Source organism: Desulfobulbus elongatus DSM 2908, from assembly GCF_000621145.1.
Taxonomy (GTDB): domain Bacteria; phylum Desulfobacterota; class Desulfobulbia; order Desulfobulbales; family Desulfobulbaceae; genus Desulfobulbus; species Desulfobulbus elongatus.
In genome coordinates, this window is the sequence record NZ_JHZB01000021.1 from 1 (window position 1) to 57,671 (window position 57,671).

Sequence of the window (57,671 nt, forward strand, 5' to 3'; positions counted from 1 at the left end):
AACCATAGCAGAACTGACGCCTTCAAATTTCTCACGCGGCAAGGCGTTCCAGATGATTCCTGTCCTCAGGACGTACACTATTGCGGAGAAAAAGAGTCGGTTCGAATACTTCGGCTTTCGGCCGCCGCCCGGCTTACGAGTATATTCTTTTCCGGCTTCTCGCAGATCTGTGGGGATCAACGGTTCAACGATCGCCCAGAATGCATCCGAAATTTCCCAGGTTTTGATGCGTGCCATTTCTCCCCCCGTTGCTTGGTTTCAACGGATATTAGCTGGAGGTGGGAAAATTGCGAGCAAATTATTTGTGGATAATCACTAAATAACTGGATTAGAGGCGCCCTTTTGAAAAAATTGCTTAACAGATTGGCCCACGTATTTTTTTCGAATTTCTTCTTCTGCAACGACACCATCAAATTCCCACCTTTTCCCCATGTCATTCTTTTCAAGAAAACTATTTATTATTCTTGAATAATATTTCAAAGTGCCAGCAGGATGCCATGAAATTATCTTGTAAACCTCCTTTACTTCCCCCTTGAAGACAGCAAAGGCAAAATCTGCTTTATTTCTACGGGAGCCAATTCTCCAGACACCTCTCGTTGCTTCATACATCTGCTCTTGCGTCATAGCCGGATCGAACAGCTTATTAATCCGAATTAGAACAATATTTTCTTTTATTTCAACGAGATTTTGCACTGAATACCTCCTACAACTCATTCTTCTTTTCAATCGCTTGTAACACCCATGAAGTTCTGTCTCCCTGCGGGAGGGGCGTTCTTTTCTTTGCTTGCCCAAAGAAAAGAACCAAAAGAAAAGGCAGCCGCGCCGCTGAGACAACCCCGTTCGTCGCGCCCCGAAACCGGCGGGGCAAAAACTCGCTGCGCTCAAACAGTTTGCCCCTTGTTTCCGGTTTCGGAGCACGCCGCCCGGCTCAGCGCCGATGGCTCCATTCGTCCCCGGATTCCTCTCTCCGCCCTTATTTTCTTCTCGCGAGATACGCCAACCACATAACCTTCCCAAGGGCCTGATCGAGTCCGGTACGAGCCGGGTATTCCGGAGGCAGCCCAGCAACCTGTTGTCCGATCTTCTGGCTGGGAGTATGGTAAAAGGCGAGCAAAAGCCGGTGCATGCAATTCGATAATAGCCGTGACCGCAACCAGCGTCAATGGCGACAACCGCTTGAGGCCAAACCGTTTTTCCCGTGCCGCCCGTCCGCAAGATCATTCACGTCGACATGGATGCCTTTTTCGCCTCGGTCGAGCAGCTCGACCGGCCGGAACTGCGGGGATTGCCGGTGATCGTCGGCGGCGAGCCCACGAGCCGGGGCGTGGTCGCGGCCTGTTCCTACGAGGCCCGCGCCTTTGGCGTCCATTCGGCCATGCCCAGCGGCCGGGCGCACCAGCTCTGCCCGCAGGCGGTGTTCCTCAGGCCGCGGCTGGCGCGCTACCAGGAGGTTTCCCGGAAAATCATGGCCCTGTTCCACCGCTACACGCCCCTGGTGGAACCGCTCTCCGTGGACGAGGCCTTCCTCGACGTCACCGACAATCTGCTGGCCGAGCCTTCGGCCACCCGGATCGCCGAACACATCCGCGCCGCCATCCACTCGGCCACCGGGCTCACCGCCTCGGCCGGCGTCTCCTACAACAAATTCCTGGCCAAAATCGCCTCCGGTCACCGCAAGCCCGACGGCCTCACCGTCATCCCCCCGGAGCGGGCCCAGTCCTTTCTGGCCGCCCTGCCCATCGGCGCGTTCTACGGCGTCGGCCGGGTAACCGAGCAAAAAATGCGGGAACACGGCATCCGCACCGGCGGCGACCTGCTCCGCTTCTCCCTGGAGGAACTGGTGGCGGCGTTCGGCAAGAACGGCCGGTTCTTCCACGACATGGCCCGAGGCATCGACCACCGGCCGGTGGAGCCGGTGCGGGTACGCAAATCCATCGGTTCGGAGACCACCCTGGCCACGGATATCCGCGAGCTGGCCGAAGTGAGCGCGGTCCTGCACGAGCAGGTCCGGGAGGTGGCCGACCTGCTGGCGCGCAAGAAAACCGGCGGCCGCACCCTGACGCTCAAAGTCCGCTACAGCGATTTCACCACCGTCACCCGCTCCTGCACCACCAACCAGGGCTTTTTCGACGCGGCCGACATCCTCGCCCACCTGCCGCGGCTGCTCGCCGCGACCGAGGCCGGACGGCGGCCCGTCCGCCTGGTCGGGGTCACGGTCGCCAATCTGTGCGACGAACGGGAGGCGCGGCTCCGGCGCATCCGGCAACTGCCCCTGCCCTTCCCGGATCGCGAAGCCGGTCCCCGGTCGGGATTCCCGGCAGGGGACGGCCCTGCTCTCCATCCCTGACCCAACCGCTCATCCGCAGGCCGACCCGGCCAAGGAGGAACAATGGAGCTTCCCGAGAGAGGAGAAGTCGTTTCGTTGACTCGCATCGAGGCCATTTGTACCCACTTCGGTCTCGATGCGCTGTGGGCGAAGATCGCCGCCGATCCACCCGGCCGGCCGTTCGCCTCCGACGGCTGCTCCCTGTGGTTCGACCAGTGGCGGGGATACGATCTCTATCCGTCCTGCTTCCGGCACGATCTCAAATACTGGGCCGGCTATCCGGGCGAGGAGGTCGAACGTCTGATCGCCGATGCCGAACTGATGATCGAGGTGGCACGCCTCCTGGGCTCGACCCGGATGGCCGAAACCATGTTTGCCGGGGTGCGTCTCGGCGGCGGCGAATGGACGCGCGCCTCCTTTGCCTGGGGTTTCGGCCGGGTGCAGCCCTGACCGCCCGCCGGCTCATTCCTGCTGCGAGGAGACCGTCGAGGTCCGGATCAGGGCGAGAAACTCGGTGAAGCCGCGGCACTGGAGGGTCTGCGCGATCATCGCCGGATCGCTGTAGAGCCGGGAGAGTTCGGCCACCATGTCGCCGCGCAGGGCGGGATCGTCGGCCGGCGACAGGATGAGGAACACCACGTGGACACGCTGCTCGTCGAGCGGGGAAAGCCTGATCCCGCCGGTGGAGATGCCGGTGACCACAGAGGGCCGGCTGATCTCCTCCAGGCCCGCGGCCAGCAGCAGCACGTCGTTGACGATGGCGGCACAGGCCACGTCCTCGGGGCCGCACCGCACCCGCCTGATGCGGTTCGGCTCCAGCCGCCCCCCCAGCACCCGACCCACTGGGGCCGCCATCTCCTCGATCACCGCCCTCATCGAGTCGGCCCGCAGTTCGGGCAGAAAAAGGCCCAGATGGAACGAATCCTCCAGCCGCGCCTTCCGGGACGGCCGCAGGATCGCCTGGATCATCGGCCCGCTCATCATCGAGGTCAGGATCGCGGTGATCACCAGGGCCACGAACAACTCCCGCGAAATGATGCCCTGTTCCAGGGCCAGCAGCCCCAGGATGATCTCCATCGCCCCGCGCGAATTCATGGCAAAGCCCACAGCCAGAGCTTCCCGGTTGCCCAGCCGCCCCCACTTGGCGCCCGCGGCGCCGCCGACCAGCTTGCAGCCGCAGGCGACCGCCAGCACGGCCAGGACCAGGGGACCGTCGAAGTGGGCGATGAAGTTCACCTTGAGGCCGATGCTGGCGAAAAAGACGGGCGAGAAGATGTTGACCACGAACTGGTCGATGATCGAGCGGCTGCGCTGACGCAAGTGGGGCGAATCGCCCACGGCCATGCCGATGAAGAAGGCGCCGAAAATGGCGTGGATGCCGATCCACTCGGTGAAGGAGGCCCCCAGCAGGGTGAGGATGACGACAAAGCCGATCTCGCCGCCGGGCCACCAGGTGTAGGCCTGAACATAGGGCAGCAGCCGGTGGATCAGCTTGCGGCCTGCCGTGAACACAAAGAGAACGAATCCCAGGGCCAGGGTCACGGTGCGGGTGAGGCCGTGGGCGAGATCGGCGGCATTGTCGATCATGCCCAGCACCACGGCGAAGATGATCCAGCCGACCAGATCGTTGAAAACGGCCGCGCTGATGACCACCACCGCGAAATCGCTGCGGTAGAGGTTGAGGTCGAGCAGCGTCTTGACGATCACCGGCAGGGCCGAGATCGACATGGCGATGGCCAGGAACAGGGCGAAAAGCAGCGGGTCGACGTGCGGCTGCGCCCCGAAGAACCGCGGCAGATGCCAGGCGCCGAGCAGGCCGGCGGCAAAGGGGATGGCGATGCCGGCTATCCCGACTTTGAGGCCGGTCCGGCCCTTGCGCCACACGTTGGAGAGATCGACCTCCAGCCCGGCCACCATGAGAAAGAGGGTCACGCCCACGCCGGCGATGGTGTCGAAGGCAACCGCACCCGGACCGGTTCCGGGAAAAAGGAAGGCGTTCGCTTCCGGGGCGATGGTCCCGAGCACGGTGGGGCCGAGCAGTACCCCGGCCAGCAGCTCGCCCACCACCGCGGGTTGTCGCAGGCGGTGCGCCAGCTCGCCCAGTATCCGGGCCGCTACCAGCAGGAGCGCCATGGAGAGCAACAGAACGGTGATGGTGTTGGAGTGCACGGGCGCCATCATGACGAAAGGGAAAGGGCAGGCGGCCATGGCCGCCGGTCTCACCCCCCCGAATGTAGGTGACAAGCCGGCGAATGTCAAAAAGATAGCGCCCCGTCCCCGCCGAAGGACGGCAAAAGGGGGCTGGAAGGACGCGGCGGACCGGCAGTCGGGCAACCGGAAAAATATCAGATTTCCACCTGGTTGCCCAGTTCCACCACCCGGTCGGGCGGCACCTTGAAAAACGAGGTGGCGTTCCAGGCGTTGCGCGACATGAAGATGAACAGGTGCTTGCGCCAGGCGGCCATGGGCGAGGTGCCGGTGGCCAAGAGGGTCTCCCGGCCGAGGAAGAAGGAGGTGGTGTAGATGTCGATCGCCAGCCCCTTTTTGCCCAGCAGTTCGAGGAGTTTCGGCATGTTGGGGCTTTCCATGAAGCCGTAGTGGGCCCGGACCCGGTAGATGCCCTGGCCCAGATCCTCCAACTGAATCCGCTCCTCGTCGGCAATGGTCGGCGTCTCCGCCGACAGCACGGAAAAGAGCAGGACCCGCTCGTGCAGGGCCTCGTTGTGCTTGAGGTGATGGAGCAGGGTATGGGGAATGCCCACGGGATTGATCGACATGAACACGGCGGTGCCGGCCGTCCGCTGCGGGCTGTACTTGGCCAGATCGTTGAGAAAGACGTCGGTCGGCAGCCGCATCAGATCGTAATGCTTGGCCAGAATGGCCCGGCCGTCGCGCCAGGTGATCATGGCCACCAGGATGACGGTGGCGATGCAGATGGTGATCCAGCCGCCGTCCTTGATCTTGAGGATGTTGGCCCCCAGGAAGGAACTGTCGAAAAAGAGGAAGAGGCACACCAGGGCCAAGCCCTGCCACAGCGGCCAGTTCCATTTGATCCGGGTGACCTGGAAATAGACGATCGAGGTGATGGTCATCGAGGCGGTCACCGCGAAGCCGTAGGCCGCGGCCAGGCGGGAGGATTCCCGGAAGGCCAGCACCAGGGTCAGGCAGGCGATCATCAGCATCCAGTTGACCGTGGGGATGTAGATCTGGCCCTTGGCCTTCTCCGAGGTGTGCACGATGCGCATGCGCGGCGTGAATCCCAATTGAATGGCCTGCTGGGTCATGGAATAGACGCCGGAGATCATGGCCTGGGACGCGATGATCGTCGCCAGCGTGGCCAGGGCTACCAGGGGATAGAGCAGGCCATTGGGCGCCAGGGCGAAGAAGGGGTTGGTGTCGATACCGGCCGGGTGCGTCAGCAGATAGGCCCCCTGGCCGAAATAGTTGAGCAACAGGCCGGGCAGGACCACCAGGTACCAGGTCAGGCGGATGGGCAGGCGGCCGAAGTGGCCCATGTCGGCGTACAGGGCCTCGCCGCCGGTGATGCACAGCACCACCGAGGCCAGGGATACCGCGCCGTGCAGGTGATTGTCGGCGAAATAGGTGATCACATGGGCTGGATTGATGGCGGCGAGCACCACCGGCTGTTTGACCACGGCCAGCAGCCCCAGTACGCCGAGGGTGCCGAACCAAAGGACCATCACCGGGCCGAAAACCCTGCCGATGACTTCTGTGCCGTGCCGCTGGAAGAAGAACAGCGCGCCCAGGATCAGGCAGGTCAGCGGCACCACGAAAGGGGCGGCCGCGTCGGTGGCCATGTTGAGGCCCTCGACGGCCGACAGCACCGAGATGGCCGGGGTGATCACGCCGTCGCCATAGAGGAGCGCCGCCCCCGAGGCGGTGAGGAGGGTCAGCACGGCCCAGCGCCTTTTCTCGTTCTTCAGCCGGCCGCGCAGCATGGCCAGCAGGGAGAACATGCCGCCCTCCCCTTTGTTGTCGGCCCGGAGGATAAAGAGGATGTATTTGATGCTGATCACGAAGATCAGCGACCAGAACACCATGGAGAGAATCCCCAGGATGTTGGCCGGGGTGGTCGGCACGCCGTGCGAACCGAAAAAGCACTCCTTGATGGTGTAGAGGGGGCTGGTGCCGATATCGCCGTAGATGATGCCCAGGGCGGCCAGGGCCAGATGGGCCAGCGGGGCTTTATGGTGATCGTCGACTCTGGAGGGAGGCGAAACGGGGATAGCGGGCGCGTCCACGGAGTTCTCCTGTTGATGGCCAAGGCAATGCAGCCTCTGGCAAAACAACCGGAGGCTCCCATGACGCAGACGAGGTGAGCTGACGGGCTCGGGCTGAGAGTGCCTTACGCGTGTGCGATCCGCCCCGTAAAATGTGGGTCCCCCGCTCCCGCCGATACGGGACTAAGCGTTGTCTGTCCGCCGCGCGCCGTCTCCACCGGTATCGTGAGGGTGGTGGACGCCGGTTACGCGGCAGGGCCGCATTCTCCCTCGTTTTCCCGCCTTTTGCAATCGAATTCTTGCCGGCATCCGGCCGGCATTCAGCGGCATCATGACGATTGTGATGTTTTTTCCCCATGGTTTGGGGTAGTACTCCGGCATGCACGCTTCCACCCCTTTCCCGGCAGACGATCTTTTCAACCCGGCGCGGCCCGACAGCCCGGTACGGGTGGTGGTGGCGGGCGGCGGCGCCGCCGGTCTGATGGCCGCCGGCCAGGCCGCTCTGGCCGGAGCCGAGGTGGTTCTTCTGGAAAAGATGGGCCGGCCAGGCCGCAAACTCTGCATCACCGGCAAGGGCCGCTGCAACCTGACCAATGTCGCGCCGCTGCCGGAATTTCTCGGCCACTTCGGCCCCACCGGCCCCTTCCTCCGCCAGGCGTTCCACCGCTTTTTCTCTGCGGAACTGCTGGAATTCTTTCAGGAACTGGGATTGGCGACGGTGACCGAACGGGGCGGCCGCGTCTTTCCGGCCTCCGGCAAGGCGCCGGAAGTGCTGTCGGTGTTCGAACGTTGGCTGGACCGATGCGGGGTTATCGTCCGCACGGGTATGGCGGTCGACCGGATGGCGATCGAGGGCGGCGCCATCACCGGCGTGGTCTGCGGTGGCCGGACCATTGCCTGCGACGCCCTCATCCTGGCCACCGGCGGCGCCTCCTATCCGCTGACCGGGTCCACCGGCGACGGCTACCGGCTGGCGGAAGAGGCGGGCCATCGCCTGGTTCCCGTGCGCCCGGCCCTGGTGCCGCTGCTGGCCGAAGGCAGCCCCGCGGGCAGGATGGCCGGCCTGCAACTGCGCAACATCCGGGTGCGGCTGTTCATCGACGGCAGAAAACGGGACGAGGCCTTCGGCGAACTGGCCTTCACCGAGGACGGCCTGAGCGGTCCGGTGATCCTCACCCTGAGCGGCCGCATCGTCGATGCCCTGGGCGAGGGCCGGGACATCCACCTGCTGCTCGACCTCAAGCCGGCCCTGGACGAGAAAAAACTCGACGCCCGCCTGGTGCGCGATTTCGAACAGCGGCGAAAGGAACCGCTGGAAAGCGTGCTGCGCGGCCTGCTCCCCAGGGAAATGGTGACCGTGGCCCTGGACGAAACCGGCCTGGACGCGGAAACGCTCGCCGGCGCCATCCGCAGCGAGGAGCGCAGGCGGCTGCGCCACTGGCTGAAAAATTTCCGCCTGCGCATCACCGGCCACCGCCCCCTGGCCGAGGCCATCGTTACCGCCGGCGGCGTCGACACCCGCGAAGTCGATCCCCGCACCATGGCCTCCCGGCTGGTGCGCGGCCTCTACTTTGCCGGCGAACTCCTCGACCTCCAGGCCGACACCGGCGGCTACAACCTTCAGGCCGCATTTTCCACCGGCTGGCTGGCCGGCCGCTCGGCGGCGGCAGGAAAAGTGGAACGACAAGAGACGTTTTGAATGAACGTTTTGATTTCCAGGAAGGTACGATCGGCCTGAGACAAGGCAGAAGCAACCTGTATACAAACCGGCAGCCCACCGAGACACTCCAGCCGAACATTTTGCCCCGCTTTGCTCAGGCTCGTCGGTTCCTTGCCGGTGACGTCAATAATGATAGCGCAGTTGGGCAGTCAACGCGGCATCATCGAGGATTTTATACACGATTCTATGCTCGTCGTTGATCCGGCGGGACCAGTAGCCGGATAACGCATGTTTCAGCGGCTCCGGTTTTCCGGTTCCGGAAAAAGGGGAACGAATAATTTCCTGGATGAGCGCATTGATTCTGCGAAGCATTTTTTTATCGGTTTTCTGCCAGTACAGGTAATCTTCCCAGGCTTGCTCAGCGAAAATGAGTTTCATGGCGCAAGCGTGCGCTCTTGTCCCCTGCCATTTTCCAGGCTTGCAATCGCGGCGAGAAGACGCTGTGCATTTTTCGGGCTCCGTAAAAGATACGCGGTTTCTTCAAGCGCCTTGTAATCTTCGAGCGAAATCATCACGACAGCCTGCCGGCCGCTTCGGGTAATGATTATAGGTTCATGATTATCGCACACCTGATCCATTGTATCGGCAAGCCTGGCTCGCGCGCTGGTATATGTGATCGCATTCATGCTCTATGCCTCCGCCTCCTGTTTATGTACAGATACACGTACAGCACGGGCTCGTTTCTGTCAACAATCGCCCAACCCGGCGCCACCGTTGGACGCGTGCCGTTGGCATCCGCCTTTCCCACAGGTTCGACGGCGGAAACGCTTCCCGTTCCGGAAGCATACCTGAACCGGACACGGATGCGGCAGCAGGTCGTTCACCTTCTCTCGTCACGCATCCGGGTGCGCACGCCATGCGCTCGGCACGCTCAGTGATGCACCGCCATGTTTCTCCCCTGCACCCGTGAAGAAATGACCGCCTTGGGCTGGGAGGCGCTCGACGTCATCCTGGTCACCGGCGATGCCTATATCGACTCACCCTTCATCGGGGTGGCGGTGATCGGCAAGCTCCTGGTCAAGCACGGCTTCCGGGTGGGAATCATCGCCCAGCCCGACTGCCGGTCGGCCGACGATATCGGCCGGCTCGGCGAGCCCCGGCTCTTCTGGGGGATCACTGGCGGCTCCATCGATTCCATGGTCGCCAACCGCACCGCCTCGGGCCGCAGACGCCACACCGACGACTACACTCCCGGCGGCCGCAACACCCGCCGTCCGGACCGGGCGGTGATCGCCTACGCCAACCTGATCCGCCAGCACTGCAAACACACCGCGCCCCTGGTGCTGGGCGGCATCGAGGCCAGCCTGCGGCGCCTCGCCCATTACGACGCCTGGGACAGGCGGGTGCGGCGCTCGATCCTCTTCGACGCCAAGGCCGACTACCTGCTCTACGGCATGGCCGAGCGGAGCGTGGTCGAGCTGGCCCAAGCCTTGGCCGCCGGACAGTCGCCGACCGCCATCCGCGGTCTCTGCCATATCGCCCAGGAACCGCCGGCCGAGGCCCTGCCCCTGCCCTCCTTTCAAACCGCGGCCACGGACAAGCAGGCCTTCACCGCCCTATTCCGCACCTTCTACAACCACAACGATCCGGTCACCGCCCAGTCCCTGGCCCAGCAACAGGACAGCCGCTACCTCGTCCACAATCCGCCGCAACCGGCGCTGACCACGGCGGAACTCGACGCGATCCACGAACTGGATTTCGAACTCGACCTCCATCCCGGCCACCGCAAGGACGGGCCGGTCCGGGCCCTGGACACCATCCGCTTCGCCCTGACCACCCACCGGGGCTGCTACGGCGAATGCAACTTCTGCGCGATCGCCGTGCATCAGGGCCGCACGGTCCAGCAGCGGAGCGTCGATTCCCTGGTCCGCGAAGCGACCCGTCTCGCCGCTCACCCGGCCTTCAAGGGCGTGATCGCCGACGTCGGCGGCCCGACCGCCAACATGTACGGCTTCGAGTGCGCCAAAAAGCTGGCCAAGGGCGCCTGCCGGGACAAGCGCTGCCTGTTTCCCACAGTCTGCCCGAGCCTCAGGCCGGACCACGGACCGCTCATCGACCTGCTCCGCCGGCTGCGCGCCATCGCAGGGATCAGAAAAATCGCCGTGGCCTCGGGGCTGCGCCACGACCTGATCCTGGCCGACCGCGCCAACGGCCTCGCCTATCTGCGCGAGATCGTCCGCCACCATGTCTCCGGGCAACTGAAGATCGCGCCGGAGCACAGCAACGCGGCGGTGCTGGCGGCCATGGGCAAACCGGGCCCCGAGGCGCTGCTCGACTTTCGCCGCCTGTTCAACCGACTGACCAGGGAGGAGGGGCTGGAGCAGTACCTCACCTACTACCTGATCGCCGCCCATCCCGGCTGCACCCAGGAAGCCATGGAGGAACTGCGGGCCTTCTGCCTGCGGGAGCTGCGCCTCCTGCCCCGCCAGGTGCAACTGTTCACCCCCACGCCCTGCACCTGGTCCACCCTCATGTACTGGACGGCCACCGATCCGTTCACCGGTGACCCCTGTTTCGTCGAAACGAGCGAGGCGGGCCGGGAGCGGCAGAAGGCGACCATCACCGGCGAGACGAAACCGCGGCCAGCCCGCCGGTCGGGCACGAAGCCGGCTTCTTCCCGGAAACGGTCCGTCTGACCGAATCGTTCTCTTTATCAAGGTGCAGCAGAACCCCATAAACTCACGGTTCGACCCGTCCCAGAACCTGCCACCATGTTTCCCGGCATTTCGCACAAACAAGGGCAGCCCCTGCAGGACTGCCCTTGTTCACTTCCACACTATCCCTGACGAGCTGCCAACTACGCCACCCCCCGCCCCGTATAGCTGTTCATGATCGCGATTGCCCGCTCCAGCCTCTCCGCCTGCTCCTTGTCATTGCGCCACAAAGCCCCCTCCAGACCCGAACGGGCTTTTTCCATGAAATTATAGCGGGTATCATCGGTCGCCATGTCAACAGCCTGACCGGTGGACTCCGAGATCCTCACCGTCATCGCCAGAAAAGGCGTGCTCTCCTCGAACGTCATTTTGCCGGTACGGAGCTGCTCATTCATCCAGTCGAACAATTCCTGGCGTGTCATGCCGGTGAAATCAACCCGCCCGCCATCCTGCGAAGTGACCGGATCGACGGGATCGGATTGCGCGGTCTTGGCACTGAGGATTGCGGCGAACGAACTTGAACCGGCATAAGCGGTCGAAGCTCCGGCCTTGGCGGATTGATGGGCGTATTGCGTGCGGGCTACCGATTCGATCGTCATTCGACCCTCCCATGGGCAAAAATATGAGATGCGCGGATAAGCGCTCCTGATGAATGGTATCGGTAGGGAGGCAACTCTTGTTAACTCAAAAAAAGAGAACTGATGGCAGCAGTGCACGTTGTCGAACCGGAAAGAACGGGGCAGGCAAAGTAGCTGTTTCCAAATTGTTTCCAAGGCCATACAACACAAAAAAAGAGGCAGCGAAAACAACGCTTTGAAAACTCGTTCATTTATCGTATATAAGCCGACACAATCGGCTGGCTGCCCCTCCCGGCAGGCGGCCCGCTCGTCGATCCTATCCGACCATCGCAAACGATGACCACATCACCCTCATCACCGCCGGCGCAGGCCGCCGCCAACGCCGACGACGCCGGCAACTGGTTCCCCGAGAACCTGGCGCGGATCGACGAACGGCTGGCCCTGATCGCCGCGCAGCCATCCACCGTCAGGCCGGTGGCGGTGTTCGATTTCGACAACACCTGCATTTTCCGCGACGTGGGCCAGGCGGTGTTCCGCCATCAACTGCGCCATCTCCATTACCGCCTGATCCCGGAGCAACTGGCCGCCATCCTGCCCCCACCCGAGGGCGAACTGGCCGGCCGGCCGCTGGCCGCCATCGTCGTCACCTTAATCGACACCTACCGGGCGCTGTTTCCGCTGCTGCTGACCGGCCGTACCGATCAGGCCCTGCGCCTGCCCGAGGCCCGGCTCTTCGCCGCCCTGCTGCTCTGGTTCACCGACCAGGCCCGCAGGGACGAGCGGCTGGGGCCGCGCTACGTGCTGCCGTTCATGGCCAAGCTGCTGGCCGGATTCACCACCGACGAATTGCGCTTTCTGGCTGTGGAAGTGGTGGATGCGGCAGGGCGGGAGCCGCTTATCGAGGAGACGCTGGCCGTGGAGGCGCCGGCACCGATCGGCCGCATCGAGGCGAGCCAGCCGCTGGGCATGCATCCCTATCCGGAGATGCTGGCCCTGATGCGCCGGCTGGCCGGACTGGGTATCGAGCGGTACGTCATTTCGGCGAGCGCCGAATGTCTGGTGGAGGGGGCGGCGAGGTGGTTCGGCTTTCCGGTGGACGCGGACCACATCTTCGGCATCCGGGTCCGCCTGGATGCGGGCGAGGTGCTCACCATCGGCGATCCCTATGCCTATCCGGTCACCTATCGCGAGGGCAAGGCCGACATCATCACCGGCCTGATCGGTGCCCGCCCGATGCTCGTGGCCGGAGACGCCGACACCGACTACGAGATGCTGACCCTGCCCGAGGTCGACATCCGCCTGCTGCTCAACCGCCGGCAGCGCGGCCTGATCGGCAGTCTGTACGAGGACCCGCGCATTCTGCTCCAGGGCCTCGATCTGACCGAGGGCCGGTTCCGGCCCGCACGGGAGTCGGTCAGAAGCGGGGAGGTCTGAATCCGGCTTGGCCTTTTCGTGGCCGCCGGCCGAACGCCGTCGCAGTCCTTATTTCTTCAAGGTCGCGGCGAAATCGAGCATCCGCTGAATCGGGATGCGGGCCCGGGCCGCCAACTCCGACGTCACTAAAATCTCGCCCTCGCCGGTTTCCAGCACCCGCGCCAGTTTCTCCAGGGTATTCATCTCCATCCAGGGGCAGCGGGCGCAGCTTTCGCAGGTGGCCCCCTCGCCAGCGGTCGGCGCGCCCAGGAGGATTTTGTCCGGCGCCAACTGCCGCATCTTGTTGAAAATGCCGGCGTCGGTGGCGACGATGAACTCCTTGTTGGGCAGGTTTTGCACCGCCTGAATCAGGGCGGTGGTGGAGCCGACCACGTCCGCCTGCGCCACCACCGCCTCCGGCGATTCCGGATGGACCAGCACCGCCGCCTGGGGATGGAGTGCGCGCAACTGCGCCAGGCCCTCGGCCCTGAAGCCCTCGTGCACCACGCAGGAACCGGGCCAGAGGAGCATCTCCACCCCGGTCAGCCGCTGCACGTAACGGCCGAGATGCTGATCCGGCCCCCAGAGGATTTTCTCCCCCTTTTCAGCCAGATGTTTGATCACAGGCAGGGCGATGCCCGAGGTCACCACCCAGTGGGACCGGGCCTTGACCTCGGCGCTGGTGTTGGCGTAGACCACGACGGTATGCTCGGGATGGCGGTCGCAGAAGTCGGTGAACAGGTCGATCGGGCAGCCCTCGTCGAGGGAGCAGGTGGCCTCGGGCGCGGGCATGAGCACCCGTTTTTCGTTGTTGAGGATCTTGGAGGTCTCGCCCATGAACCGCACCCCGGCCACCACCAGGGTCTGGGCCGGATGGGCGGCGGCAAACCGGGCCATCTCCAGGGAATCGGCGACGCAGCCGCCGGTGGCCTCGGCCAGGTCCTGCACGTCGCCGTCGGTGTAATAGTGGGCCACCAAGACCGCGTTCTGCTGGCGCAGCATGGTGGCGATCCGCTCTTGCAGCGCCTCTTTTGCCGCGGGGGACATTTCCAGTTTGGGCGGATGCGGGGGGACCGCGATCCGGGGAAGGCGGACATCGGCCAGGGTTTCTCGGGTTTCGTTCTTCATGGCACACTCTGCGGGGGCTCTTTCTATCGATAAACCGGGGCATTCCTGCCGCCGGACGAGATGCAAGGCTCCCTACTACCGCAAAAACACGGGCAACACAACCCTTTTCGCCAGCGATCCCGGCCGACGCCCGTTCTCCGCCGGACCGCGGACGAAGAGATGCACAAAGAGCAACTCCGTGGTTCCCTGTCGGCCTATCCTGCGGTATACTGTACGCATTCCGGCAACCCACTCCTCCATGATCGGCCGCCCATGCACGTCTACCCGTCCGAACTCGTCGCGCTCATCACCCAGCGGTGGCAGGCCGCGCCCGCGCCGACCGAGGGCGACGGCATTGCGGAGAGCGGCGTCCTGCCCGGCAAGCCCGCGCTGGAACGGTTGATCTCCACCTGCTACCAAGTGAGCATGATGCGCGAGGAAGACCGTCCGGTCACGCTGCGCCTCATCCTGGCGCCGTCCGCCCTCTTCCCGCCCGACCAGGGACCGCCCAAGGGGTTCCATCGCCTGGTCTTTTCCTCGCCGCGGCCCTTCAGCGAATACGAACTGCGCCGGCTCTCGCCGGCCGTGGATTTCGAACGTTCCCTGATCGCCGTGGAACCGCATCCGGACAAGGGGTTCCAGATCTGGGGCATCGTCAACTCCGGCATCCGCTGGCTCCAGGAGGAACGCGGCGGCAACAAGAAAACCAAGCAGTTGCCCGATGTTTTTGTCGTCCATGTCACCGGACCGGGCATGCTCACCATCTGCCGCGGGCTCAAGATCATCGCCACCCTCAACGGCGGCAGGGTGATCGATTCCAGCGCCAATGCCTTCCATTCCAAGTGGATGAACAAACTGTTCGCCGAGGAACGGAGCATCCTGCTGCAATTGCACGAACAATTCCGGGCCAGCGTGCTCTACCCGGTGGCCCGGATCCAGGACGAGTTCATCGAGAGCCTGCAGTTCCAGATCCTGAAACGGGTGCTGAGCGTCTGCCGGATGTCCCGCCACGGCGGCACCTTCATCATCTTCCCCGGCGACAGCCCGCCCGAGCTGGCCGCGGAAAACCCGTACATCCTGATCAAGTACCGTTTTCAGCAGGACGAGGCCATCCAGCGGCAGCAGAACCTCATGGTGCGGACCATCCGCCTGGCCACCACCGTCCTGGGCGACATCAAGGACCCGGACAAGATCATCACCTGGAAGGATTACGTGGATCTCCGCCACGAATCGTCGGTGTACGACCTCGAGGAGGCGCTCTACGAACACGCCCAGTTCGTCGCCAACCTGGCGGCGGTCGACGGCGCGGTGGTCACCAGCAGCCGGGGGCCGACCGGCTTCGGCGGCATGATCGTCGGCTCGCTCGACAAACTCACCGAAGTCGCCATTGCCAGCGACGCCGAAGGGAAAATGGTCAGCCTGGCCAAAATCGAGGGCTACGGTTCGCGGCACCGGTCCGTCTACCATCTGTGCAACGCCCTCCACCAGGTGATGGCCATCGTCGTCTCCCAGGACGGCAACATCCAGCTGGCCAAGTGGCGCAACGGCATCGTCACCTGCTGGGATCTGACCACCCAGATGTTCATCGGCGACACCTGAGCGACCGTCCGCCTCTCTCCCCTCTTCCGCCGGCCCCTCAGCCGGACACCGGCCGCAAGCGCCGCTTCGCCACCGGCCACAACGCCAGCGTGCAGCCCACCGCCGCCACGCCCATCCATCCCAGCGTCCTGATCTTGTCCTGCCAGTCGAGGGAGAACAGCCACATCGCCAGGGCGCCGACCATGAAATAGAAGAAGACCATCAGCGACGAGGCCGCGCCGGTGTCCCGGTCCACCTGTTCGAGGATCAGGTTGTTGCCCGCCGGCCGGCAGAAGGAAAAGGCGAAGGTGAGGACGAACATCGGCAGGGTCAGCCGCCATGGCAGCGGAATCCAGGGGCAGAGCAGCAGCAGCGAAGCCGCGAGCATGCCGGTGAAGGCCCAGGGCATCAGCCGGGTGACCGACGCATGCCGCGCCACCCGGGAAAAGGTCAGCGGCGCCAGGACAAAGGCCAGGGCGTTGAAGCCGAAGAAGTAGCTGAACTGGCGTTCGTCGAAGCCCAGCCGGGTGATGTAGAGGTCGGGCGAACCGCCGATGAAGGCGAAGACCGGCACGCAGGTGCAGGACACGGTCAGGAGCAGGAGCATGTAGCGGCCGTTGCGGAACAGGCGCAGGTAGCTGAGGGCCACCTGGGCGAGGCCGGGCGCGGTCTGCTGTTGCAGCGACTCGTCCATGCGCACCACGCCGACAAAGGCCACGGCGCCCAGGAAGGCCTGAAGCAGAAAAATCCAGCGCCACGAAAACAGCGTCAGGATCCAGCCGCCGAGAATCGGGGCGATCATCGGCGCGGCGGCGACGATCACCCCGATGTGGATGAAGATCCGCTGCCGCTGCTGGCCGGTGAACCGGTCCTTGCTGACGGCGAACACGATGGCCGAGGCCGCCGCCGCGCCCGCGCCCTGAAGAATCCGGCCGCAGATGAGCATGGCCGGACTGTGCGCGGCGGAGCAGACCAGGCAGGAAAGGATGAACAGCGCCACCCCGACGAGCAGGGGCGGCTTGCGGCCGTAGCGGTCGGAAAGCGGGCCGTAGAGCAGCAGAAAGCCGCAGTAGGTCATGAAAAAAGTGACCAGGGTCAGGTTGATCGTCACCAGCGGCGCCTGCCACTCGTGCTGCAACAGGGGCAGGGCCGGCAGATACATGTCGGTGGCCAGCGGCGGAAAGGCCGAGAGCAGGGCCAGCAGCAGGATGATCGGGGGAAAATGCTCCCTGAGCGTGCGGACAAGTCCCATTCGGCCTTTTCCTTTCTCTTGATGTGTTCGACCGACGGTCAACAGGGAGCGGGGGCGGTCAGGACTTCGTGCAGAGCCTGCTCCAGCTCGATCATGGTGTAGGGCTTGGCCAGCACGCCGGCAAATCCATGGGCCTGGTATGCCGCCATGACCGGGTCATGGGAATACCCGCTGGATACGAGCAGGCAGGCGTGGGCGTCCAGGGCGAGAATGTGGCGGGCGGCCTCCAGCCCCCCCATGCCGCAGGGGACCGTCAGATCCATGAGGACCGCCGCATAGGGCGCGTCCTCCGCCAGGGCCGCCGCATACAGGTGGACGGCCTCGCCGCCGTCGGCGCAGGTCCGCACCTCGTACCCCAGATGATCCAACATGGTCGCGGCCAGGTCGCGAATGATCGCCTCGTCGTCCATGACCAGAATGGCGCGCCGTTCCCTGGACCCGGCGGCCGGGCTTTCGGCGGGGCATTCGGGCGATGCGGCCGGCAGGGGCTTGTCGGTGGCCGGCAGCAGGATGGCGCAGACCGCGCCCCTGCCGGCGGTCGATTCGATGCCGATGTGGCCGCCGTGCCGGTTGACGATCGAGTAGGCCGCCGCCAGTCCCAGGCCGCTGCCGCTCTCCTTGGTGGTGAAGTAAGGGTCGAAAATGCGCTCCCGGATCGCCTCGGGAATGCCGACGCCCTCGTCGGCGATGACGATCCGCACGTAGTCGCCCGCGGGCAGGGCCAGGGTATTGGCGGCGGCCAGCCGCGCATTGTCCGCGCCGACCCGCAACGTCCCGCCCTCGGGCATCGCCTGGATCGCGTTGGCGATGACGTTGTTCAACACCTGGGCCATCTGGCCGGCATCGGCCTCGATCAACCGCACCGCCTCGTCCACCCGGATCTCGGCCCGGACCGCCGTTCCCCGCAGCATCATGGTCACGGCCTCGTTGACCAGGCGGCGGACGGTCATCACGCTTTTGACCGGCTCGCCGCCCTGGGCGAAGGTCAACAGTTGCCGGGTCAGCTCAGCCGCGCGCCGGGAGGCGTCCTCGGCGATCTCCAGGGGCGTGCGGGCCGCGTGCGCCGGTTCGAGCAGCAGGCGGGCATAGGAAAGGTTGCCCATGATCCCGGTGAGGATATTGTTGAAATCATGGGCTATGCCTCCGGCCAGCACCCCGATGGATTCTAGTTTCTGCATCTTGACCAGCTCGTTGTGCAACAGTTCCCGTTCGGTGATGTCGGTGAAAATGATCATGATCCGGTTGTTGATCAACTGGGTGTTGGCGATGACATGCCGGATCTGGCCGTTCTTGCAGGCCACCTTGACCTCGATGGGCCGGACGACCGTACCGCCGCTCCGCCTGAGACGTTCCATCTCGGTCCGCCAGAGAGAGGTCATCTCCTGCCGGTAGACGGGATCGGGATAGGCGAGCAGGAACCATTGGGCATCGGTGGGCATCTCGTCGAGGCTGTACCCGAATCGTTCGGAAAAGTTGATATTGATGTATTCGATGGTTTCGCCGTTGGTCAGGGCCACACCCACGGGCATGGCATCGAGGATGTCGAGGAGTTCCTGCCGGCTTTTCCGAAGGTGTTCCGTCGTTTCCCGGCAGGCGGCGATTTCCCGTTTCAACGCCCAGTAGAACAGGCAGGCGCTCACCATGACGAACAGCCAGTCCTTCAGGGTCTGCGCCGTGCCGTGGAGTACGGGCTCCTCGATCAGCGAGGCGACGATCCGGTCGGAGAAAAAGATCCAGGGGATGGCAAGGGCCAGGTAGAGGGCGGCGCTGTGCAGCGGCCTCCGGGAGAGGTCTCGTGGGGCGGTGATTTCCATCTCTGTTCGCGATGTTCGCTACCAAGCAGGGAGAAAGCCGAAGAACGAAGCAGCTCTCCCGCAGGATACGCCGCACCGGTTTTTCATTGTAGCAAGGAACAGGGTCGGAAACAATCGCTTCCTGCCCGGGCCGGGAAAGATTCTCAACATTCCCTGTCCCGGCGCATCGTCCCACCGGTCAGGAGGCGGCGGAATCGTCGGTCACATGGAGGGCATCGAGCCGCAGGCGGTGGCGCTTGTCGAACAGGTGCCGCTCCACCCCGACAATGGCGGCCGACGCCCCAAAACCGGTGCCGGCGCAGATGAGAAACATGATGAGGATCTGATAGTTGACCGCCTCCATGGGGCCGGACCCGCCCAGGATCTGGCCGGTCATCATGCCGGGCAGGCTGACCAGGCCGGTGGTGGCCATGGAGTTGAGGATGGGCATCATGGCCGCCCGGATCGACTGCCGACGGATCTCCCGCACCGCCTCCGGCGCGGTCTGGCCGAGAAGCAGCCGCTGCTCGATCACGGACCGCTGCTGCCAGACCGTCTCGGTCATCCGGTCCATGCCCAGAGCCACGCCGCTCATGGTGTTGCCGAGCAGCATGCCGAGCAGGGGAATCGCGTACTGAGGCTCGTACCACGGCCGGTTGCCGACGATCACCAGCAGGGCCAGCAGGGTGACGCTGAAGGAGGAGAGAAACATGGCGCCGGTGCCGATCAGCCAGCCGGAGGGGCCGCGGACCCGGCGATGCTGGCGAACGCCCGCCTCCCTGCCGGCCGCGGCCAGCATGACCAGGGAGATCGCGCCGACATAGGCGGGATGGGCGTGGGCAAAGAGCAGGCAGGACATGGCCGATGAGCAGCAACTGGACCGTGACTCGGATCGAGGCGATAAGCAGTTGCCGGCCGAGCCCCAGGCGCAGCCGCCAGGAGAGCCCGCCCAGCAGCAGCACCAGCGCGGCGGCAATGGCCAGATCGATCGGGGAAAGCGGTTTAACGCCCATGCGCGGCCCCTTCTGCCTCGGAAAGGCGACCGTTAGCCGCCATCAGCAGATGCCGCCGGCAGACCCGCACCAGTTGCGCCGGATCGTGGCTGACCCAGAGCAGGGGCGCCTGGCGGGTTCTGCCGTAGTTGAGCAGCAGTTCCTCGATGCGGGCGGTCGCCTCCTGGTCGAGGTTGGCGGTCGGCTCGTCGAGGAGCAGGCATTGGGGCTTGTTGTGCAGCAGGCGCACGATGGCCAGCCGCTGCCGCTCGCCGGTCGACAGCCGGCCGATTTCCCAGTCCCGCACCGAGCGATCGAAGCCGGCGGCCGCCAGCACGCGGTCGTCGACGGCGTCGAAATCGACGAAATGGTCGCCGACCAAGTCGAACCACCAGCCGCTGTCCGCCGGCAGCAGGCCGACGGTCCGCCGCCACAGGGGTGCGGGCACCGCGTCGGCGTCGATTTCGCCCAGCCGCAGGCTGCCGGTACGGGGATCGAGGTCGGCGATGGCCCGCAGCAGCAGGCTCTTGCCCGCCCCGGAGGCCCCGTGCAGGCCGACGCATTCGCCCCCTCCGACCCGAAAGGAGTAGGGACCGCGGTTGCGGAACCGGAGGTCGCGCACCTCAAGATCGGGCATGGACGGCCTCCCCGGTCATCAGGCTGGCCAGCCAGGAGGCGGCCTTGTCGGCTCCGTTGCAGATGGGGGCTGCGGACCGTCGGCCAATGGGGAACGGCGGCAGGGCCGCGAGCCAGCCGCCGGTGCGCCACGCATCCGGCTCGATCCGCCACGAGGGCAGATGGCGGGCGACAAAAGCGGCCAGGGTCGCCGATTCCCGGAAGTCGGGCCGGGGCACATAGGCAAACGGGGTGCCGGCCTGATAGGCCTCGGCCACGGTCGAATAGCCCAGCTTGCCCACCACCAGGTCGGCGGCGGCGACCAGGTCGGGATGATACCAGCCGCTGTCCCGGCCCACGAAGCGCAGGTTGGCGGTGAATTCGTTTTCCCGGCTCCGGCCGGGGAGGACGAACACCAGGTCCGGTCGTTGCAGCAGCAGCTCCAGCGGCATGGCCCCGCCGTCGCAGCCGCCCATGGTCAGCAGCACCAGATGCTGGCCGCGCTCCAGGAACAGCCGCTGCCGCAGCCGTTCCGGTTGCCGCAGCGGCCGGGCCACGGGATCGACCGTCAGCGCATCGGCCGCGGGCACGCAGACCGGCCGGGTCTGGATGCGGTAGTCGGCTTGGCCGAACAGCGCGGCGAAGTCCTCGATATGGGGCCGAAGCTGCGGCCAGCGTTCCGCATACCCCTCGTAAATCCAATCCCAGGTGAAATTCTCGACCAGCACCGAGGGGATGCCCAGTTGCCGGGCAGCAGCGATGCCCAGGGGCGCGATGTCGCAGAGCACCAGCCGGCAGCCGGCCAGGAGATCGGCAAGCCGGGCCGTCTGCGCATCCGCCCGGCGCCGGAAATCGTCCAGGGCCTGTACGGTCGCCGCCACGTCCTCGGCCAGGGCGCTCTGCTGGATCAGGCCGACGTCCACGGCCTGGGCATGGAATTCGATCGGCATAGCCAGGGACTCGGTAAACAGCCAGGAAGGTGCGGTGGTGACCAGGGTCAGAGCCGCATCCAGCCGCCGTTCCAGGGCCTGGAGGATCGCGGTCGTCCGGGTGGCGTGCCCGAAGCCATGGCCGCTGACGCAGCAGCCGATGCGGAGCGGTGCAATGTCCATCGTTCTTCTTCCCGGTCGGCGCCCTTTAGGCGTCCAGCGGCAGGATGACGCGGAAGGTGCTGCCCTCGCCCGGCCGGCTGTTCACCTCGATGGCGCCCTGGTGCTTGTCGACGATGTTCTTGGCGATGGCCAGGCCCAGGCCGGTCCCTCGGTTTTTATCGGTGTAGAAGGGGGTGAAGATCTGTTCGAGTTTCTCCTCGGGAATGCCCAGGCCGGTATCGGTCACTTCGAGCATCACCGCCTTGTCCGCCGGCAGGGCGGTGGTTCCCAGGAAGAGGTCGCCGCCTTCGGGCATGGCCTGGATGGCATTGAACACCATGTTGAGGAGCACCTGGTACATCTGTTCGGCATCGAAGAGGATATCGGGCAGATCCTCGGCCATGCGCGTGTGCACCCGCACGCCTTTCTGCTGGAATTCGGCTTCCATGAACGACAGCAGCCGCTCGACCACGGCGTTGAGGGACCCGGAGGATTTGTACAGGTCCCTGGGGCGGGCGAAATCGAGGAACTGCCGGACAATGCCGTCCAGCCGCGAGGTCTCCTGGACGATGATCTCAGCCAGTTTCTCGTTGCCCGGCGCCACCTTGCCGATCCGGTTGCCGAGGATCTCGGCGGTCGAACGGACGATGCCCAGCGGATTCTTGATCTCGTGGGAGACGGCGGCCACCATCTTGCCCAGAGTGGCGAGGCGCTGGGCCTCCCCCAACTGCTCTTCCAGGCGCAGCCGTTCCTCGGCCCGCTCGGCCATGATCCGGTTGGCCCGCACCACGATCAGGCTGAGGATGGTGAACAGCACGGACATGATCAGCAGCGACAGCACGATCACCCGGCCCTGGAGCATGATGATGGCTTCCAGGTCCTCGGACAGGTCCTGGACGACCTCGATCACCCCCATGATCTCGCCGGTGCGTTCGCCCAGCTTGTTTTCCTGGCGGAAGGGCACATAGGTCTTCAGGGTGCAGAACACCTCGGAGGTGCCGGGCAGCAGGCTCAGCAGGCTGCCGCCGGTGATCAGCACCGAATTGCTTTCGCCCTTGGCCGCCTTCTGGTACTCCAGCCCCCCCATGTCGCTCTTGCCCATCAGCTCGGTGATGGTGGAATAGGCGATCTTGTTCTGCAGGGGCTCGTAAATGGTGACCGATTCGATCCGCATGCCGCGGGTGATGTTGGTGACGATCTGGTCCAGCCGCTCGAACTGTACCTGCTCGGAGAGGGCGATCTTGCCGTAGCGCACCACGGTGGGCAGCACGAACTGCAGGAACACCTGACGGTTGACATGGTCGGCGAACAGCCGGGAATAGGCCTCGCTGCGCTGGAGCAACACGCTCTTGGCGTTGGCGGCGATCATCCAGGACAACAGGAAGGAGGCGATCAGGATGAGCACCAGCGAGGCGAAGGCGAAGTACTTGACCAACTCGAACGGCAGCAGCGTGCTGCCGCGGTCGCGGGAGCGGATCCGGCGCCACCTCCGGAGCACGGCCGGGGACAGCAGTCGCAGGCGCAGCCCTTTCAGCCAGGGCAGGCGGAAGAGCCGCCGCCAGTGCGACAGATCCGGCAATGGGGGCAACTTGGGCAAGGCTGGCCATTTCGGCAGTTTCGGCAGCCGGAACCGCTTGCCCTTGGGGGCCTGGACGCGCCTACGGACGTGCATGGCACACTCCGCAGCGGCGGCAGATCGCCGGTTCGCACGGGCCGGTCGTTCGTCCGCGCAGGGCCCGTTGATATTCCTCCCAAAGATAGCCGGGCCGGATGCCCTGATCGACCACCTCCCAGCACAGCAACTCGTCCCGGCCGCGGGGCCGGACCGCGAACTGCCGGGGATCGAGGCGGGCCTGTTTGCAGGCCTGCTTGAAACTCCGGCCGGAGCCGACGGCGAGCAGAACCGGGCCGATCCGCCGGTCGGCACGGGCGTAGACCGCCTGCTGCAGAGCCTGCTCGGGATGGTCGACTTTGAGGCGAAGATTGGCTTTGGTGCTCAGCATCCGGCGAAGATACCTGATTTTTTCCTGCAACGCCAGCAGGGCCTGCGCGGTGTCGGCCGTACCCGCCTCGACCGCCGCCAGACCGCCGAAGGAACAGTACTGAAACGGCGTCCACGGTTTGGGCACGAAACAGTTGATCGACAGGGTCAGGGTCGACACCCGGCCCCGGCCCCGGCCGATCGGCAGGATGCGGGCCTGGAGCCGCTCGACCAGCCGGATCAGTTCGTCCAGGTCGGCGCGGGTCTCGGTGGGCAGACCGATCATCACGTAGAGCTTGAGGTGAAAGATGCCGGCACCCACGAGGCGCTCGGCCGCGGCCAGAAGATCGTCCTCGTCCAGGCCCTTGTTGATGAGAAGACGGAGCCGCTCCGAGGCCCCGTCCGCAGCGATGGCCACGCTCTTCAGATTCGAGGCGGCGAGCAGGTCCAGGGTCTGGTCGGAGATGCGGTCCGCCCGCAGCGACGAGAAGGACAGGGAACAGCCGTGCTCCTGCAGATACGCCGCGATTCGGTCGACGGTCTCGCCGCTGGCCATCTCCATGCCCAACAGGCCGATGCGGTCGACGGCCGGCGGTCGTTCCGCCAGCCCGCCGAGGATGGCATCGGCCGTCCAGAGCCGGGGCGGCCGGTAGATGAAGCCGGCGGCGCAGAACCGGCAGCCCCGGCTGCAACCGCGGCCCAGTTCGACCATGTACATGCCCAGCTCGGCCTCGGGCGACAGCAGGGTGGAATGGCCGGCCCGTTCCATCTCCGGGGCAACGACCTTGGCCACCCGCGCCGGCAGTTCCGCCGGCGCCTCGATCGCCGCGACCGTGCCGTCGTCCTTCCACGTGAATCGATAGAAGGCCGGAACATAGCAACCGGGCAGGCTGGCGCCGATCCGCAGCAGCAGGCGGTCGCGGGGCGTGCCGGCATAGTCGCCCAGGGCCTGCATGAGCGGCGCCAGGATTGGCTCGGCCTCGCCGATCACCATCAGATCGGCGAAGGACGCCAGGGGCTCGGGATTGAGAAAGACGCCGACCCCGCCCAGCACCACCAGGGGATTGCCGGGCCCCACGGTCCTGGCTCGGTCGGCCGCATAGGGCGGCAGTCCGCCCGCGGCCAGCATCGCGGCCAGGCGGGGATAGTCGTGCTCGAAGCTGATCGAGGCGAAAACCAGGGGAAAATCGTGCAGCGGCCGGGAGGATTCCAGCGAGCGCAGGGGCTGGCCGGCGTCGGGATAGACGAACCGCTCGCACACCACGTTCTCGTCGCGGTTGAGCAGGCTGTACACCAGTTGCAAGCCGAGGTTGGAAACCGCCACCGGATAGGTGTTCGGATAGAGCAGCGCCACCGGGATCCGGTCCTTCCATTTCTTGCGGACCGTGCCGGTTTCGGCGGCGAGGTGGGACGGCGAGGTGGCGGTCATGGGTCGGTGCAACGGAGGTAAGAAGACATGCCCATCACCCGGTCATGGCCGGCCAAAGACAAAACGGGGGGAACATCCCCAGGACATTCCCCCGTCGCGAACCATGGCGGCGCCGGCGGCCGTTCACCGGCCCGCCTCCGGTCTCTTCAGTTGGCTTTCTTGCGGAGATAGGCCGGCTCGTCGTACTCGTTGTTGATATCGTGATCGTCGAAAATCGGTTTGGGCATGCGCGGCAGGCCCTTGGGCAGCAGATTGGGCTTGGCGATGCTGACCGGGCTGGTCTCCGAAACAGCGGGGTCCTCGTCGAAGACCCGCGGCAGGCGCGACCGGCTGGACGCCGCCGGCACCGACTGCGTCTGGTGGGGCCGTTTGACCTCGATCTGCGACATCTCGGGTTCCTCGATGCTGGAGATGCCGGTGGCGATCACCGTGACCCGCAGCTCGTCGCCCAGCGACTCGTCGAACAGGGCGCCGATGATGATGTTGGCGTCGTCGTGGGCCTTTTCCTGGATCAGGGCCGAGGCCTCCATGAACTCGTTCATGGTCAGGGTCTCCTTGGCCGCCGAGATGTTGATCAGGATGCCGCGGGCGCCGTCGATGCCCACGTCTTCGAGCAGCTGGTTGTCGATAGCGCGCTTGGCCGCCTCGGTGGCTCGGTTGTCGCCCACCGCCGAACCGGTGCCCATGATCGCCGGCCCGACCTCCTTCATGACCGTCTTGAGGTCGGCGAAGTCGACGTTGATGTGCCCCGGCAGGTTGATCAGGTCGGTGATGCCCTTGACCGCCTGCAAGAGAACCTGGTCCACCATCTGCATCATATCCACCAGGGTGGAGTTCTTGTTCATCAGGCTCAACAGCCGGTCGTTGGGCACGGTGATGATGGTGTCGGAGAACTCCTTCAGCTTCTCCCAGCCGGACTCGGCGTTACGCATCCGCTTTTTCGCCTCGAAATAAAACGGCTTGGTGACGACGGAAACCGTGAGCGCCCCGGCCTCCTTGCTCAGTTTGGCGATCACCGGCGCCGCACCGGTGCCGGTGCCGCCGCCCAGACCGGCGGTGATGAAGACCATGTCCGCCCCCTTGAGCACGGCCTGGAGGTCGTCGTAACTCTCCTGGGCGGCCTCGCGGCCCATCTCCGGGTCGGCGCCCGCCCCCATGCCCTTGGTGATCCCCGGCCCCAACTGCAGCCGGATGTCGGCGCGGGACTTCTCAAGGGCCTGCATATCCGTATTGGCCGCGATGAACTGCACGCCCGCCAACCGGCTCTCGACCATGGTGTTGATGGCGTTGCCGCCACCACCACCGACCCCGATCACCTTGATTACCGCTACAGTTTCCTCTTCGGCCATCCTGAAAGCCATGATTCTCTCCCAAGAAAAATTTCCGATAAAATTCCCCTAAATATACCACCGAGCCTTGGCGATACCAAAGGGAAAAATCCGTCTGATTAGACGATATTCTTCATCCACTTTTTCAGCTTGTTGACCATGCCGCCGGACTCCTTCGGCACATAGGTCTTGGCCTTGCTGCCATACAGCACCAGCCCGACCCCGGTGGTGCACCGGGGCGAGCGGACATCCTCGACCTTGCCGGTCACGCCCTGGGGATACCCGATCCGCACCGGCAGATCGAAAATCTGCTCCGCCATCTCGACGATGTTGGCCAACAGCGCGGTGCCGCCGGTGATGACGATACCGGCATTGATCCGGTTCCGGTATCCGGAGGAACAGATGTTCTTGTTGACCATTTGCAAAATCTCTTCCATCCTGGCCTCGAGAATCTCCACCATGATCCGCTGCGACACCTTGCGCGGCTTGCGGTCGCCGACCGTGGGCACCTCGATGATATGGTTGTCCTTGATCATCGAGGAGAGGGCGCCGCCGTACAGGTATTTCAACTCCTCGGCCTCCTGGAGCGGCGTGCGCAGCCCCACGGACAGGTCGCTGGTGAGGTTGTTGCCGCCCAGGGCCAGCTCCCAGGTGTGCTTGATGGTGCCGTTGCAGAAGATGGCCAGATCGGTGGTGCCGCCGCCGATGTCGATCAGGGCCACGCCCAGCTCCATTTCGTCCTTGCCGAGCACGGTCAGGGACGAGGCCACCGATTCGAGCACGATCTCGGCCACGTTGAGGCTGGCCCGGTTGCAGCTGGTGACCACGTTGTGCAGGGCAGTGACGTCGGCGGTGACGATGTGCACGTTGGTCACCAGGCGAACCCCGGTCATGCCCAGCGGGTTCTGGATGCCGGTGTGGTCGTCCACCATGTACTCTTGCGGCAGGACGTGGATGATCTGCTGGTTGTCCGAAATCTTGACCGTCTGGGCCGCCTGGATCACGGCCTCGATGTCCTTTTCCTTGATCTCCTGGTTGTTGATGGCGATGATGCCCGGCGAATTGAAGCCCTTGATGTGGTTGCCGGCGATGCCGACATAGACCGACTCGATGTCGCAGCCGGCCATGTCCGAGGCGGTCTCCACGGCCTGGCGGATCGACTTGACCGTGGACTCGATGTTGACCACCACGCCCTTCTTCATGCCCGACGAGGCGGCGGTGCCGACGCCGATGACCTCCACTCGGTCGTCGAAGACCTCGCCGATCATGGCGCAGACCTTGGTCGTGCCTATGTCCAGGCCGGCGACCAGTTCTCCGGGCTCACGCGGCTCCTGCTCTTCCAGTTCTTCATCCATCAATTTGGACTCCGGTAACCAAGACTTTATCATCTAAATAATCCATTCGAATTTCTTTAACGGCATCCACCTGCTTCTTCGCGTACAGCTGTTCCAGCACCCTGACCAGCCGACCGTACTTCAACGGGAACCGGTCCGTCCCGAAGTAGACGGGAAAGGGCCGGTCCACCAGATACAGGATGAGGCCCTGCCCCTGGTCGACATGTACCTCGGAAACCGCCTGGATGGGCAGGATGGCGTTGCCCCTGGCCGCCATCTCCAAAAGGCTGCATGCCGCACCGGCCAGGCTGCCCTTGGCCAGCCGGTCGCCCTCCATGTCCTTGTCGGGCCGGACGCCGGTGATCACCGGAAAATCCAGCTCCTGGCCCTGGCCGGCCTCGGCGAACAGGCGGCCGGAGCGGTCGATATAGTACAGGCGCCGCCCCTTGGCCTCCTCCAGATTCACCAAGGCAAACGGCCGATGTTCACGGATGGCGATTTCCACCGCCGAGGGCCAGTTGGTCGTGATCTCCGCCCGTTCCACCCAGGGATGGCTCTCGATCCGGGCCACCGCCGCCTTGGCGTCAAACCGGAGCAGGCTGCCGCCCTGCTGCAGGCCGACGAGATCGAGAATCTGCCGCTGGGTGGCGACGCGGGTTCCGGTCACCTTGATATCGGTCAGTCGGAAGATGGTCGACCGGAACAGCAACTGCGTCGCCCCCCAGAGGACCGTGCCCGCAACGACCAGCAGCACTCCGACCAGGACGGTGCTTCTGGCCAGCCGTTTCCACTGCCACAGCCGCTGGGCCCCGGCCACCATGGTCTGGGGACGGACCGACTTGGGCATGCGCTTGTTCCGCCGGAACAGCCTGGCGAGCAAGCCGCCCGTTTTGCCGGGCTTCTTCGCCCCTCCCTTCCGGGAACGGGACGACGACTGCCGCGGAGTATAGATCGCCATCGGCCCGCACGTCCCCTGCCTAGTAAATACGCACTTCAGGTTCCAGCAGGACGCCTGAATGCTCGAACACCTTTTGCCGGACCGCCTCCATCAGAGCGACGATATCCTCGGGCACCGCCCCGCCGGTATTGACGATGAAATTGGCGTGCTTGGGCGATACCATCGCCCGGCCGAGGGTCAGTCCCTTCAATCCCGCCTGTTCGATGAGGCGGCCGGCGAAATCGCCCTGCGGATTCTTGAAGAAGGAGCCGGCCGAACCGACCCCCTGGGGTTGCTTGCCCCGCCGCTGCGCGATGATGTCCCGGCAGCGCGCCGTCACCTGCCCGCCGTCGGCAGCGGCAAGGCGGAACACCCCGCCGGTGATCAGCAGCCGGACCTGGGGCTCGCCGGGCAGGCGGGTGGAACGATAGGCGAAAACCGCCTCCTCCCTGGCCACCGTCACCGCTTCGCCCCGTTCGTTCAGACAGTGGACCGCGGCCAGCATGTCGCCGATGGTGCGGCCGAAGGCGCCGGCATTCATCCGGATGGCCCCGCCGACGCTGCCGGGAATGCCGGCCATGAACTCCAGGCCACCGAGATTGCCGCGGGCGCACCAGCCCAGCAGGGCAGCCAGGCCGCATCCGGCGGAAGCCCGCACCAGATGCGCGTCGCCGTCCTGTTCGCGGACAATGTCCTGCGCCATGCCGCGCAGCCTGATGAACACGCCCTCGTGATAGCGGCCGGTCACCAGGATGTTGGAGCCGCCGCCGATCACATGCCACGGGATGCGCTCCCGGTGCAGCCAGCGCAGCAGGGTCGCCAGTTCCGCCACCGTGCCGGTTTCGGCCAGAGCCTCGACAATGCCGCCGGTGCGGAAGGTCGAATAGGCCGCCATGTCGACATCCCAGCGCACGGTGCGGCAGAGCGCCGCCAGTTCAAGATGCTGCCGGCTGTTCATCGCTCATCCCTCCTGCGCCGGGCCGCAGCCCGTCGAGGCGAGCAGGGGCAGCAACTGCTCGCCGGCGCGGACGATATTGCCGGCGCCCAGGGTCAACACCAGATCACCGGGCGCGATCAGCGGCAGCAGGGCCTGCGGCTGCTGCACCAGTTGGGGAATGTAATGGGTCTGCCGCTGGCCGTGCTGCTTGATTGCCTCCTGCAGCCGCTCCGAACTGACCCCTTCGATGGGCTGTTCGCTGGCGGCGTAGATGTCGGTCAGCACCAGCACGTCGGCGCGGCGGAAGGCGGTGACGAAATCGGCGAACAGCCCCTGCGTCCGGGTGTAGCGGTGGGGCTGGAAGGCCACCACCACCCGCCGTTCCGGCCAGCCCTCGCGCACCGCGTCGAGGGTGGCCCTGATCTCGGTGGGATGATGGCCGTAATCGTCCACCACCAGCACGCCGCCGGCCTCGCCCTTGACCTGGAGCCGGCGCTGCACCCCCTGGAATTGCTCCAGGGCGCGGGCAATCACCGGAAAGTCGATTTCCAGCTCCAGGCCGACGCTGATCGCGGCCAGGCTGTTGTAGATGAGGTGCCGGCCCGGCCGATTGAGGCGGATGACGCCCAGCTCGCCTGCGCGGCCGCGCACCGTGAAGGTGGAAGTGCCGTTGCCGGTGGCGATCTTGACGGCCTGGAGATCGGCCTGTTCGGTCAGGCCGTAGGTGAAGATGCGTTTCTGGATGCGGGGAAGGATCTGGGCGACATGGTCGTTGTCGATGCAGACCACGGCCACACCGTAGAAGGGCAGCCGGTCGATGAAGGCCAGGAACATGTCCTTGATGTGCTCGATGTCGCGGTAATAGTCGAGATGTTCGAGATCGATGTTGGTCACCACCTCGATCACCGGCGACAGCTTGAGAAAGGAGCCGTCGCTCTCGTCGGCCTCGGCCACCAGAAACTCGCCCTCGCCCAACCTGGCGTTGCTGCCCAGGCCGTGCACCTTGCCGCCGACCACCACCGTGGGATCGAGCCCGGCCTCGGCCAGGATGGCAGCCACCATCGAGGTGGTCGAGGTCTTGCCGTGGCTGCCGGCCACGGCGATGCCGTATTTCTTCAGCCGCATCAGCTCGGCCAGCATCTCCGCCCGCTGCACCACCGGCACGTGCGCCTCCTTGGCGGCGAGCACCTCCGGGTTGTCGGCCGGGATGGCGGTGGAGGTCACCACCACGTCCGCGCCGGCAGCCCAGGCCGCCTCATGGCCCTGGTGCACCACTCCGCCCAGCTCCTCCAGCCGCCTGGTGATGTCGGTGGCGCGCAGATCGGAACCGCTGACCCGGTAGCCCAGGCTCAAGAGCAGCTCGGCGATGCCCGACATGCCGATGCCGCCGATGCCGACGAAGTGGATATGTTTGGTCTTTCTGTACATGAAGGCCCTATAGCGATGAGTAGAAGGTCATTGCCGCCGTCTCCGGCACGCGGCGAGCCGGATGCACTCGTCCACGATCCGTTCCGTGGCATCCGGCATGGCCATGGCCTTCATGTTGGCCGCCATTGTATGTAACTCTTCCCTGTTGCGCAAGTGCTCGCTGATGGCGCCGGCGAGAATTTCGCCGGTCAAGCCGGACTCGCGCAACAGCCGGCAACCGCCGCCTTTTACGTAATATTCTCCATTCGTTGCCTGATGGTCGTCGGCCGCGTACGGATAGGGAATCAGCAGGGCGGGCACCCCCATGGCCGCCAGTTCGGCGCAGGTGGTGGCGCCGGCCCGGGAGACCGCCAGATCGGCCCGGCTGTAGACCCCGGCCATGTCCCGGATAAAGGCTTCCACCTCGGCCTCGACCCCGAGCTGGGCGTAGCAGTTGGCCGCCTGGTCGCGGTCGGCGGCGCCGGTCTGGTGGATCAGGCGCACGGCAAAATGCTCCGCCTGCAATCGCTCCATCGCCGCCATCATCAGCACATTGACCCGGTGCGCCCCCTGGCTGCCGCCGAGGACCAGCACCGTGGGGACGGTTGCCGCCTGCTTTTCCCTGCCGGCCGCGGCCAGGATCTCCCGCCGCAGGGGATTGCCGGTATGGACGGTCTTGCGCGGCGGAAAGGGCGGCGTGCACGGCAGCGAGATCAGGACACGGTCCGCCAGTCTGCCGGCCAGACGATTGGCCATGCCCGGCACCGAATTCTGCTCGTGGATGGCGATGGGGACCCGCAACAGCTTGGCCGCCAGCAGGACCGGTCCGGTGACATAGCCGCCGACGCCGAACACCAGGTCCGGCTGAAACCGGCGCAGCAGCCGCAGGGCCGCGGCCACCGCCCCCGGCATCAGCAGCAGGCTGCGCAGCCGGCCGGCCGGGCCGAGCCCCTTGACCCCGCCGCATTCCAGGGCCGCCAGTTCGAAACCGAGCCCGGCCAGAGCCTGCTGGTCCAGCAGCCGCGAGGTGCCGATGAACAGCACCCGCGATTCGGGCAGCCGCTCCCGCACGGCCGTGGCCACGGCGATGCCGGGAAAGAGATGGCCGCCGGTGCCGCCACCGGCCACAATCAGACGCATCGGCTCCCCTGCCCCCGCATGGTGGATCGGGATGCGGCCATCAGCACCCGCTGTGCCGCCCCGCCCCGCTTCCTTTGATGATCGATGCACCCCATCCGCTTCATGCCGCCGTCAACCGTTTGTTGTCCGTTCCCGGCCCAGTTGGAGCACCTGCTCGGCAAAAACCCGGCCCCGCTCCGCGTAGCCGGAGAACATGTCGAAACTGGCACAGCCGGGCGCCAGCAGCACCAGATCACCACCGGTCGCCACGGCCATGGCCCGGCGCACCGCCTCGGCCATGGAAGCCACCGTCTCCGTCGCCACCACCGGCTCCAGGGCCGATCGCATCAATCCGGCCGCCTCGCCCAGCAGGACCAGATGCTTGACCTTGCGGCCGACCACCTCGCGGAGCAGGGTGTAGTCGCCGCCCTTGTCGCGGCCGCCGGCAATGAGCACCACCGGGGCCTCGCAACCGGCCAGCGCCGCTTCCAGGGCGCCGATGTTGGTGGCCTTGGAATCGTTGATGAAGCGGACGCCGGCGATGGTCGCCACCTCGGCCATGCGGTGGGGCGGCGGCTCAAAACTGCGCAAGCCGCGGGCGATGGCCTCGGCCGCGCAGCCCAGTTGCGCGACCGCCAGGATCGCCGCGGCGGCGTTCAACTGGTTGACCGACGAATGCAGCCTGGTCGGGCCGAGGTCGTACACTTCCTCGCGCCGCACGCCGTCTTGTTCCAGATGCAGCTCCACCTTTCCGGCAACGATCCGGGCCGCGCAAGCCGCTGTCCGGCCGAAGGCATACCGCCGGACGCCGTCGCGAATCGGCGCGGCGGCGGCCATCGGATCGTCGGTACCGAGGATGGCGCAGTCGCCTGCCCGCTGATGCGTAAATAGCTGCATCTTGGCGCCGGCGTAGGCGGCGAGACTACCGTGGCGGTCGAGATGATCCGGCGAAATGTTGAGCAAAAGGCCGATATCGGGCCGGAAGTCGCCGGCTAGATCGAGCTGGAAGCTGGACAACTCCAGCACCGCCGCATCGTAGCCGCCCGGCTCGGCGAAATAGTCCAGCAGCGGCGTGCCGATGTTGCCGCCGACAAAGGGGCTCCGGTTCGCCGCCCGCAGCAGGTGGCCGATCAGGCTGGTCACCGTGGTCTTGCCGTTGGAACCGGTCACCGCGATCACCGGCACCGGATAGCGGCCGGCCGCCAGCGCCAGCTCGCCCAGAATCGGCAGCCCCTGGGCACGGGCCGCCTGGAGTACCGGCAGGTCCAGGGGTACGCCCGGACCGGGGATGACCATGTCGGCGCCGGCGAGGAAGGCGGCGGTGTGGCCGCCGTGCTCCAGCGCCACGCCGTTTTCCTGCAACCAGGCCACGGTGACCGGATCGATCCGGTCGAGACCGCGCTGGTCGGAAACCCGCACGCGCGCCCCCCTGGCCACCAGATAGCGCACCGTGGACAGCCCCGCCGCCCCCAACCCGATCACCACCGCCTGTATGCCGTCACGGATCTGCATGGCCTATCTCAGCTTCAGGGTTGCCAGGGCCATCAACCCCAGGATGATGGAGATGATCCAGAAACGGACCACCACCTTGGGCTCCAGCCAGCCCTTCTTCTCGAAATGGTGATGGAAGGGCGCCATGAGAAAAATCCGCTTGCCGCCGGTCATCTTGAAATAGCCCACCTGGAGGATGACCGACAGCGCCTCCATGACGAAGATGCCGCCGACGATCACCAGCAGGAACTCCTGCTTGGTGATCACCGAGACCACGCCCAGGGTACCGCCCAGGGAGAGGGAACCGGCATCGCCCATGAACATCTCCGCCGGGTAGCAGTTGAACCACAAAAAGCCCAGGCAGGCGCCGACAATGGCGCCGCAGAAGACGGTGACCTCGCCGGCGCCGGGCACATAGGGAATCTGGAGATAGCTGGCGACCACCGCGTTGCCGGCGACATAGGAGAAGATGAGATAGGTGGAAGCGGTGATGACGATGGGGCCGCAGGCCAGGCCGTCGAGGCCGTCGGTGAGGTTGACCGCGTTGGAGGCGCCCACGATCACCAGCACGGCGAACGGCAGGTACCACCAGCCCAGATCGGGATGGAAGGTTTTGATGAAGGGAAGGCTGAGGATGCCGTCATATCCCTTGGTCATGAGCAGAAATATACCGACCATCGACGCGCCGGCCACCTGGAGCACCAGCTTCTCCCGGGCGCTCAATCCCCGGGAATTGCCCTTGCGGATCTTCCTGATGTCGTCGGCCGAACCGATGGCGCCGAAAAAGAGGCTGATGCCGATCAGCATCCACACCAGGCCGCTGCGCAGGTCGGTCCACAGCAGCGCCGAGGCGGTCATGGCGAAGAGGATCAAGACCCCGCCCATGGTCGGCACCCCTTTCTTGGAAAAATGGGTTTCCGGCCCGTCGTCGCGGATCACCTGGCCGATCTGTCTTCTCTTCAACCAGGCGATGAAGCGGGGGCCGATGATGACCACGAGCAGGAAGGCCGTCACCGCGCTGCCGATGGAGCGGAAGGTGATGTAGCGGAAAACGTTGAGCCAGCTCAGCTCGGTATGCAGGGAATAAAGCAGGTTGTAAAACATGTGGAGTCGTTATTGGTTCGTTAGCAATCGTTGTTCCAGTTCGTCGAGGAGCTGTTCCATGCGCATGCCGCGCGATCCCTTGATCAAGAGCCAGTCGCCCGGCCCCAGGCTGCCTTCCGCCAGCATCCGGCAGAGGGCCTCGGCCATGGCCCGCGGATTCGGAAAAAGCAGCACCTGCTCCGGCCGCATGCCGCCGGCGAGCGCCGCCTCGGCCAGGGGGGCGACCTGGGTGCCGGTGAGCAGCAGGCGGTCATAGCCCAAATCGGCCGCCAAGGCGCCGATGCCGGCATGAAGTTCCGCCGAGGCCTCGCCCAGCTCGAGCATGTCCCCCAGCGCGGCCACATGGCGGCAGCCCGCACCGAAGGCGGCGATGGTACGCAGACCGGCGGCCATGGAGGCGGGATTGGCGTTGTAGGCATCGTTGACCACCTTGAGCCCGCCGGGCAACTCGCTGACCGCCAGCCGTTTGTCCACCGCGGGCGCATAGCGTTCCAGGCCGCGGGCGATGACCTCCGAGCCGATGTCCGCGGCATGGGCGATGGCGGCGGCGGCGGCGCAGTTGCTCACATTGTGGCTGCCGAAGACCGGCACGGTGAGCCGGCGCCGCCACGGGCCGATGTGCAGGGTGAAGCGCATGCCCCGGTCGCCGAGATTGTCCTGGCGGGTGACCCGGACCACGGGCCGATGCCGCCGGCCGGCCGGGGTGACCGCGAAACCGATGCGGCTGCCGCCGGACTTTTCCGCCTGCGCCAGCACCTGGGGATCGTCGCAGTTGACCACCCGGACGGCCCCGGGCCGCATGCCGGCAAAGAGCTCGCCCTTGGCCGCGGCCACGCCGGCCACGCTGCCCAGCCCCTGCAGATGCGCCGGGTGGACATTGTTGATGCAGCCGATGTCCGGATCGGCGATGGCCGCGAGCCGGGCGATCTCACCGGGCGCGCTCATCCCCATCTCGACGACGGCCAGCCGGTGGCCCGCCCCAAGGGGCAGGAGGGTCAGCGGCAGCCCGACCAGGTTGTTGAAATTCCCCTTGGTCTTCAGCAGCGGTTCGACACCGGCACCGGTCTCCGCGAGGGCTTCGGCGAAGATGGCCGCCACCATTTCCTTGACCGTGGTCTTGCCGGAACTGCCGGTGACGGCCGCCACCTTGACCGCGCCGTCGAGCAGGCGACGGCGGTAGGCCGCCAGATCGCCGAGGGCGCGGAGGCTGTCCTCAACCTGGATGTAGAGAACGCCTTCCCGGAAGGCGGCGGGCATCCGTGCGGCGATCACGGCGGCCGCGCCCCGTGCCGCCGCGGTGTCGATGTAGGCATGGCCGTCGAAGGTTTCGCCGGCAAGCGCCACGAACACGTCGCCGGCGTTCAGGGTGCGGGTGTCGGTCGAAATTTCCCCGAGCACGGCATGCTGGCCACCGGCCATCACCCGACCGCCGGTGGCGGCCAGCAGATGGCGCTCGTTCCAGTGCAGGAGGCCGTTGGTGGCCTCGAGGACGTCGTCGAAGAAATGTCTGGTCGTGCCGATGATCTGGTAATTCTCGTGGCCCTTGCCCGCGATGAGCATGGTGTCGCCGGGCGCGGCCAGGCTACAGGCGGCGGCGATCGCCTCCCGCCGGTTGCCGATCACCGCATAGCCGGCCAGCGGCTGCGGGCCGCGGAACAGCTCGGCCAGCGGATACGGCTGCAAGCCGCCGGCCACCACGCCGGGCACAATCTCGGCGATGATGGCCTCGGGTTGTTCGGTGCGCGGATTGTCGGAGGTGACGATCACCACCTCGGCGTGCCGGGCGGCAATCGCCCCCATCTGCGGCCGCTTGCCGCGGTCGCGGTCGCCGCCGCAGCCGAAGACGCAGATGAGACGGCCGCCGGTCAGCCCCTTCAAGGTCGCCAGCACGTTGTCGAGGGCGTCGGGCGTGTGGGCGTAATCGACGAACACCGCCGGCCCCGAAGCTGTTTTTTCTCCCGGCAGCCGCACCCGCTCCAGCCGGCCGGGAACGCTGGGCACCGCAGCCAGTCCCTCGCCGACCCGCCTAGCCGACAGGCCCAGGGCCATGCCGACGCCGGCCGCGGCCAGGACGTTGAGCAGGTTGTAACTGCCGGCCAGCGGCGAGGCAAAGGGAAGGCGCCGCCCCTTGAGTTCGAGCCGGCAGTGCAGCCCCTCCACGGTCTGGCGCACCTCTTCGGCGCGCACCTCGCAGTCCGGAGCAAAGCCGCAGCGGATCGTCGCCCTGCCCCCGACCGCTTGGCAGATCGCCGCGCCCCAGTCGGTCCCCTCGGCCTTCGGCCCCAGCACCACCACCGCTGTGCCGCCGAACTTGAGATGGTGCCGGAACAGCCGCTCCTTGGCGGCGAAGTAGTCGGCCATGGTGCGGTGATAATCGAGGTGGTCGCGGCTGAGATTGGTGAACAGGGCCACATCGAAAGTGGTTCGTCCCAGCCGTTGCTGATCCAGGGCATGGGAGGACACTTCCATGATCACATGGGTGACGCCGGCGTCGGCCATGGTGCGGAACAATCCCTGCAGGGTCACCGGATCGGGCGTGGTCAGGGGCGCGGCCTGAAGGATATGGACATCCTTGCCGTCGTGATAGCGGTAGTTGACCGTGCCGATGACGCCGGGCCGATGGCCGGCTGTCGCCAGCATCCCCTCGATCAGCCAGCTGCAGGTGGTCTTGCCGTTGGTGCCGGTGATGCCGATCAGGCACATCTCGTCGGCCGGAAACCCGTGCCAGGCCGCCGCCAGTTCGCTGACAGCCGCATGACTGTCGGGGACGCGCAGTACCGGCACCGGACAGTCGGTCCATGCATCCTGGCCTTCAACCACGACCGCCAGGCACCCCCTGGCAACGGCATCGGCGATGAACAGGCGGCCATCGGTTTTCGCGCCGGGCACGGCCACGAAGAGGCTGCCGGGCACCACCTGCCGGGAATCGGCGGTGACCGAGGCGACTTCCCTTGCCAGGACGGCCGGCGGCACGCCCCCTGCATCCGAGGAAGGAACGCTCTCAAGAAGTTCTGCCAGGGTGCTCATCGTCTTGCCCCACTCATTTGGAATCCAGCGTGAGCATGCATTCGTCAATCCCGAGCAACGGCTGCCCCGGCAGCGGGTACTGGGCGACGATCCGGCCGCTGCCGTTGATCCGGACTTTCATCTTGTACCGGTCGATCTGCTGCAATCCCTTGCGCAGACTCATCCCCCGCATCTGCGGCATGACGCCGACCGGCTCGCTGATCCTGCCCGGGGTCTCCCGGACATTCAGCCGTTTACTGATGAAGAACTGCCGCAGGTTCTCCTTGCTCCGCTCCGGAGGCGTTGCCGCCACGGCCTCTGTCGAGTTATTTTTGACAAAACCGGCGAGCAATTCCTTGCCCATGCTCTCCAGGGCGGCCAGACCGTTCCCCTTCTCCTTGATTTTCGGATAAAGGTGATCCTGCTCGATCGCCATCAGCAGCAGGAATTTCGGCTGTCTGGCCGGAATGAATCCGGCGAACAGCTCCTGGATGGAGAAACGGGAAAAATGCTTCTCCCGCCGCATCTGGGTATAGTCGGCGGTGAAGGCGACCAGGTTTTCCTGCTCCAGGAGCCAGTTGGTGAACAGGTCGCGCCGGATCTTCACGCCCAGGGCCGGATCGAGAATGTGGATCTTTTCCGTGGCGTCGTCATTGCGCAGATAGCGTTTGCCCGTCCTGCGATCGTAAAGCGAATCGACCACATAAGGCGTGATCCGCCAGCCGCCGTTGACCAGGCTCGCCAGGGTGACCCCCACCTGCACGCCGGTGACCACCGGTTCGGCTTCACCCTGTTCCGGTGCGCCAGGCCCCGATTCCCAGTTGCCGAACACCGAACCGTAGAGCTGGATCTGCTGCTCGAAGGTGTCGAGCTTTTCCCCTGAAAAACCGTAGTTGGGCGCAGCCACCGTGGGCGGCAGCAAGGCCGGGCCGTCCAGTCCTTCCCGCTCGATGGCGGCGGCCCTGGCCAGGATGGGTCGGATCAGCTCCTTGTTGAGCACGTGGTTGTACATGCGGTTGATCCGGTTGCTTTCGCTGGCCTTCCAGAAATAATTGGGGTTGAAGGAGGGCTGGTTGACCAGGGCCAGGATCCGGCCGCTTCCCGGTTCGATCACCATGCCCATGCCCTTGTCCGTCCCCTGGGCGGCGAGGTAGCCGCGAAACCGGTTTTCCACCTGCTTCTGCAGTTCCATGTCCAGGGTCAGCATCAGGTCGGCGCCGGCGGTTCCCAGGCTTTGCTGGCCCTGGAAATCGATGTCCGGGATGTTGGGTTTGCGGAAACCGCCGCCCTGCAGCACGGTATCGTATTTTCCCTCCACTCCCGCGAGGCCGACGCCGTCTCCCATGAAACCCAGCACATGGGAAGCGGCGGTGTGTCCGGGATAGAACCGGACCTCCTCGGATTTGCACGTCACCCCCCTGAGGTGCAGGCCATTGATCTCTTCCGCCTGCTTCTCGTCGACGTCCTCGGCCAGCAGCATGGAATCCTGCGTATTCTTCAACCGCGCTTCCAGCCGCTCCGGTCGCTCGTCGACGAACTGGGCCAACTGCTGCGCAATCTCATGCCGGTCACCGATTTCGGCGGGATTGACCTGGAGGGCATACAGCCGATAGGAGACCGCCATCTCCCGCCACCTTCTGTCATACACAGTGCCCCTTAAAACAGGTTCAGCGGGCGATTGGCCCGCTGAACGAGAGGAAATTTTGCCGACAGCAGACTGTAGTATCCTGCCGATATCCTGGAGGGAGGGATGGATTCTATACAGAACGGTGCCAGCTGCTGTCAGCAAAATAACCAAAAGAAGGAAGGGAAAAAACCATCGTTTTTTATTCTTTCTGGACCTGAGGGATTTTGTCATCGCCAAACTACATCCGACGCACCTGTCCTTGGTCAGGCTCGAACAGTTTCAGCCTGGTTTTGGCCAACGACGCGATTTGCGTTTTCGAGGCCACCTGAGCCCGTGCCGCCAGCAACCGGACATTTTCGTTGGCGATGGCCGTGTTTCTGGCCCGCAACTGTTCGGCTGCGGCCTGCATGTCCACCACCTGTCCATGGAAAACCTGGGTCAGGGCCAAACCGAGCACCAGGGCCACTCCTGCCATGGCGGCCAGCATTTTACCCTGCTCTCCCGGAACACGGAATGCAATCCACGACCGCTGGCGGGCCTTCGCCTTCGACAGCGCCAACTGACGGGGCCTGTATGCCCGGACACGTACGTTCGGCGACATTTCCGATCCTCCTGCTTTTCCTTGCCTTTCCCCCGAAACAGGTTTCGGAGATCCGTCACGCTCTCGCCGCGACCCTGAGCTTGGCGCTGCGTGCCCTCGGGTTGTGCTCGATTTCCCCGGCCGACGGCCCGATCGGCCGACGGCTGACCACCTGGTAGGCCGGATTGTGCAGAAACGACTGCTTCACGATCCGGTCCTCCAGGGACTGGAACGTGATAATGCAGATTCTGGCCCCCGGTTTCAACACCGCCGGCGCCGTGGCCAGCAACCGGGTCAGATTGTCCAGTTCCCCGTTCACCGCTATCCGCAGGGCCTGAAACACCTTGGTGGCCACATGCACCTTCGACGGATGATATTTCCGCGGCACCGCCGCGGCCACGATGGCCGCCAGCCGGCCGGTGGTCGCTACCGGCTCTTCCTGCCTGGCCGCGACGAGGAACCGGGCGATCCGTCGCGCCTGCCGCTCCTCGCCGTAGTGATAGAAAAGATCGGCCAGTTGTTCCTCGGACAGCTCGGCGACCAATGTGGCCGCCGTCACCGATCTGGAGCGATCCATGCGCATATCGAGCGCGCCGTCGCCCCGAAAACTGAACCCCCGCTCTATCCGGTCCAGTTGCAGCGAGGAAACGCCGAGATCGACGACCAAGCCATCGACACCCTTGATTCCCAGCCGGTCGAGTTCCGGAACCAGATCGGCATAGGAGGCCTGCACCAGAGTAAGCCGCCCGCCAAACCGGGCCAGTCGATCCGCGGCCATGGCCGCCGCGTCTTCATCCCACTCGAAACCGATCAACCGGCCGTCGGGCGCCGTGCGTTCCAGGATCGCCCCGGCATGTCCGCCCAGACCGAGGGTGCCGTCCACGTACACGCCCCCTGGTCGCGGCATGAGCCACTCGACCACTTCATCTCGCAGGACCGGGACATGCGCGCCATTTTGACCGTGCGACATCCGTCTCCCCGGCCTACATGATGCCCAGCTTGGCGAGCCCTGCCCTGTAATTGCCGAAATTCTGCCGGGTCTTGCTGGCTTCCTCGTCCCAGAGTTTTTTATCCCAGATCTCGAAATGCCGGAGCATGCCGACCACCGCCACATCCTTGTCGATCCCCATTTCGCTTCTCAGCGTCGGCGGCAGCAGAATACGCCCCTGCTTGTCCACCTGGCATTCGTTCACGCCGGCAATGATGTAGCGGACCAGTTCGTCGAAATCCGGCTGCCCCTCTTCCTGAGCGAGCAGCTTTTCTTCCAGGGCTTCCCACTCGGCGACCGGGTACGCCCGCAGATTTTTGTCCCAATGGGTGACGATCAGCATTTCGGAGTTGTACTGCTCCCGCAGCACGTCGCGGAACCGGGTCGGTATATTCAGCCGCCCTTTAGGATCGAGGGTATGTTCCGAGTGACTCCGAAATCGCTGCACAGCGCTTTATTCCCTTTTACCCGTCCCCAGGCAGGCCATCCCGCCACTTTCAACCTCTTTAAACCACTTTCCGCCACCTCATGGCTCATTTGTAAACGAACCAACCACGAGAGTCAAGAAAAAATACGTGAAGATAACGATGTCGCACGCGTTGATTCATCCGGCACCGCCATTGGCAAGAACAAAGAAAGAACAAAACGATATCAGACGGCAGGGCGACGGGGTCGTCGCCGGCATCACGGCTACATCGTCCCGTCAAAAAAGGAAAGCAACAGAGGCGTAACTCAGGAAAAACAGAAGGAAAGTGGACGCAACGAAGCGGAAGGACTCAGCTTCTCTTGTCGGAATCGTCGAACAGGCCGGGCTGCTGCAGGGTGCCGGCGCGGACCGGCAGGCCGAAATGCTCGTAGGCGGCCACAGTGGCCATGCGGCCTCGGGGGGTCCGGATCAGAAAACCGGACTGGATGAGAAAGGGCTCATACACGTCTTCGAGGGTGTTCTTTTCCTCGCACACCGCAGTTGACAAGGTTTCCAGCCCGATGGGGCCGCCCTGGAATTTTTCCATCAGGGTCAGGAGAATCCGCCGATCCATCTCGTCGAGACCGAGCGGGTCGACGTTGAGCAGGGTCAGGGCCTCGTCGGCCACCTTGCGGGAGATGACCGCGTGGCCGCCCACTTCGGAAAAATCGCGGACCCGCCGCAACAGCCGGTTGGCGATGCGGGGCGTGCCCCGCGAACGCCGGCCCAGCTCCATGGCGCCTTCGGCGTCGATGCCGATGTTGAACACCCTGGCCGTCCGCTGGATGATGGTCACCAGCTGTTCGGGGCTGTAATAGTCGAGCCGGAGGACCACGCCGAACCGGTCCCGCAGCGGCGGGGTCAGCAGGCCGGTGCGGGTGGTGGCGCCCACCAGGGTAAACCGGGGCAGATCCATCTTCACCGACCGGGCGCCGGGCCCTTGGCCGATCACCAGGTCGAGCTGGAAATCCTCCATGGCCGGATAGAGGATCTCTTCGACCACATGGTTGAGCCGGTGGATTTCGTCGATGAAGAGCACGTCGCCGGCCTGGAGGCTGGTGAGGATGGCCGCCAGATCGCCGGGCCGCTCGATGACCGGGCCGGAGGTCACCTTGATCCCGGCGCCCATTTCGTTGGCGATGATGTAGGCGAGCGTGGTCTTGCCCAAGCCGGGGAAACCGTGGAACAACACATGGTCCAGCGGTTCGCCCCGCTGCCGGGCCGCCTGGATGAAGACCCGCAGGCTCTGCTTGACCTGGTCCTGGCCGATATACTCGTCCAGGCTGCGCGGCCGGATCTCGACACCCGTTTGCAGGTCCTCGGCCAGCGGTCCGCCGGCGACGAGCCGTTTGCCGGTCAGCTGTTCCTCGTGTTTCATCGCCCTCTCCTGCCCCGCCGCCGGCCCTTACCGCGCCGCCAGGGAGCGCAGGGCCTGGCGGAGCAGTTCCTCGACCGCAAGCGGCGCCGATCCTTCGGCAAGCTGCTGCTCGACCGCGCGCAGCGCCTGCCAGGCCGTGGCCTGGGAATAGCCGAGGTTGATCAGGGCCGATACCGCATCGGCCATGGCGTCGGCTTCGCCGGCCGGAATCGATGTTGCCCTCGGTCCGCCCTCGTCCGCAGAAAATCCGCCGAGCCCGCCGACCTTCTCCGCCAATTCGACGCAGATCCGCTGCGCCGTCTTCTTGCCGATGCCGGGCAGGGCGGTCAGCCGCACCACGTCCTTGCCGGTGATCGCCCGGCACAACTCGTCGACCCCGATCCCCGAAAGCACGGTCAGGGCCAGGCGCGGGCCGATGCCGGCAACCGCGATCAGGAGCAGGAAAAGCTCCTTCTCCTCCTTTGCGTGGAATCCGAACAGGTGGATGGCGTCCTCGCGCACCACCGTCTGCACATGGAGAAAACAGGCATGGCCGGTTTCGGGCAGGGCATCGTAGGTCCGGCCGGAGATGAAGGCCTCATACCCCACCCCGCCGACATCGACAATGACGGCGTTCGGACTTTTGACGAGAACCAATCCACTGAGCGAGGCAATCATCGGCGGCAGCTAAGGGGGAGCATGGTTGGCAGAAACGGTTGATGCGGTTCAGAGTCGAAAGGCGGGAGCGCGGTGCACGGCCAGGTGGTGCGCATGGCAGATGGCCACGGCCAGGGCGTCGGCGGCGTCCTTGGACGGCACCGCGTCCAGCCCCAGCAGGGTGCGGACCATCTGCTGCACCTGGCTCTTTTCGGCCTGGCCGTACCCGGCCACCGACTGCTTCACCACGCGGGCGGGATAATCGTGGACCGCGAGCCCGTTGTGCAGGGCCGCCACCACGGCCGCGCCCCGCGCCTGGCCGAGCTTGAGGGCCGAGCGCGGATTGCGGTCGACGAACATGTCCTCGACCGCCGCCACCTCCGGCCTATGGGCGCCGATCACCTCGCACAGGTCCTGAAAAATGGTCAGCAGCCGCCGGGAGAAATCGCTTTCCCGAGCGGTGCGGATGGTGCCGCAGGCGATAAAGCCAAGGTCATGGCCACGGACGGCGATCACTCCGTATCCGGTGATCCGCGAGCCGGGATCGATGCCTAGGATGCGCATCCTCGGACGCGTCAGCCGTTCCTTACGACAACTGCTCCATCAGCTCGTCGGCGATGTCGAAGTTGGCGTGCACCTTTTGGACGTCGTCGTGATCCTCGAGATTCTCGAGCAGGCGCAAAAGCGATTTGGCCGTCTTCTCGTCGGTGACCTCGATGCTGTTCTTGGGCACCATGGAGAGGCCGGCATCGGAAAATGCGATCCCGCTCTTTTCCAACTGCTCCACCACATCGTTAAAGGCTTCGGGCGCGGTAACGATCTGGTAGCTGTCCTCCTCCTCGACCACGTCCTCGGCGCCGGCTTCCAGGGCCAGGTCCATCAGTTCGTCCTCGGCCACGCACCCCTTGGCCACCGACAGGGTCCCCTTCTTGTCGAACATCCAGGCCACGCAGCCGAATTCGCCGAGGTTGCCGCCGCTTTTGGCGAAATAGTGCCGAACATCGGCCACGGTCCGGTTCTTGTTGTCGGTCATGGCCTCTACTAGGACCGCCACCCCGCCGGGGCCGTAGCCCTCATACATGATTTCCTCGTAGATCGCGCCGCCCAGATCGCCGGTCCCCTTCTTGATGGCCCGGTCAATATTCTCCTTGGGCATGTTCTCGCCCTTGGCCGCGACAACGGCGCTCCGCAGGCGCGGATTGCCTTCCGGATCGCCGCCGCCCATCCGGGCGGCGATGGTGATCTCCTTGATCAGTTTGGTAAAAATCTTGCCGCGCTTGGCGTCATTGGCCCCTTTCTTGCGCTTGATCGTGCTCCATTTCGAATGTCCCGACACGGTCCGACTCCTTTCTTCTCATCGAGTTGCTGAACAATTCATCCCGTCCGGCGGAACCCCCGGCCCAGCACAAAGACCTCCCGGCTCTCCAGGCGTGAACTTTTGGGCTTCACCACCTTGACGGTCGCAAACAGCGGTTTGCATTCCTTGAGGAATTCGGGAAAGTCCTCGCCCTGAAAGACCTTGCAGTACAAGGTGCCGTTTTCATGCAGAAACAGAGCGGCCAGTTCGAGCACGCGCCGCGCCAGGCGGAGCGACTGCTGATGATCGGCATACTGACTGCCGGTGGTGCGGGGCGCCATGTCGCTCAGAACCACATGGAAACCCGGCCAGTGCTGCCGCAGGTGCTCGACGAACTCCCGAGAGGTGACATCATAACAGAGCCAGTGGATTTCGGCATGGGGTTTTTGCACCGCGATATCGGTACGCTGGAGATCGGCCGCCACCACCAGCCCGCCCTCGCCGACGATGCCGGCGGCATACAGGCTCCAGCTGCCGGGATGGCAGCCGAGGTCGAGCACCCGCTGGCCGGGCTTGAGGAACCTGTATTTCTGCTGCGCCTCCTCGAGCTTGTAGACCGACCGCGCCGGATAGTTGTCCTGCTTCGCCTTCTTGAAGTAATAATCCTGAATTTTTCGCATGGTCGCTACCTCGGCGGGTTTGCGGCGGCACGCTCCTGCGCCGCCATTGTGGTCGCCAGCCGCAGGGCGCCCTCGGCATCATGCACCTCGCCGGTCATGCGCGCCTCCTCGACGGCGGCGAGAATCCGCTTGAACAGCGGCCCCGGCGGCAGATGCAGATGGTCGATCAGGTCCCTGCCGGTCAGAAGCGGCGGGGCGGATCGTACCGGCACCACACGTTCGGCGCGCACCTGCGCCAGATGCCGGTACAGTCCGGCCAGTTCCCCTTCCATATTCTCGACCCGCGCCACGCCCCGGCCAGCCAGACTGTCCGCCATGGCGAGCAGGAAGAGCCCCTCCAGGTCGTCGCCGGCGGCCCGGAGCATCCGGATGGCGGCCCGCAGGGTCAGCCGGCCGGTCCGCGCGACATTGGCGAGATGAAAAGGACGCATGTGTCCTTCGATCAGCCGCCCCACCTGCTCGCGGGCCTCGTTGCTCCAGCGCAGCCGCAGGGCCAGCTCGGCGAACATTTGGGCACCGATCAGATCGTGGTTGTAGAAGGTGATGCGCCCTCCCTTGTCTTCGCGCACGCCCTGGGTGACCGGCTTGCCGAGGTCGTGGAGCAGGGCGGCCCATTGCAGCCGCAGCCGCCGCTCGGGGCCGCGCAGATACGCGGCCATCGCCTCGCCGGAGCCGGGAAAGAATGCGACCGGCGCGGCGAGAATCCGCTCCATCTGGCGCAGGGCTTCCAGGCTGTGCCCCCAGACGTCGAGGTGGTGGCTCTTGGGCTGGGCCATGCCGATGCCGGCGGCCAGTTCCGGGATGATCGCCCACAAAAGGGTGCTGGCGGCCATCGCCTCCACCATGGCTGGAGCGGCGGCCGTGGCCATGATCAGGTCCAGTTCGTGGGCGATCCGCTCGGGCGCGACTCTGGTGATCAAACCGGCTTGGCGGCCCGCCAGGGCCAGGGTTTCGGCCTCGACCGCAAAACCCAGGATGGCGGCGAACCGAAAAACCCGCAAGAGCCGCAGGGGATCGTCGCGGAAACTCTCGGCCCCGGCCGCCCGGACCAGGCCGCAGCGGAGATCGTCCCGGCCGCCGGTGGGATCGAGCACCGGCACCAGGGCCGTCTCGTCCGGCCGCGAATCGGTAAGGAGCGAATCGATCCGGCAGGCCAGGGCATTGACGGTCAGGTCGCGCCGGACCAGGTCGTCGACAATGGTCCGCGCTCCCTCGCGGAAGGAGGCGATATCAACGGTCACCCCTTGGCTGACCACCCGGGCGGCATCCTCCTGCCGGCCGAGGGGCACCAGGGCGCCGCCGGTGAGCGCGGCCAGCCGCTCGGCCCAGGTCCGGGCCCCAGCCGCCACGGTCAGGTCGATATCCGCCGGCTGCTGGTTCAGCAGCAGATCGCGCACCACGCCGCCGGCCAGATAGAGCTCGCCCCCCGACTCCGCCCGGATCGCGGCCAGCGCGCCCCGCAGCCAGTCCGGCAGCAGGGCCAGCACCTGCCGGACCCTGATATTTTCGGCAATCTCCATCATGTCAGATCCGCCAGGCAGCGAACTCGTCGTCCGCCAAGGGGGCAAAAACGCCCTGCTCGCCGCCGTCTCCCTTGTCGATCCACACCTCGGCCGCCGGGATTGCCCCCTGCTCCTTCCTCCCGAAACGGACCACCAAGCCGGCCAGTCGCCGGATGACGGCCTCCTGCCGCTCCGTGCCGGCGAGCGTGGTCCCGGCGTGGCGGAGCAGGCCGAGCGGGCCGGGCCGCGAGGTCATGTGCAGCAGCCAATCGTCCGGACCGCGCAGGGCCAGGAGGCGGTTGTTTTCCTGCTCGTTGCGGCCAAGGATGAACCAGGTGTCGTCGTCCAGCCTGAACTGGCGACCGGCGGTCAGCAGGCGGATGTCGTCCACGGCCCGCTGCCCGCCGAAGGAAAAGAGTCCCTGATAGAAATGTTTGATCCGGACGGCCAGGTTGGGATCGGTGAGCAGGCAGCCGCCGGCCGGCGTGGGATAATCGGTGATGCCGAGCCGGGCCGCCAATCGCTGCTGGTCCTTGCGGCCGCGGCCCGAAAAATTGTACAGCCGTTCCCGGTCCACCAGCCCCTGCCGTTCCGCCAGGATCGGCGGCAGCAGCTTGGCGCAGAGCGGCCGCAGCAGCAGGTCGGTGCAGCCGGAATCCCGCTCGATCACCCGCAGGGTGTCCCGCCGCTGGGACATCGGCCGCTGGCCCAGCACCTCGCCGGTGAGGAGAAAGGAGGCGCCGTAGGCGGCCATCAGTTCGCGCGCCCTGGTCAGCATCAGGATCTTGCAGTCGATGCAGGGGTTGAAGTGCTTGCCGAAGCCGTGAGCCGGGTGCTCCAGCAGGCGCAGATAGCCCTCGCTGATATCGATCACCTCGACCTCCAGTCCGTATTTTCGGCGCATGGCAGCGGCATATCCGCCCTTGTCCGCCAGGAGATCGTGATCGAAGAACGGGGTGACGAATTTGAGCGCCACCACCCGCACGCCCTGATCGGCCACCACTCGGCAGGCCAGGATCGAATCCAGGCCGCCGGAAAACAGGCCCAAGGCCACCCGCCCGCTCATGCCGCCTTTTTCCTGCCCTTGCGCTCGATCAGCTCGCCGGCGAAGGCCAGGGTCTGGGCAGTGGGATGGTCGCCGCCCAGCATGCGCGCCAGTTCGGCCACGCGTTCCTCGCGGCTCAAGGGGTTGATCACCGTCCGGGTCCGCCCTTCTTCGACCCGCTTTTCCACCCTGAAATGGAGATCGGCGCAGGCGGCAATCTGCGGCAGGTGGGTGATGCACAGCACCTGGTGATGGCCGGCCAGTTCGCTGATCTTTTCGGCCACCGCCTCGGCGGCCTGTCCGCCGATGCCGGCATCGACCTCGTCGAAGATGACCGTATCCACTTGGTCCCGCCGGGCCAGCAGGCACTTCATCGCCAGCATCAGCCGCGACAGCTCGCCGCCGGAGACGATCTTCACCAGCGGTTTCGGCGGCTCGCCGGGATTGGCGGAAAAGAAAAATTCGACCACGTCGCGGCCGGTGGGCTGCATGCCGATCATGTCCATGTCCTCCGGCTCGGTCATCGTCACCCGGAAAACCGCCTGGGGAAAGCTGAGCGTGGCCAACTCCCGTTCCATGCACCGTTCCAGCTTCCGCGCCGCCTCCTTCCGTCCCTGGCTCAGCTCGGTGGCCTTGAGCAGGGCCTCGGTGGCCACCTCCTCCACCCGCAGTTCGGCCCGGCCGATCTCCTCTTCCAGGCTCTCCATCTGGGCCAGGCTGGCTTCGGCCTGCTCGGCATGGGCGATCACCTCATCCAGGGTCGGGCCGTACTTGCGCTGGAGCCGCTTCAGGTCGGCCAGCCGCTCGGAAATGGCGTCGAGGCGGGAGGGGTCGGCAGGCAGGTGCTCCAGATATTTTTGCAGGCTTTCGGCCAGGTCTTCCAGCTCGTAGCCGGCGGAGGCGATCCGTTCCACCAGCGAACTCAGACCGCGGTCGAGTCCCGCGGCCTGCTCCATCTGCTTCCTGATCTCCACCAGATCGCCGCTGACCATGTCCGCCAACCGCCGGTTTGAGTTGCCGACCAGGCGTTGGAGCGCATCCGCGCTCTTGAGCTGTTCGCGCTCTTGGGCAAGGAGTTCGTCCTCGCCCGCCACGGGCTTGACCTTGCGGATCTCCTCCAGTTGGAAGCGGAGAAAATCGCGCTGCTGCTCCTTGTTCTGCTCTTTGTCCTGCAGCTGCCGCAACTCCGAGGATGCCCGCTGCCACCGCTGGAAGAGTTTGGCGAACTGCTGCCGCAGGCCGTGCAGTTCACCGAAGGTGTCGAGAAAGTCGAGATGATGGCGGCTGTTGAGCAGTTGCTGGTGGTCGTGCTGGCTGGCGATGTTGATCAGGCCCGAGGCCAGTTCCCCGGACAGGCGGCCGGTGACCGTCTGGTCGTTGACATAGCTCCGCGACCGGCCGTCCTTGCCCAGCACCCGGCGGACAATGCACATGGCCCCGTCCTTGAGGGCATGCTCGCCGAGCAGGGCATGCATCTCGGCATGGTCCGGACGGACGGTGAACACCGCCTCGATGCCGGCCTGGTCGCAGTCGCTGCGCACCCAGGAGGCCGCACCCCTGCTCCCGGTCAGCAGATTGATCGCCTGCAGGATGATGGACTTGCCGGCCCCGGTCTCGCCGGTGAGGACGATCAAGCCGGTTGCATGCGTTGACAGATCGAGATGCAGGGCATCGATCAGGGCGAGATTCTGAACTCGAAGTTCTTGTAACATGGCTTTTTTTTGCTTCTCACCGTGCCGCCGGCGGCGGCATTCCCCTTGACGCCCCGGCTTCAAGAAAGTATCGTCTCAATGATCCATGTAAAATCAACCAACCGGAGAGGACAGATGACGGATCTGCCACATCTTAGCGCCAGCCTGGAAGATTATATCGAAACCATCTACCACATCATCACCGAAAAGCAGGTGGCCCGGGGCAAGGACATCTCCGCCCGACTGTCCGTGAGCGGGGCTTCGGTAACCGAGGCCCTGCGGGCTCTGTCGAAGCGGGGCCTGATCAATTACGCCCCGTACGAAGTCATCACTCTGACCACGGAAGGCCGCAAGGTCGCCGAGGACGTCATCCGCCGCCACAACTCGCTCAAGCAGTTCTTCACCGACGTGCTCGCCATCGACGAGCCCCTCGCCGAGGAAGGCGCCTGCAAGATCGAGCACACCGCCCCGCCGGAGATCATCGCCCGCATGGTCGATTTCATCAAGTTCCTGGAGATCTGCCCCCGGGGCGGCAAGGATCTGATCGCCGGATTCGCCAACTTCTGCCAGCAGGGGCAAACCGCCGACGCCTGCGCCACCTGTATTTCCAACTGCATGGAGATCCAGGCGGGCAAGCGGATCGGCTGAACGGCCGGAGCTCATCGGACGGCTGCCACGGCCTTCCCTCCCGCGCCGTTATCTTAGCATACCCTTCAACCGGTGCAAGGGATACCTCCGCTCCCGAAAAGTGAACAACGACAATGCCTGTCTATGAATTCATCGCCCTGACCAATGCGGGAAAAAAGCTCAAGGGCGTCATCGACGCCGATTCCCTGGCCGCGGCCAGGCAGAAGATCCGCGGCCAGGGGCACTATCCGGTGGAATGCAGGGAAACCTCGGCCAAATCCGCCGCCGGCGCCGCCTCGCTTTTTTCGCGGCAACTGCATCTGGGCCAGCCCATCAGGCAGCAGGAGGTCCATATCGCCACCCGGCAACTGGCCACCCTGCTCGGCGCCGGCATTCCCCTGGTCCCGGCCCTCAACGGCCTGATCGAGCAGACCGGCAACCGTGTGTTCAAAACCGTGCTCGCCCAGATCAAGGAGGCGGTCAACGAGGGCAACTCCCTCACCACCGCCCTCGCCGACCATCCCCGGCTGTTTTCCAAGATCTACATCAACATGGTGCGGGCCGGCGAGGCCTCGGGTTCCCTGGACGTAGTGCTGGAGCGCCTAGCCGAGTTCGGCGAGAACCAGCACGCCATCCGCTCCCGCGTCAAGGCCGCCCTGCTCTACCCGCTGTTCATGGCCGTGGTCGGCGTGGTCGTGCTCTTCCTCCTGATCGCCTTCATCGTGCCCAGCATCACCTCGGTGTTCGAAGGCACCCAGCAGGCCCTGCCGACGCCGACCGTGGTGCTCATCGCCATCAGCGCCCTGCTCAAGCAATTCTGGTGGGCGGTGCTGATCGGCGTGGTGGCGGCGATAGCGGCCGGCCGCTGGTTCATCTCCACCCCTGCCGGCCGGCGGCGCTGGGACCGGCTCAAGCTGACCGCACCGGGGGTGCGCGACCTCAGCATCAAGACCGCCTCGGCCCGCTTCAGCAGGACCCTGGCCAGCCTCCTCCAATCCGGCGTCTCCCTGGTCACCTCCCTGCAGATCGTCAAGAACATCGTCGACAACGTGCTCTTGGCCGACCTGATCAACGCGGCCTGCGGCGAACTGGAGAAGGGCTCCAGCCTGTCCCAGTTTTTCAGGGGCAACGAATGGTTTCCGCCGATGCTCGTGCAGATGATGGCGGTGGGGGAACAGAGCGGCGCCCTGGACAAGATGCTCGCCAAGGCCGCGGACGCCTACGAGAAGGAGGTGGAGGCCAAAATCCTGGCCCTGACCTCGATGATCGAGCCGGTGATGATCCTGGTCATGGGCGTGGTGGTCAGCTTCATCGTGGTCTCGATTCTGCTGCCCATCTTCGAGATGAACCAACTGATCAGGTAACCCGGAAAACCTCCTCCAGGGTGGTCTGCCCGGACAGGACCTTGCGCAAGCCGTCCTGCCGCAGCGTCATCATGCCCGTTTCCCGCGAAGCCAGCGCCTGCTCCTTGATCTGGCCGGCATCCGAGGTGGTGAGGATCAGGCCCTTCATCGCCGGCGTCAGGCTCATCAGCTCGAAAATCCCGATCCTACCCTTGTAGCCCGTCTGCAGACACTGGGCGCAGCCGGCGCCCCGGTACAGTTCCCGGCCGGCGAACTCGGCCGGCGACAATCCCACCTTTTCCAGAAAGGTGTCGGTCGGCACGTAGGCCTCCCGGCAATACGGGCAGATTTTCCGCACCAGCCGCTGGGCGAGGATGGCGTTGACCGCCGAGGAGACCAGGAAGGGTTCCACCCCCATGTCGATCAGCCTGGTGATGGCGCTGGCCGCGTCGTTGGTGTGCAGGGTGGAGAAGACCAGGTGGCCGGTGAGGGCGGCCTGGATGGCGATTTCGGCGGTTTCCAGGTCGCGGATCTCGCCCACCAGGATGACGTCCGGGTCCTGGCGGACGATGGTGCGCAGGCCGTTGGCAAAGCTGAGCCCGATCTTGGGATTGACCTGCACCTGGCTGATCCCCTGCATCTGATACTCGATCGGGTCCTCGACCGTGATGATGTTGATGTCCGGGTTGTTGATGATGCCGAGCGCCGAATAAAGCGTGGTGGTCTTGCCGCTGCCGGTCGGGCCGGTCACCAGGATGATGCCGTGTGGCGCCCTGATCAGCTTGAGGAAATGGTCGAGGTCCTCCGCGGAGAAGCCCAGGTCCGTCAGCGGCACCAGGGAAGCCGACTTGTCGAGCAGGCGCATGACCACCCGCTCGCCGAACGAGGTCGGCAGGGTGGACACGCGGATATCGATGTTCTTGTCGGCGATGCGGATCTCGATGCGGCCGTCCTGGGGCAGCCGTTTCTCGGCGATGTCCATCTTGGCCATGATCTTGATCCGCGAAATCAGCTTGCCCTGGACGTGGCGGGGCGGCGAGTACATGTCGTAGAGGATGCCGTCCACCCGCTTGCGGATCTTGACCCGGTCCTTGTAGGACTCGATGTGCACGTCGCTGGCGCTGTCCCGCACCGCCTGGGACAGGACCAGGTTGACCAGCTTGATCACCGGGGCGTCGCTGGTGTCGTCGAGCAGGTCGGAGGTTTCCTCGATTTCCGACAGGATCGACTCCGGGTTGTCCTCGTCCATGTCCTGCATGACCTGGTCGGCGACCTCCTGCCGGGTCATGTTGTAGGCCGCATGGATGGCCACGAACACCTCGTTCGGGGAGGTCAGCACCGTCTTGATGCCCTCCCATTGAATCCGGCGCTGCAGGTCGTCCAATTGCTGAAAATAAAAGGGTTCGGCCACGGCGATGTAGGACTCGGCCGGGGTCGCGACGGGCACCATCTTGAATTTCTTCAAAAAGCCGATGGGCACATGGGAAACGAAGAAGGGCGCGAAATCCGTGGGCAGGGTGTGGACCACCTCCAGGCCGCATTGCTGGCTGCGGGCGTTGAGGAGATCGCTTTCGCCGATCCTGCGGAGCTGGACCAGGATCTCCCCGATCCGGCCGCCCTTCTCCCGCTGCACGGCAAGGGCCGCCTCGATGCTCTCGGCGGAGACCCCGAAGGATTCCCGAAGGATTTCACCGAGCAGGCGCATGTCCCCTCCCCTCCCGTTCCGGGAAAAACCGCACCGCAGCCGCAAGCGCGTCCATGCCGCCTCGCCGTCCCGGCCCGCTCATTTCCTGAGCTGCACCCGTTGCAGCCCCGCCTGCGCCGCCCCCCGCAGCGGATCCTCGGCCGCCGGGCCGCCGCTCTCCGCTCCCGTCCGGGGGGGCGGGAGGGCCAGGATCTTCCGGTAGAGGGATTCCGCCTCCCGCCATTTGCCCTCCTGTTCGCAGACCGCGGCCAGGTTGATCAGGGCGGCGCCGTTGCTAGGATCAATCTTCAGCGCCTGATTGAAATACTCCCGCGCCCGGTGCAGATCGTTCTGCTGGAGCTTGGCGAAGCCGATGTCCGCCAGGGCCACGCTGTGGGCGGGATTGGCCACCGGATGAAAGAACTGGTCGGCGGGATCGCCCGGAATCCTGTGTACTTCTTCCATCGTGTCCCGCTTCTTCTGGTACAGGTCGGCGAGTTCGGCCGGGTTCTCGACGATGCGGGGGGTGATGAAGATGTAGAGATTGGTCTTTTCCTCCTTGTTGCCGTGCGACTTGAACAGCCAGCCGAACAAGGGGATGTCACCGAGCAGCGGTACCTTGTATTCGCCGGTGGTGCTGTCCTGGCCGATCATGCCGCCGATCACCACGGTCTGCTCGTTGTGCACCACCACGGTGGTCTCCGCGGTCCGGTTGAAGGTGGAGGGGGTGTTGTTGTTCGAATCCTTGAGCTTGATCACCTCCACCCCGATCTCCAGCCGCATCACCTCGGCCTGGTTGACTTGGGGCGTGATGGTCAGACTGGTGGCCACATCCTTGTATTCGTAGTTGGTGTAGTCCTGCTGGGTGCCCGAGGTGGTATTCTTGCTGGTGATATAGGGCACGTTCTCGCCGACCTTGATGGTGGCCTTTTTGTTGTCCGTGGTCAGGATCTGCGGCGTGGCGATGACGTTGACGTCGTCGTCGCTCTTGTAGGCGTTGACCACGGCGCCGAGATTCTCGAAGGTGACCCCGCCGATGTTGATCCCCTTGTCCAGCACGCCCAGGGTCACGCCGGCCGGCAGCGTGCCCGCTGCCAAGGAGTTGAGATTCGCATAGGAGTTGCTGCCGGTGCCACCGCTGAATCCGCCGACCACGGAACCGTCACCGCCGGCCCATTCGACCCCGATCCTGAAGTCCTTGGTGACCTTGACCTCCATGATCAGGGCCTCGAGATAGACCATCCGCCTGGGGATGTCGAGCTTCTTGACGATCTCCTCGATCGCCTCGTATTCCTCCTGGGGACCGGTGATGATGAGGGCGTTGGTCGCCGAATCGGCGACGATCTTCACCTCCTTGGAAATGGCCGCCCCACCCGGGACCGCCGCGCCTCCGCCCGTGCCGGTTCCTTTCTTCCCGGCCAGATCGTCGGGCAGGTTCATCAGCACCTTGACCAGTTCCTCCGCCTTGGCGTGCTGCAGGTAGATCAGCCGCATGCCCCCCTTCCTGGGCATGTCCTCATCCAGCTTGGCGACCAGGGCGCGGACCCGGTCCACGGCCGACTTGGAGGCCATCACGATCAGGACGTTGGTGCGCTCGAACGGAATCACCTTGACAATCTCGGGCCGCACCCCCTTCTGCGCCGGAGTGGCCGTGAACAGTTGGCCGACCGCCTTGGCCACGTTTTCCGCCGAGGTCCGCTGCAACGGGATGACCACCATTTCATTCGCGTCCGACGGCACGTCCACGGAACGGATGATCTCCAGCAGCCGGACGATGTTCGATTGATAGTCGGTCATGATCAGCATGCTCGAACTCGCATGGGCCATGAGCACGCTGTTTTTCGACACCAGCGGGGTGAGCAGGTTCTTCACCTCCTCGGCAGGGGCATATTTCAGCGCAACGATCTGGGTGACGATCCGGTCGTCCGTCGACAGCGACTCGCCGTCGCGCAGGGTGGCGATACTTTTCGTCCGCGCCGCGGCCGACGGGACGATCTTGATCACCGAACCGCTGGGCACGGTGGCGAAGCCATGCACTTCCAGCACGGATTCGAACACCCGCCAGGCGTCCTCCTCGGAGATCCGCGTGGGCGAGATGACGGTCACCTTGCCTTTGACATCGCGGTCGACCACGAAGTTTTTCTGGGTCAGTTCACTGATGTATTTGATGAACACATTGATATCGACATCGTTGAAATCGATGGTGACGAACCGTTGCCCGCCGCCGCTCCCCTGCGGCGCGGCCTGCGGACCGGCCGCACCGGGGCAGGGCGCGGAAAACGCCAGGGAAAGAAGAACCGCCACCAGGATGCCGACAGGCCAAGAGGACTTTCTCATAATCGTTCACGTAGCAGACGAGCGCCCGCGCACCGGCGCTCAGGCAAATTCATTGGTGCCCCCGACCCCTTGCCCGGACCGGCGGCCGCATCCTATTGCCCCTGGAGCGGCGCTTCCGGAGGCGTTTCCTTCTCCGTGCCCGCGGGCACGCCCTCGTCGGGCGCCGGGGGCTGGCCGTCGGGCGCCTCGGGTTGTGCCTCCTCGGGCACCGGCGGGGCCGGTTGTTCGGCCGCCGGCAGCGGAGCCGGGGTATTGCGGAAGCTGATGCGCCGCCGGGGTTGCGCTTCGGGCACCTTGTTCTCGATTGCCCCGGCGGGCGACTCAGGCGCCATCTCCGTTCTCCTGGCGTCGACCCGCGGCTCGGCCCCGCGCCCCTGATCGTCGCCGGCCGGGTCCTTGATGATCAGGACCTCCTCGCGGCCGCTGACCAACAGGACCACCTTGCCCCGGCTGATCCTGTTGATGCGCGCCCCCTGGATCTCGCTGCCGGTCCGGTACAGATCCTCCAGTTTCGTCTTTTCGTCGCGGATGATCGCCCTGGCGTCATCCGCGCTGCCGGTGACCGTGCCGAGCAGCGCCAGGTGCAGCGTGGTTTCCTCCAATCCCTCCTCTTCCATCTGGAAGAATGCCCCCCGACGGTCAGCCGAGGCCGACCCGGCCTGGAAAATATTCCTGGTCACGATGATGCCGTGGTCGGCGGCCGCCGGGGTCGGCTCCTCTCCCTTCCGGACCGGCGGCGCGCCGTTCTCCTGCTGTGCCGCGGGCGGAGGGCCCTGCCCCTGCAACCGCTCCTCCATCCGGCCGTACCAGAAGGTGACGCCTGCATACACCAGGAGAGCTATGACCGCCAGGCGGAGCGCAATGGATATCACGGCGTTATTCCAACTCCTTTTCCAGGGTCTGCACCAGCATGGCGAATTCCCCGTACCGGATGCCCGGGCTGGCCAGTTCGCCCGTTATGCCGAACGGCAGCGCCTTGTCCTTGAGTTGCAGGCGAAGCGCCTGCAGATGCACGGTATTGTCCAGCCCCTTGAAGAATTTGTCCGTGGGCTCGACCGTCCCGTGCACGTCGATCTGCCCCGGTCCCGGACCGGAGCGCAGGGTCGCCGTTCCCGAAAACCGGCCGTCGAACAGGTCGGACGCGATCGTCCCCTCGCTGAGTTCGAACCTCTGTCCCTGCCCGCGCACACGGGCCGTGACCCTGGCAAACGGCAGTTCCGGATGGCCGAGGATGGGGCGCTGCAACTCCAGCCGTCCGTCGGCCACGCCGAGCCGGGCCTCCAGGGACATCCCCCCGGACGGTGCCGCCGGCACAATGGCGGTGAAACTGCCGGAAACCGATCCCCGCACGGCACGTCCTAACTCACGGCTCAGCCAGGGGAGGTCCGCCAGACTGACGTCCCGGATGGTGCCGTCGATCCGGCCGCCGTCGTGCCCGCCGCCCCACCGCGCCACCCCGGTGACCGTTCCCCCGCCGACCCGCAGCCGGTAGCCGGCCTGTGCTGACCGGGACAGCACCGACGCCGGGAGATCCGGACGAATGGACAGCCGTTCCATCCGTACAAGCGGCAGCGCCTCATTCTTGCCCGCATACCCTTCGATGGCGCGGAAGGTCAAGTCCGCCGGCATCTCCAGGGCGACACCGTCCACCCGCCAATGCAGGTCCGGCCAGACCCGGCCGAGTTTCTCCTCAAGAAAACGGCGGACCGCATCCCGGGGAAAGAGCACCCACAGCAACAGCGCCAGCACGCCCGCGCCATACAGCCCGTACCCGAGAACGCGTCCCAGCCGTTGCCCGGCGGTGGTGCCCATGTCCCGTTCCCCGTGCCCTGTCAAGGAGATGCGGCGGTGGCCTGGTCGACGCTCACCATCAGCAGGGTGACGTCAAGCGTCCCCCCCTCCTTGGTGTTTTCCTGGATGGTGATCTTGTCGATACCCACCAACTGGCCGGGGGCCTCGACCTGTTCCAGGAAGGCGACCAGATGCCCCAAGCCGACGCCCTGGAGCTTCATCTCGACCTGACTCTGCCTGAACGGTCCCTGTTCCGTCGACTCGGACGGCTTCATGTAGGCGATCAGGTCCTTGACCTCGCTGGCGGCGGCCTTCTCCTCGAGAAAGGAGAAGAGACTGAATGCCGGGTCCCGCTGGGCGAGCACGGCGGTCAGCGAGCCCGCCTGCCGGCCGATTTGCCGATGGCGCTCCTGCAACAGCCGCATCTCGGCCACGGCCTTCTCCCGGCCAGCCAGTCGTTTGGTCAGCTTGGCCCGGCCGTCGACCAGCGGAAAGACGATGAATTGCAGGAGGACGAACAGCACCACCACGCCGCCGCCGAGGCCCACCGCCACCTTCTCGCGCTG

Annotated in this window: 48 protein-coding genes, 1 pseudogene and 1 riboswitch (1 of these 50 running past the window's edge); of the genes and pseudogenes, 8 read left to right on the forward strand and 41 right to left on the reverse strand. The window is 65.2% G+C overall.

What is annotated here, in order from left to right:
* On the reverse strand, positions 1-237 hold a 237-nt coding region (locus Q362_RS0111295; RefSeq protein ID WP_028317300.1), incomplete at its 3' end, for a transposase.
* A gap of 78 nt (positions 238-315) precedes the next feature.
* Entirely contained in the window at positions 316-693 is a 378-nt protein-coding gene (locus tag Q362_RS22845; RefSeq protein WP_211248485.1) for a hypothetical protein, read from the reverse strand.
* Positions 694-1,198: 505 nt separating this feature from the next.
* Here Q362_RS22845 and dinB point away from each other — a divergent pair.
* The gene (gene dinB, locus Q362_RS20300) at positions 1,199-2,347 is read left to right on the forward strand and encodes a DNA polymerase IV (protein ID WP_084312613.1); all 1,149 of its coding nucleotides are present in this window, start codon (positions 1,199-1,201) and stop codon (positions 2,345-2,347) included.
* A 42-nt stretch (positions 2,348-2,389) separates the two neighbouring features.
* The gene (locus Q362_RS20305) at positions 2,390-2,776 is read left to right on the forward strand and encodes a phospholipase A2 family protein (protein ID WP_051554171.1); all 387 of its coding nucleotides are present in this window, start codon (positions 2,390-2,392) and stop codon (positions 2,774-2,776) included.
* A gap of 12 nt (positions 2,777-2,788) precedes the next feature.
* On the opposite strand, the gene Q362_RS20310 is transcribed toward Q362_RS20305, so the two are convergent.
* Together Q362_RS20310 and Q362_RS0111315 are read right to left on the reverse strand one after the other, a co-directional pair.
* On the reverse strand, positions 2,789-4,534 hold the full coding sequence (locus tag Q362_RS20310) for a cation:proton antiporter domain-containing protein (RefSeq protein ID WP_051554173.1): 1,746 nt from the start codon (positions 4,532-4,534) through the stop codon (positions 2,789-2,791).
* Positions 4,535-4,671: 137 nt separating this feature from the next.
* Positions 4,672-6,588, reverse strand: a complete 1,917-nt coding sequence (locus Q362_RS0111315) for a potassium transporter Kup (RefSeq protein WP_028318784.1) — start codon at positions 6,586-6,588, stop codon at positions 4,672-4,674.
* A 50-nt stretch (positions 6,589-6,638) separates the two neighbouring features.
* Positions 6,639-6,767: riboswitch (cyclic di-AMP (ydaO/yuaA leader) on the reverse strand.
* 179 nt (positions 6,768-6,946) lie between these two features.
* On the opposite strand from Q362_RS0111315, the gene Q362_RS0111320 reads away from it, so the two are divergent.
* Positions 6,947-8,266: a BaiN/RdsA family NAD(P)/FAD-dependent oxidoreductase gene (locus tag Q362_RS0111320; protein WP_084312615.1), complete on the forward strand. Its 1,320-nt coding sequence runs from the start codon at positions 6,947-6,949 to the stop codon at positions 8,264-8,266.
* Between the two features lie 144 nt (positions 8,267-8,410).
* Here Q362_RS0111320 and Q362_RS0111325 read toward each other — a convergent pair whose 3' ends face one another.
* Both Q362_RS0111325 and Q362_RS0111330 read right to left on the reverse strand, forming a co-directional pair.
* Positions 8,411-8,665, reverse strand: coding sequence for a Txe/YoeB family addiction module toxin (locus Q362_RS0111325; RefSeq protein WP_028318786.1), 255 nt, complete (start codon positions 8,663-8,665; stop codon positions 8,411-8,413).
* A complete protein-coding gene (locus Q362_RS0111330; protein WP_028318787.1) occupies positions 8,662-8,913 on the reverse strand; it encodes a type II toxin-antitoxin system Phd/YefM family antitoxin in 252 nt (83 codons plus the stop codon). Before Q362_RS0111330 ends, Q362_RS0111325 begins: the two co-directional genes overlap by 4 nt.
* A 261-nt stretch (positions 8,914-9,174) precedes the next feature.
* Between Q362_RS0111330 and Q362_RS0111335 the strand changes: the two genes are divergently transcribed.
* Positions 9,175-10,923: a YgiQ family radical SAM protein gene (locus Q362_RS0111335; RefSeq protein ID WP_028318788.1), complete on the forward strand. Its 1,749-nt coding sequence runs from the start codon at positions 9,175-9,177 to the stop codon at positions 10,921-10,923.
* Between the two features lie 161 nt (positions 10,924-11,084).
* Here Q362_RS0111335 and Q362_RS20315 read toward each other — a convergent pair whose 3' ends face one another.
* Positions 11,085-11,540, reverse strand: coding sequence for a hypothetical protein (locus Q362_RS20315; RefSeq protein WP_035216483.1), 456 nt, complete (start codon positions 11,538-11,540; stop codon positions 11,085-11,087).
* A gap of 315 nt (positions 11,541-11,855) precedes the next feature.
* On the opposite strand from Q362_RS20315, the gene Q362_RS0111345 reads away from it, so the two are divergent.
* On the forward strand, positions 11,856-12,953 hold the full coding sequence (locus tag Q362_RS0111345) for a haloacid dehalogenase-like hydrolase (RefSeq protein WP_028318789.1): 1,098 nt from the start codon (positions 11,856-11,858) through the stop codon (positions 12,951-12,953).
* A gap of 48 nt (positions 12,954-13,001) precedes the next feature.
* On the opposite strand, the gene nadA is transcribed toward Q362_RS0111345, so the two are convergent.
* Positions 13,002-14,060: a quinolinate synthase NadA gene (gene nadA / locus Q362_RS0111350; RefSeq protein WP_028318790.1), complete on the reverse strand. Its 1,059-nt coding sequence runs from the start codon at positions 14,058-14,060 to the stop codon at positions 13,002-13,004.
* Positions 14,061-14,312: 252 nt separating this feature from the next.
* On the opposite strand from nadA, the gene Q362_RS20320 reads away from it, so the two are divergent.
* Positions 14,313-15,638 (forward strand): putative sensor domain DACNV-containing protein, encoded by a 1,326-nt coding sequence (locus tag Q362_RS20320; RefSeq protein ID WP_051554175.1) that lies wholly within the window; start codon positions 14,313-14,315, stop codon positions 15,636-15,638.
* A gap of 37 nt (positions 15,639-15,675) precedes the next feature.
* Here Q362_RS20320 and Q362_RS0111360 read toward each other — a convergent pair whose 3' ends face one another.
* The 28 genes and pseudogenes from Q362_RS0111360 to recN all read right to left on the reverse strand — a co-directional run bounded on the left by Q362_RS0111360 (position 15,676) and on the right by recN (position 49,344).
* Positions 15,676-16,869: a multidrug effflux MFS transporter gene (locus Q362_RS0111360; RefSeq protein ID WP_051554177.1), complete on the reverse strand. Its 1,194-nt coding sequence runs from the start codon at positions 16,867-16,869 to the stop codon at positions 15,676-15,678.
* A 38-nt stretch (positions 16,870-16,907) separates the two neighbouring features.
* Complete coding sequence (locus Q362_RS20325) at positions 16,908-18,683, reverse strand: hybrid sensor histidine kinase/response regulator (RefSeq protein WP_051554178.1); 1,776 nt, start codon at positions 18,681-18,683, stop codon at positions 16,908-16,910.
* A gap of 178 nt (positions 18,684-18,861) precedes the next feature.
* Positions 18,862-19,675 (reverse strand): annotated as a pseudogene (locus tag Q362_RS20330) (ABC transporter permease).
* Positions 19,665-20,291, reverse strand: a complete 627-nt coding sequence (locus Q362_RS0111375; RefSeq protein WP_028318792.1) for an ABC transporter ATP-binding protein — start codon at positions 20,289-20,291, stop codon at positions 19,665-19,667. The pseudogene Q362_RS20330 and the gene Q362_RS0111375 overlap by 11 nt, the downstream one beginning before the upstream one ends.
* Positions 20,278-21,381 (reverse strand): glycosyltransferase family protein, encoded by a 1,104-nt coding sequence (locus Q362_RS0111380; protein ID WP_028318793.1) that lies wholly within the window; start codon positions 21,379-21,381, stop codon positions 20,278-20,280. Before Q362_RS0111380 ends, Q362_RS0111375 begins: the two co-directional genes overlap by 14 nt.
* A 25-nt stretch (positions 21,382-21,406) precedes the next feature.
* The gene (locus Q362_RS0111385; protein ID WP_084312617.1) at positions 21,407-23,032 is read right to left on the reverse strand and encodes a sensor histidine kinase; all 1,626 of its coding nucleotides are present in this window, start codon (positions 23,030-23,032) and stop codon (positions 21,407-21,409) included.
* Positions 23,019-24,770: a radical SAM protein gene (locus Q362_RS0111390; RefSeq protein WP_028318795.1), complete on the reverse strand. Its 1,752-nt coding sequence runs from the start codon at positions 24,768-24,770 to the stop codon at positions 23,019-23,021. Before Q362_RS0111390 ends, Q362_RS0111385 begins: the two co-directional genes overlap by 14 nt.
* A gap of 146 nt (positions 24,771-24,916) precedes the next feature.
* Positions 24,917-26,131 (reverse strand): cell division protein FtsZ, encoded by a 1,215-nt coding sequence (ftsZ, locus tag Q362_RS0111395; protein ID WP_028318796.1) that lies wholly within the window; start codon positions 26,129-26,131, stop codon positions 24,917-24,919.
* Positions 26,132-26,217: 86 nt separating this feature from the next.
* On the reverse strand, positions 26,218-27,453 hold the full coding sequence (gene ftsA, locus Q362_RS0111400) for a cell division protein FtsA (protein ID WP_028318797.1): 1,236 nt from the start codon (positions 27,451-27,453) through the stop codon (positions 26,218-26,220).
* Entirely contained in the window at positions 27,446-28,390 is a 945-nt protein-coding gene (locus Q362_RS20335; protein WP_084312619.1) for a cell division protein FtsQ/DivIB, read from the reverse strand. The genes ftsA and Q362_RS20335 overlap by 8 nt, the downstream gene beginning before the upstream one ends.
* A 19-nt stretch (positions 28,391-28,409) precedes the next feature.
* On the reverse strand, positions 28,410-29,327 hold the full coding sequence (murB, locus tag Q362_RS0111410) for a UDP-N-acetylmuramate dehydrogenase (RefSeq protein WP_028318798.1): 918 nt from the start codon (positions 29,325-29,327) through the stop codon (positions 28,410-28,412).
* A gap of 3 nt (positions 29,328-29,330) precedes the next feature.
* On the reverse strand, positions 29,331-30,734 hold the full coding sequence (murC, locus tag Q362_RS0111415) for a UDP-N-acetylmuramate--L-alanine ligase (protein ID WP_028318799.1): 1,404 nt from the start codon (positions 30,732-30,734) through the stop codon (positions 29,331-29,333).
* Between the two features lie 27 nt (positions 30,735-30,761).
* Entirely contained in the window at positions 30,762-31,853 is a 1,092-nt protein-coding gene (gene murG / locus Q362_RS0111420) for an undecaprenyldiphospho-muramoylpentapeptide beta-N-acetylglucosaminyltransferase (RefSeq protein ID WP_028318800.1), read from the reverse strand.
* Positions 31,854-31,964: 111 nt separating this feature from the next.
* A complete protein-coding gene (gene murD / locus Q362_RS0111425) occupies positions 31,965-33,344 on the reverse strand; it encodes a UDP-N-acetylmuramoyl-L-alanine--D-glutamate ligase (RefSeq protein ID WP_028318801.1) in 1,380 nt (459 codons plus the stop codon).
* Positions 33,345-33,347: 3 nt separating this feature from the next.
* Entirely contained in the window at positions 33,348-34,427 is a 1,080-nt protein-coding gene (gene mraY / locus Q362_RS0111430) for a phospho-N-acetylmuramoyl-pentapeptide-transferase (RefSeq protein ID WP_028318802.1), read from the reverse strand.
* 9 nt (positions 34,428-34,436) lie between these two features.
* A complete protein-coding gene (locus Q362_RS20340) occupies positions 34,437-37,454 on the reverse strand; it encodes a UDP-N-acetylmuramoyl-L-alanyl-D-glutamate--2,6-diaminopimelate ligase (protein WP_035216484.1) in 3,018 nt (1,005 codons plus the stop codon).
* 13 nt (positions 37,455-37,467) lie between these two features.
* Entirely contained in the window at positions 37,468-39,291 is a 1,824-nt protein-coding gene (locus Q362_RS0111440) for a hypothetical protein (RefSeq protein ID WP_084312621.1), read from the reverse strand.
* A 7-nt stretch (positions 39,292-39,298) separates the two neighbouring features.
* Entirely contained in the window at positions 39,299-39,661 is a 363-nt protein-coding gene (locus Q362_RS0111445; RefSeq protein ID WP_157470049.1) for a hypothetical protein, read from the reverse strand.
* 55 nt (positions 39,662-39,716) lie between these two features.
* On the reverse strand, positions 39,717-40,610 hold the full coding sequence (rsmH, locus tag Q362_RS0111450) for a 16S rRNA (cytosine(1402)-N(4))-methyltransferase RsmH (protein WP_035216485.1): 894 nt from the start codon (positions 40,608-40,610) through the stop codon (positions 39,717-39,719).
* A 13-nt stretch (positions 40,611-40,623) separates the two neighbouring features.
* The gene (gene mraZ, locus Q362_RS0111455) at positions 40,624-41,076 is read right to left on the reverse strand and encodes a division/cell wall cluster transcriptional repressor MraZ (RefSeq protein WP_028318806.1); all 453 of its coding nucleotides are present in this window, start codon (positions 41,074-41,076) and stop codon (positions 40,624-40,626) included.
* A gap of 328 nt (positions 41,077-41,404) precedes the next feature.
* The gene (gene ruvB / locus Q362_RS0111460; RefSeq protein WP_028318807.1) at positions 41,405-42,472 is read right to left on the reverse strand and encodes a Holliday junction branch migration DNA helicase RuvB; all 1,068 of its coding nucleotides are present in this window, start codon (positions 42,470-42,472) and stop codon (positions 41,405-41,407) included.
* Between the two features lie 27 nt (positions 42,473-42,499).
* Positions 42,500-43,129: a Holliday junction branch migration protein RuvA gene (gene ruvA / locus Q362_RS0111465; RefSeq protein WP_028318808.1), complete on the reverse strand. Its 630-nt coding sequence runs from the start codon at positions 43,127-43,129 to the stop codon at positions 42,500-42,502.
* 48 nt (positions 43,130-43,177) lie between these two features.
* Positions 43,178-43,672: a crossover junction endodeoxyribonuclease RuvC gene (gene ruvC / locus Q362_RS0111470; protein WP_028318809.1), complete on the reverse strand. Its 495-nt coding sequence runs from the start codon at positions 43,670-43,672 to the stop codon at positions 43,178-43,180.
* Positions 43,673-43,694: 22 nt separating this feature from the next.
* Complete coding sequence (locus Q362_RS0111475) at positions 43,695-44,444, reverse strand: YebC/PmpR family DNA-binding transcriptional regulator (RefSeq protein WP_028318810.1); 750 nt, start codon at positions 44,442-44,444, stop codon at positions 43,695-43,697.
* Between the two features lie 38 nt (positions 44,445-44,482).
* Positions 44,483-45,085 (reverse strand): SAM-dependent methyltransferase, encoded by a 603-nt coding sequence (locus Q362_RS0111480; RefSeq protein ID WP_028318811.1) that lies wholly within the window; start codon positions 45,083-45,085, stop codon positions 44,483-44,485.
* 5 nt (positions 45,086-45,090) lie between these two features.
* Positions 45,091-46,608, reverse strand: coding sequence for a CCA tRNA nucleotidyltransferase (locus Q362_RS20345; protein WP_051554184.1), 1,518 nt, complete (start codon positions 46,606-46,608; stop codon positions 45,091-45,093).
* Between the two features lies 1 nt (position 46,609).
* Complete coding sequence (locus tag Q362_RS0111490) at positions 46,610-47,653, reverse strand: thiamine biosynthesis protein (protein WP_028318812.1); 1,044 nt, start codon at positions 47,651-47,653, stop codon at positions 46,610-46,612.
* Entirely contained in the window at positions 47,650-49,344 is a 1,695-nt protein-coding gene (recN, locus tag Q362_RS0111495) for a DNA repair protein RecN (protein ID WP_028318813.1), read from the reverse strand. The genes Q362_RS0111490 and recN overlap by 4 nt, the downstream gene beginning before the upstream one ends.
* A gap of 114 nt (positions 49,345-49,458) precedes the next feature.
* On the opposite strand from recN, the gene Q362_RS0111500 reads away from it, so the two are divergent.
* On the forward strand, positions 49,459-49,971 hold the full coding sequence (locus Q362_RS0111500; RefSeq protein ID WP_028318814.1) for a metal-dependent transcriptional regulator: 513 nt from the start codon (positions 49,459-49,461) through the stop codon (positions 49,969-49,971).
* A gap of 113 nt (positions 49,972-50,084) precedes the next feature.
* Complete coding sequence (gene gspF, locus Q362_RS0111505; protein ID WP_028318815.1) at positions 50,085-51,314, forward strand: type II secretion system inner membrane protein GspF; 1,230 nt, start codon at positions 50,085-50,087, stop codon at positions 51,312-51,314.
* Here the strand turns inward: gspF and gspE are convergent.
* The 5 genes from gspE to gspM all read right to left on the reverse strand — a co-directional run.
* A complete protein-coding gene (gspE, locus tag Q362_RS0111510; RefSeq protein ID WP_028318816.1) occupies positions 51,307-52,998 on the reverse strand; it encodes a type II secretion system ATPase GspE in 1,692 nt (563 codons plus the stop codon). The genes gspF and gspE overlap by 8 nt on opposite strands.
* 78 nt (positions 52,999-53,076) lie before the next feature.
* The gene (gene gspD, locus Q362_RS20350; RefSeq protein WP_051554186.1) at positions 53,077-55,314 is read right to left on the reverse strand and encodes a type II secretion system secretin GspD; all 2,238 of its coding nucleotides are present in this window, start codon (positions 55,312-55,314) and stop codon (positions 53,077-53,079) included.
* Positions 55,315-55,406: 92 nt separating this feature from the next.
* Entirely contained in the window at positions 55,407-56,186 is a 780-nt protein-coding gene (locus Q362_RS0111520; protein WP_028318817.1) for a type II secretion system protein N, read from the reverse strand.
* 4 nt (positions 56,187-56,190) lie between these two features.
* Positions 56,191-57,126 (reverse strand): type II secretion system protein GspN, encoded by a 936-nt coding sequence (gene gspN / locus Q362_RS0111525; protein ID WP_028318818.1) that lies wholly within the window; start codon positions 57,124-57,126, stop codon positions 56,191-56,193.
* Positions 57,127-57,146: 20 nt separating this feature from the next.
* Positions 57,147-57,671 carry the 3' portion of a type II secretion system protein GspM gene (gspM, locus tag Q362_RS0111530; protein ID WP_028318819.1) on the reverse strand. Its footprint extends 21 nt past the window's final position, so the window shows 525 of its 546 coding nt (coding positions 22-546); the start codon falls outside the window, past its right edge; it ends in the stop codon at positions 57,147-57,149.

Bases quoted from the DNA above. Each gene is read 5' to 3' on its own strand.
- Q362_RS20335 (WP_084312619.1), bottom strand. From the start codon at position 28,390: ATGGCGATCTATACTCCGCGGCAGTCGTCGTCCCGTTCCCGGAAGGGA.
- murB (WP_028318798.1), bottom strand. From the start codon at position 29,327: ATGAACAGCCGGCAGCATCTTGAACTGGCGGCGCTCTGCCGCACCGTG.
- Q362_RS0111320 (WP_084312615.1), top strand. From the start codon at position 6,947: ATGCACGCTTCCACCCCTTTCCCGGCAGACGATCTTTTCAACCCGGCG.
- gspE (WP_028318816.1), bottom strand. From the start codon at position 52,998: ATGCGCCTGCTCGGTGAAATCCTTCGGGAATCCTTCGGGGTCTCCGCC.
- murD (WP_028318801.1), bottom strand. From the start codon at position 33,344: ATGCAGATCCGTGACGGCATACAGGCGGTGGTGATCGGGTTGGGGGCG.
- Q362_RS0111375 (WP_028318792.1), bottom strand. From the start codon at position 20,291: ATGCCCGATCTTGAGGTGCGCGACCTCCGGTTCCGCAACCGCGGTCCC.
- Q362_RS20310 (WP_051554173.1), bottom strand. From the start codon at position 4,534: ATGGCCGCCTGCCCTTTCCCTTTCGTCATGATGGCGCCCGTGCACTCC.
- murC (WP_028318799.1), bottom strand. From the start codon at position 30,734: ATGTACAGAAAGACCAAACATATCCACTTCGTCGGCATCGGCGGCATC.
- Q362_RS0111445 (WP_157470049.1), bottom strand. From the start codon at position 39,661: ATGTCGCCGAACGTACGTGTCCGGGCATACAGGCCCCGTCAGTTGGCG.
- ftsA (WP_028318797.1), bottom strand. From the start codon at position 27,453: ATGGATGAAGAACTGGAAGAGCAGGAGCCGCGTGAGCCCGGAGAACTG.
- Q362_RS0111380 (WP_028318793.1), bottom strand. From the start codon at position 21,381: ATGGACATTGCACCGCTCCGCATCGGCTGCTGCGTCAGCGGCCATGGC.
- nadA (WP_028318790.1), bottom strand. From the start codon at position 14,060: ATGAAGAACGAAACCCGAGAAACCCTGGCCGATGTCCGCCTTCCCCGG.
- Q362_RS0111500 (WP_028318814.1), top strand. From the start codon at position 49,459: ATGACGGATCTGCCACATCTTAGCGCCAGCCTGGAAGATTATATCGAA.
- Q362_RS20340 (WP_035216484.1), bottom strand. From the start codon at position 37,454: ATGAGCACCCTGGCAGAACTTCTTGAGAGCGTTCCTTCCTCGGATGCA.
- Q362_RS0111390 (WP_028318795.1), bottom strand. From the start codon at position 24,770: ATGACCGCCACCTCGCCGTCCCACCTCGCCGCCGAAACCGGCACGGTC.
- Q362_RS0111330 (WP_028318787.1), bottom strand. From the start codon at position 8,913: ATGAATGCGATCACATATACCAGCGCGCGAGCCAGGCTTGCCGATACA.
- Q362_RS20320 (WP_051554175.1), top strand. From the start codon at position 14,313: ATGCACGTCTACCCGTCCGAACTCGTCGCGCTCATCACCCAGCGGTGG.
- ftsZ (WP_028318796.1), bottom strand. From the start codon at position 26,131: ATGGCTTTCAGGATGGCCGAAGAGGAAACTGTAGCGGTAATCAAGGTG.
- murG (WP_028318800.1), bottom strand. From the start codon at position 31,853: ATGCGTCTGATTGTGGCCGGTGGCGGCACCGGCGGCCATCTCTTTCCC.
- Q362_RS20315 (WP_035216483.1), bottom strand. From the start codon at position 11,540: ATGACGATCGAATCGGTAGCCCGCACGCAATACGCCCATCAATCCGCC.
- Q362_RS0111385 (WP_084312617.1), bottom strand. From the start codon at position 23,032: ATGCACGTCCGTAGGCGCGTCCAGGCCCCCAAGGGCAAGCGGTTCCGG.
- Q362_RS0111360 (WP_051554177.1), bottom strand. From the start codon at position 16,869: ATGGGACTTGTCCGCACGCTCAGGGAGCATTTTCCCCCGATCATCCTG.
- gspF (WP_028318815.1), top strand. From the start codon at position 50,085: ATGCCTGTCTATGAATTCATCGCCCTGACCAATGCGGGAAAAAAGCTC.
- Q362_RS20325 (WP_051554178.1), bottom strand. From the start codon at position 18,683: ATGGAAATCACCGCCCCACGAGACCTCTCCCGGAGGCCGCTGCACAGC.
- gspN (WP_028318818.1), bottom strand. From the start codon at position 57,126: ATGGGCACCACCGCCGGGCAACGGCTGGGACGCGTTCTCGGGTACGGG.
- Q362_RS0111480 (WP_028318811.1), bottom strand. From the start codon at position 45,085: ATGCGAAAAATTCAGGATTATTACTTCAAGAAGGCGAAGCAGGACAAC.
- mraY (WP_028318802.1), bottom strand. From the start codon at position 34,427: ATGTTTTACAACCTGCTTTATTCCCTGCATACCGAGCTGAGCTGGCTC.
- Q362_RS0111345 (WP_028318789.1), top strand. From the start codon at position 11,856: ATGACCACATCACCCTCATCACCGCCGGCGCAGGCCGCCGCCAACGCC.
- Q362_RS20345 (WP_051554184.1), bottom strand. From the start codon at position 46,608: ATGATGGAGATTGCCGAAAATATCAGGGTCCGGCAGGTGCTGGCCCTG.
- Q362_RS20305 (WP_051554171.1), top strand. From the start codon at position 2,390: ATGGAGCTTCCCGAGAGAGGAGAAGTCGTTTCGTTGACTCGCATCGAG.
- ruvB (WP_028318807.1), bottom strand. From the start codon at position 42,472: ATGAAACACGAGGAACAGCTGACCGGCAAACGGCTCGTCGCCGGCGGA.
- ruvC (WP_028318809.1), bottom strand. From the start codon at position 43,672: ATGCGCATCCTAGGCATCGATCCCGGCTCGCGGATCACCGGATACGGA.
- Q362_RS0111335 (WP_028318788.1), top strand. From the start codon at position 9,175: ATGTTTCTCCCCTGCACCCGTGAAGAAATGACCGCCTTGGGCTGGGAG.
- Q362_RS0111490 (WP_028318812.1), bottom strand. From the start codon at position 47,653: ATGAGCGGGCGGGTGGCCTTGGGCCTGTTTTCCGGCGGCCTGGATTCG.
- Q362_RS0111440 (WP_084312621.1), bottom strand. From the start codon at position 39,291: ATGACAAAATCCCTCAGGTCCAGAAAGAATAAAAAACGATGGTTTTTT.
- Q362_RS0111325 (WP_028318786.1), bottom strand. From the start codon at position 8,665: ATGAAACTCATTTTCGCTGAGCAAGCCTGGGAAGATTACCTGTACTGG.
- rsmH (WP_035216485.1), bottom strand. From the start codon at position 40,610: ATGTCGCACGGTCAAAATGGCGCGCATGTCCCGGTCCTGCGAGATGAA.
- ruvA (WP_028318808.1), bottom strand. From the start codon at position 43,129: ATGATTGCCTCGCTCAGTGGATTGGTTCTCGTCAAAAGTCCGAACGCC.
- recN (WP_028318813.1), bottom strand. From the start codon at position 49,344: ATGTTACAAGAACTTCGAGTTCAGAATCTCGCCCTGATCGATGCCCTG.
- gspD (WP_051554186.1), bottom strand. From the start codon at position 55,314: ATGAGAAAGTCCTCTTGGCCTGTCGGCATCCTGGTGGCGGTTCTTCTT.